Below are 57,671 nucleotides of genomic sequence, written 5' to 3'. Positions count from 1 at the left end.
TGCTGGCCATCGACGGCGAGGCGACCTGTCCGGAGTCCTGCGCCTGGACGGTGCTGGCCTGGCCGACGAACACCGGCGAGAGCTCGGGTCGCACGTCGAACTCGATGCCGCCCTCGACGAGGTCGGCCCGCGTGGGCAGGAGCGAGGCGCCCGCGCAGAACTGCCGCATCTGCTCGGCCTCGGTGACGTGGGCGAAGAACGCCGACACGAGCTCCGGGTCCGCGCCCTTGGTCGCGACGAGAGCGTTGCCGCCGAAGTCGCCCCCGGCCCGGACGTTGCGGGGCGCGTAGGTCGCCCCCCAGTCGAAGTCGACGGTCGCGTCGGTGTCCGGCACCAGGAACGCCCCGCCGAAGGTCATCGCCACGGTCTCGCCGTACCAGAGGTCGGCGGCGTAGGTCGTGGCCTTCACCGACGAGTTCGGCGGGACGAAGCGGTCGCGGAAGAAGCCCTGCGTGAACTCGACGGCCGCCCGGCCCGCGTCGGAGTCGATCGCCGGGGTGACGAGGTCCTCGGCGAGGAAGCGCCCGTCCGCCTCGAAGAGCCAGCTGAGCCATCGCGTCACGCCGTTGCCCTGCCAGTTGTAGGCGAAGGGGTAGGTGTCGTCGGGCATCGCGCGCCGCAGCCGACGGGCGACGTCGGCGAACTCGTCCCACGACCAGGCGTCGTCCAGCGAGGTGGGCACGGAGTCGATGCCGGCCGTCGCGAGGGCGTCCTTGTTGTAGAGGATCACCGAGGTGTCGGTGTGGTGGGGCACGCCGAAGGGGGAACCGCTGTTCTGCACCGCGGCCCACGCCTGCGGGGTGAACCGGTCGGAGAACCCGCTGTCGAGGTGCGTGCTGAGGTCGAGCAGCTGGCCCGCACCGGCGTAGGCGCCGAAGGAGTAGTACGGGACCCGGAAGACGTCGGGCGGGTTGCCGGCCTGGATCTGCGCGTCGATGTTCGTGAACATCTGCTCGTAGGGCACGGCGTTGAGCTTCACCGTGACCCCGGAGCTGGCCTTCTCGAACGAGGAGATGGCGGAGCGGAACCCGGCGAGCTCGCTCTCGGTCCCCCAGGTGGTGAACGTCAGCGTCCCCGAGGTGGACGAGTCGTCGCTCGACCGCGTGAACCCACATCCCGCGAGCGCGCTGGCGCCGGCGGCGGCGGAGGAGGCGGCGAGCAGTCGGCGGCGTGAGAGGTGCATGGGAGCCCTTCCGGGGATCGGTGTCCGGGGTGCCGTCGCGACGTGCACAGGCCGCGCCCACCCACTCGACTTCACGAGGTATGCGAAGTTCTGCGGACGATACTTCCATATCGTCTTCAACCACTAGCATCGAGCGCATGGCGACCGACCACCTCACCCCTGCAGAGGGTCGCTCGCCCGACGACCCGCCCGGCCCGTCGCTCAGCATCGGCGAGCTGGCGGCGCGATCAGGCGTCGCGGCGACGACGCTGCGCTCGTGGGAGCAGCGGTTCGGGTTCCCCGCACCCGTCCGGACCACCGGGGGCCAACGGCGCTACGACGCCGCGGACGTCGCCCGCGTCAGGCGGGTGAACAGGGCCCGGGAGAGCGGGCTCACGCTGGGCGCCGCGATCGAGGTGGCGGACATGGCCGGCCACGAGGGCCATCGCTCCCTGTTCGCCGACCTGCGCTCCTCGCACCCCCACGTCGACCCGATCAACGTGAGCATCAGGGTCATGAAGGCCCTGACCTGGTCCATCGAGGACGAGTGCCTGGCCCATGCGACCCGACCGCAGCTCTTCGGCTGCTTCCAGGACCGGCGCTCGTTCCGGCTCGCCGGGCGTCGCTGGCGCGAGCTCGCCCGCTCCGCGAGCTCCGCCACCGTCTTCTCGGACTTCCCGGAGACCGATCCGGGGGCGACTCCCGCCCACGTCGCCCTGCCGCAGGACTCACCGATGCTCAACGAGTGGTTCCTGGTCTGCGCCGACCGGCAGATGAGCGTGGTGCTGTCCGCCTGGGAACCGCCGCGCACCGACAGTGGCGCACCACGGCGTTTCGAGGCGCTGCTGAGCCTCGAGCCGCGCGTGGTGTGGGACGCCGTCGGCTTCTGCCACGACACCGCCGCGCGACTCGGGCTGCCGCCGGTCGCAGCGCCGTCGCCCGTCGTCCTGGTCGACACCGAGGAGGACCCGCGCCGCTCGGCGTCCCTGCTGCGGCGCTTCGCGACGTACGCCGACTCCTAGCCGGTCAGGACTTCAGGGCCTCAGGGCTTCAGCACGACCTTGAGGCAGCCCTCCGCCTTGTCGCGGAACGTGCGGTAGAGCTCGGGTGCCGCGTCGAGCGGTGCCCGGTGGGTGGCCAGCGACTCCAGCCCGAGGACGTCGTCGTCCTGCGAGACGATGTCGAGCAGGTCGTCGGTCCACTGCTTGACGTGGCACTGGCCCATGCGCAGCGTCAGGCCCTTGTCGAACATCGTCATCATCGGCATCGGGTCGGCCATGCCGCCGTAGACGCCGCTGATCGACACCGTGCCGCCGCGGCGCACGGCCTCGAAGGCGGTCAGCAGAGCGTCGAGGCGGTCGATGCCGACCTTCTCGATGGCGGCCCGGGCCACGACCTTCGGCAGCCGGCTCGCCGCGCTGATGGCCGCACCGGCGATCGGGTTGCCGTGCGCCTCCATGCCCACGGCCTCGAGCACGCCGTCGGCGCCGCGGCCGTCGGTCAGGTCACGCACCGCGTCCGCCACGTCGTCGACCGCGCTGAGGTCGATGGTGGTCGCGCCGGCCGTCGCGGCGGCGGCGAGCCGCTCGGGGACGAGGTCGACGGCGATCACGTGGTCGATGCCCCGGTGCTTCGCCGCCCGCACGGCGAGCTGGCCCACCGGTCCCAGGCCGAGGACGACGAGCGACCCGCCCTCAGGGACGTCGGCGTAGTCCACTCCCTGCCAGGCGGTCGGCAGGATGTCGGAGAGGTAGAGGTAGCGCTCGTCCTCGCCCTCGTGCGGCACCTTGATCGGCCCGAAGTCCGCGTGCGGCACCCGGACGCGCTCGGCCTGGCCACCGGGCACGGCGCCGTAGAGGCTCGTGTAGCCGAACAGGCTCGCGCCCTTGCCCTGGTCGACGTTCTGCGTCGTCTCGCACTGCGCGAAGAGGCCGCGACTGCACATCCAGCAGTGGCCGCACGAGATGTTGAACGGCACCACGACCCGGTCGCCGACGGCGAGGTTGCCCACCGCGCTGCCGACCTCCTCGACGATGCCCATGAACTCGTGGCCCAGGACGTCGCCCGGCGTGAGGTAGGGCGCGAGGACGCCGTAGAGGTGGAGGTCGGACCCGCAGATGGCGGTGGAGGTCACCCGGACCACGGCGTCCGTGGGCTGCTCGATGCGTGGGTCGGGCACCTCCTTGACCGCGACGTCGTTCAGTCCTTGCCAGGTGAGTGCCTTCATCTGTCGAACGTAGGCACCGTGGCCGCAACGACGCACCACCCCACGGGGCTGCCGCCGGCACCGCACGACCTTCGGGGTGGTGGGTGGTGGTGACGGGCTCGTTAGCGTGGTGGGTCCCGCTACGTCAGGACCACGTCATGACCGAGAACACCCGCCTCGTCCACGCCACGCCGGAACAGGTCTGGAGCGTGATCGCCGACGGATGGCTCTACCCGCTGTGGGTCGTCGGCGCCGCCCGGATGCGGGACGTCGACGACTCCTGGCCGACGGCCGGGAGCAAGCTCTACCACTCCGTGGGCAGCTGGCCGCTGCTCCTCGACGACGAGACCGAGGTGCTGGACGCGACCCCCGGTCGTTCGATCACGCTGCGCGCCCGGGCGTGGCCGGTCGGCGAGGCCCAGGTGCACCTCCGCCTCGACTCCGTGGGCGTCGAGACCGAGGTCCGCATCACCGAGGAACCCGTCTCGGGGCCCGGCGCGCTGGTGCCGCGGCCGCTCGTGGCGCCGAGCCTGAAGTGGCGCAACACCGAGACGTTGCGCCGGCTCGCCCTCGTCGCCGAGCACCGGAAGTGAGCAGCCCCCGCGTCGTCCTGGTGACCGGTGCCTCGAGCGGCATCGGAGAGGCGACTGCGCGCCGGGCGTCAGCGCGTGGCGACCACGTCGTGCTGCTGGCCCGTGGGCGCGAGAGCCTCGACCGGGTGGCCGACGCCTGCCACGGACTCGGCGCTGCGAGCACGCTCGTGCTGCCGGTCGACGTGGCGGACGACGACGCCGTGCGCGAGGCGGTCCGGGCCGCCGTGGCGCGCCACGGCCGGCTCGACACGGTCGTCGGCTGCGCGGGCGTGGTCGCCTACGGCCGGATCCAGGACGTGCCGACCGAGGTCTTCGACGGCGTGCTGTCGACGAACCTGCACGGCTCGGCCAACCTCGCCCGCCACGTCGTGCCGGTCCTGCGCGACCAGGGCGACGGCAGCCTCGTGCTGGTCGGCTCGCTCATCGGCCACATCGCAGTGCCCGACATGTCGGCCTACGTCCTCAGCAAGTGGGGCGTGCGGGCGCTCGCCCGCCAGCTGCGGGTGGACAACCGCGACCGCCCGGGCGTCCGCTTCGGCTACGTCGCCCCCGGCGGCGTGGACACGCCGATCTACCGGCAGGCGGCGACGTACGGCGACTCGGTGGGCCGCCCGCCCTTCCCCGTCGTCTCCCCCGAGCGGGTCGCGGCGCGGACGCTCGCCGTGGCGGACCACCCGTGGCTGCCGAGCCAGGTCGGCGCCGCCAACGACGTCATCCGGTTCGGCTTCACCGCGGTGCCGTGGGCCTACGATCGCCTCGTGGAGCCGCTGTTCCGCGTGATCGCGCAGGACCTGGTCGCGCCGGTGGAGCACGGCCCCGGCAACGTGCTCACGCCCCACCAGGCCCTCAACCGGCTGCGGGGCGACCAGGGCAACGCCCTCCTCGGCGCGGCGCGCAACGTGCGGGAGCTCGTCCGTCGCGGGCGCGGAGGACGGTGACATGAGCTGGGACGCCGTGGTCGTGGGCGCCGGGCCCAACGGGCTGGTCGCCGCCAACCGCCTGCTCGACGCGGGCTGGTCGGTCCTGCTGCTCGAGGCGCAACCGACGGTCGGCGGCGCCGTCCGCAGCGACCGCGAGGTGCACCCCGACTTCGTCCACGACACGTTCAGCGCCTTCTACCCCCTCGCCGCGTCGTCGCCGACGATCGCCTCGTTCGGTCTCGAGGACCACGGGCTCGAGTGGTGCCACGCGCCGTCCGTCCTGGGCCACCCGCTCCGCGACAGCAGCTGGGCGGTGCTGCACCGCGACCGCGCGAAGACCGCAGCCGGCCTCGACGCGCTCCACGCCGGCGACGGCGAGTCATGGCTCGACCTGTGCGCCGAGTGGGACCGGGTCGGCCCGCACCTGATCGGGGCCCTGCTCACGCCCTTCCCCCCGGTCCGCAGCGGGGTCGCGCTGCTCGGGGCGCTCCGGCACGTGGGCGGCCTCGACATGGTGCGGACCCTGCTGACGCCGGTGGCCGACCTCACCCGCGAGCGCTTCGGCGGGGAGGCCGCGCGGGTCCTGCTCGCCGGCAACGCCGGGCACGCCGACATCCCCCTCGACGCACCCGGCTCCGGGCTGATGGGGCTGCTCCTCGCGATGATGGGCCAGACCGTCGGCTTCCCGGTGCCTCGGGGCGGTGCCGGCGAGCTGACCGGCTCGCTCGCGCGCCGCTTCACCGCCAACGGGGGCACCATCCGCACCGACGCGGAGGTGACGGAGATCCGGGTGCGGAACGGGCGTGCCCACACGGTGGTCACCGCCGACGGCGAGGGCCACCGCGCGCTCCGCGCCGTCGTCGCGGACGTCCTCGCGCCGGCCCTCTACACCCGGTTGCTCGACCCGTCGGCGGTGCCCGACCGCGTCCTGCGGTCCCTCCGGAGGTTCGAGCTCGATCCCGGCACGGTCAAGGTCGACTGGGCGCTCGCCGACGAGGTCCCGTGGACCGACGGACCGGCCCTGCGCAGCGGCACGGTCCACATCGCCGACGACGTGGACGACATGGGGCTCGCGCTGTCCCAGGTCGGCTCCGGGGTGGTGCCTGCGCGTCCCTTCATGCTCACCGGACAGATGACCACCGCCGATCCCGACCGCTCCCCCGCCGGGACCGAGTCGTTCTGGGCCTACTCCCACGTGCCCCAGCGCACCCGGCACGATGCCGGCGACGGCGGGATCACGGGCACGTGGGACCGCGACGACTGCGAGCGCTACGCCGACCGCATGCAGGCACGGCTGGAGGAGGTCGCACCCGGGTTCGGCGCGCGGGTGCTGGCCCGCCGCGTGCTCGGGCCCCGCGAGCTCGAGGAGCGCGACGCCAACCTCGCCGGCGGTGCGCTCAACGGCGGGACGGCCCAGCTGCACCAGCAGCTGGTCTTCCGTCCCGTCCCCGGCCTGGGACGCGCGGAGACGCCGGTGCGCGGCCTCTACCTCGGCTCGGCGTCGGCGCACCCGGGTGGCGGCGTCCACGGCGCGTGCGGCGACAACGCCGCGCGGGCCGCGATCGCCCACGACCGGGTCGACCGGTGGGTGCCGTGGCGGTCCTCCCGCCCGGTGTGACGCCGCGTGCAGACCCCGAGGGGTGACGTCGCGCTCCCCCCATGCCCATTGGGAGGTGACCGTGCCGTGGGCGCCGACCTAGCGTCGAAGATCCAGCGCGATCCAGCGCCGACGACTCTTGGGGACACGCCATGGCGAGCAAGCGACCGACCAGCACGACACCGGACCACCGGGGAGCAGGCGACGAGCTCCACCAGGGCGTGAAGCGCGGCGAGCGCCTGACGACCGCCACCGGCACCCCACTGGGGGACGGGCAGAACTCGCTGAAGGTGGGCGACCGGGGGCCGACGCTCCTCGAGGACTTCGCCTTCCGCGACAAGATGTTCCACTTCGACCACGAGCGGATCCCGGAGCGCGTGGTGCACGCCCGCGGCTACAGCGCCCACGGGACGCTGGAGTGCCTCGACGCGATCCCCGACCTGACCCGGGCGGCGCCCTTCCAGCGCAAGGGCAAGGAGACCGAGGCGTTCGTGCGCTTCTCGACCGTCGCGGGCAACCTCGGCTCCGCGGACCTCGCCCGTGACGTGCGCGGGTTCGCGGTGAAGATGTACACCGACGAGGGCAACTGGGACCTGGTCGGCAACAACATCCCGGTCTTCTTCATCCAGGACGCGACGAAGTTCCCCGACCTCGTGCACGCGGTCAAGGAGGAGCAGGACCGTGGCTGGCCGCAGGCGCAGTCGGCCCACGACACCTTCTGGGACTTCGTGTCCCTGATGCCCGAGTCCACCCACATGCTGCTCTGGCAGATGAGCGACCGGACGATCCCGCGCTCGTTCCGCTTCATGGAGGGCTTCGGCGTCCACACCTACCGCTTCGTCAACGCCGACGGCGACGACACCTTCGTGAAGTTCCACTGGAAGCCGCGCCAGGGCCTGCAGTCGGTGGTCTGGAACGAGGCGCTCAAGATCAACGGCGCCGACCCGGACTTCCACCGTCGCGACCTGTTCGCCGCGATCGAGAGCGGCGACTTCCCGCAGTGGGACCTCGGCGTCCAGGTCTTCGACGAGGCCTTCGCCGACGACTTCGACTTCGACGTCCTGGACTCCACCAAGCTCATCCCCGAGGAGGTGCTGCCGGTCCGCGTCATCGCCCGGCTGACCCTCGACCGGGTCGTGGACAACATGTTCGCGGAGAACGAGCAGGTGGCGTTCGGCACCCACAACGTCATCCCTGGCATCGACTTCACCAACGACCCGCTGCTGCAGGGACGCAACTTCTCCTACCTCGACACCCAGCTCAAGCGGCTCGGCAGCACCAACTTCACCCAGCTCCCGGTCAACGCCCCGCGGTGCCCGGTCAGGCACTTCCAGCGTGACGGCCACATGCAGACCGACCCGCAGCTCGGACGCGGGACCTACGAGCCCAACTCGCTGACCGGCGACGACCGCGGACCGCGGGCCGACGTCGTCCACGGCTACCAGAGCATCGCCCGGGAGGAGCAGGGCCCGACCCGCCGCCTGCGGGCCGAGTCGTTCGCCGACCACTACAGCCAGGCACGCCAGTTCTTCATCAGCCAGACCGACGTCGAGCAGCAGCACGTCGTCAGCGCCTTCGCCTTCGAGCTCGCCAAGGTGGAGGACCCGCGCATCCGCACCCGGGTGCTCGCCAACCTGCGCAACGTGCACGACGACCTCGCGCAGTCCGTGGCCGACGAGCTCGCGATGCCGCTGCCCGACGCCGCCGAGGCGGTCGTCGCCACGCGCACCGACCTGCCCGCATCGGCCGCCCTGAGCATCCAGCTCAACGGTCCCGACTCCTTCGCCGGTCGCAAGCTCGGCGTGCTCGTCACCGACGGCAGCGACAAGGCGCTCGTGCAGGCCGTCACCGCGGCCTTCGAGGGAGCAGGGGCGGTGGTGGAGTACGTCGCGCCGGCGATCGGGCCCGTCAAGCTCAAGGGCGGCGGCACGATCACCCCGCACCACGCGATCGACGGCGGGCCCTCGGTCCTCTTCGACGCGGTGGCGCTGCTGCCGTCGGCCGACGGCGCCGCCGACCTCGCGGGCCGTGCGAGCGCCCAGGACTTCGTCAGCGACGCCTTCGCGCACTGCAAGCTCATCGGGACCGGGCCGGCAGCCGCCCCGCTGGTGGCGAAGGCCGGGGTCGAGCCCGATGCCGGCTTCCTCGACCTGGCCACCGCGGGCGACGCCGATGCCTTCGTGGGCCTGTGCGCGTCGCTCCGGTTCTGGGATCGCGACATCCGTGCCTGACGCGGGACCGGTCCTGGTCGGGGGCCGCACGGACCTCGAGCAGGTGGAGCTCGCCGACCTGCACGAGCGTGCCGTCGAGTCCGCCGCCGACGTGGACTCGGCCCTCAAGGTCGCCCTCGATGCCGGTGCGCGCCTGCCGGTGCCGGGCGACGGACGCACCGCGCACCTGTGGTCGGCGCTGGCATCCGTCGCCGCTGCGGACCTCACCGTGGCGCGGGTCCTGGAGCCGCACCTCGACGCCCTGGCGATCCTCGGCCAGGCACACGAGAGCCCCGAGGCCGGGGCCTACGGCGTGTTCGCGGCCGAGGGACCCGGCGAGCCGCTCCGGGCCTCGCCCGACGGGTGGGTCCACCAGCTCGACGGCCGCAAACACTGGTGCTCACTGGCCGGGGTGCTGGACCGGGCGCTGGTCAGCGCGTGGGTCGGTGACCGACGCCAGCTCTTCAGCGTCGACCTCCGGCAGCCCGGCGTCCGGGTCGTCCCCGGCACGTGGGTGGCGCGCGGCCTCGTCGCCGTGGACTCCGGTCCGGTCGACTTCGCCGGCGCGACCGCGAGGAAGGTCGGGGAGCCCGACTGGTACCTCGAGCGGCCCGGCTTCGCGTGGGGCGGGATCGGGGTGGCCGCGGTCTGGTTCGGCGGCGCCGTCGGCATCGCCCGACGCATGCGGCGCGCGGCGATGGCGCGTACGCCCGACCAGGTCGCCCTGATGCACCTCGGCGCCGTGGACACCGTGCTGCACGCGGCACGGTGCACGCTCGAGCAGGCGGCCTCGGCCACCGACGCGGGCGTGCTCACGGGCTCGGACGGCTGGCGCGCCGCGCTGCGGGTGCGCGAGGTGGTCGCCCACGCGGCCGAGCAGGTCCTGCAGCGTGCCGCCCACGGGCTCGGTCCCGGACCGCTGGCCACCGACGAGGACCACGCCCGTCGTGTCGCCGACCTGGAGCTCTACCTCCGCCAGTGGCACGCGGAGCGCGACCAGGCAGCCCTCGGCCAGGAGCTCCTCCGCCCAGGGGCGCCCGGGTGGTGAGCGGCCCGACCTTCCGGCACGACCATCCGGGGACCCCGGCCGCGGAGTGGGCCGGGTCGCCCCAGTGGGACGCATTGCCCGCCCTGCGACTGCCCGCCGGACGACGTCGCCTGGTGGTCGTCGGAGCACATCCGGACGACGAGACCCTGGGCGCGGGTGGCCTGATCCACGCGGCTGCACGCGCCGGGTGGACCGTGGAGGTGGTCTCGGCCACGGCCGGGGAGGCCTCGCACCCCGGGTCCCCCACCCACCCGACCGCCGTGCTCGGCGAGCGGCGTCGCTCCGAGCTGGACTCGGCGATCTCCCTGCTGGCTCCCGACGCGACCGTGCGGTGCCTCGACCTGCCAGACGGCGGGGTCGCCGACGAGGTCGACGTGCTCGTCGCGTCCCTGGTCGAGACGATCGGGACCGACGGCGCCGAGGTGCTGCTCTGCGCGCCGTGGCGGTACGACGGCCATCCCGACCACGACGCCGTGGGCCGTGCCGCCGCCCTGGCCGCGGCCCGGACGGACGCGCAGCTGCTCGAGTACCCCGTCTGGCTGTGGCACTGGGGCCGCGCGGAGGACCTGCCGTGGTCGCAGGCCGTACGCCTCGCGCTCGACGCACCGATGCAGGACGCCAAGCGTGCCGCCGTCGGTGCCCACGTGAGCCAGGTGCAGCCGCTGTCAGACCAGCCCGGCGACGAGGTCATGCTCGGTGCCGACCTGCTGGCCCACTTCGAGGGCGACGGCGAGGTCTTCATCACCGAGCCCGGCACGGTCGACGACGACGTGCTCGACCTCGTCCACCACGAGCGACCGGACCCGTGGCAGGTCGACTCCTCCTACGAGCGACGCAAGAGGGCCCTCACCGTCGCGTCCCTGCCCCGCGAGACCTACGCCCGGGCGCTCGAGGTCGGCTGCTCCGTCGGCGCGCTCGCGCTCGACCTCGCCGGGCGCAGCGACCACCTGCTCGCCGTCGACGCCAGTCCCACCGCGCTCGACCTCGCCCGCGAACGTACGTCGTCCCTCCCGCACGTCGAGCTGCGGCAAGCGCGCGTGCCCGACCAGTGGCCCGAGGGGAGCTTCGACCTGGTGTCGGTCTCGGAGGTGGGCTACTTCCTCAGCCCGCGACAGCTGGACGACGTCGTGCGTCTCGCGACCTCGGCCCTCGCAGCGGGAGGACACCTGCTGCTGTGCCACTGGCGCCACCAACCCGTGGGCTGGCCGCTCGCCGGACCGGCGGTGCACGACGCCTTCCTTGCCACCGGCCTCGACGTCCTGGTCGAGCACCAGGAGCCCGACTTCCTGCTGCACGTCCTGACGGCACCGTCGTGAGCACACCAGCCAAGGTCGCCGTCGTGGTCCCGGCCCGCGACGAGGAGACCCTGCTCCCCGGCTGCCTCGACGCGATCGACGTCGCCATCGACCACCTCCGGGCCGACCACCCCGACGTAGCGGTCCATGTGTTCGTGGCACTCGACGCCTGCCGCGACGGATCCGCCGACGTCGTCGCGCGGCGTCCTGGTGTGACGGCGGTGCCCCTGGCCGCCGGGTGCGTCGGCCGCGCACGTGCGGCAGCCGTGGAGGCCGCCTCGGAGTGGGCCGCCGGCTCGCCGGGCGGCACCCTCTGGCTGGCCAACACCGACGCCGACAGCGTCGTGCCCCCGCGCTGGCTCACCACCCAGGTGCGCCTGGCCGCAGCAGGCTTCGACCTGGTGGTGGGGACGGTCCGGCCCCGGCCCGCGGACCTCTCCGAGGACGCACTGGCCGCGTGGCACGCCCGGCACAGCAGCGCGCACGGCCACGAGCACGTGCACGGCGCGAACCTCGGGTTCGCGATGGCCGCCTACGAGGCGGTCGGTGGGTACGCCCCGCTGCCGCTGCACGAGGACGTCGACCTGGTGACGGCGATGCAGGAGGTCGGCATCGGATGGATCGCGACGGGCGCCATCCCCGTCACGACGTCCGGGCGGGCCGTCGGTCGCGTCTCCGGCGGCTTCGCGAGCTACCTCGGCAAGCTAGCGACGTGACGGCCCACCCGACCTGCTAGCTGGCGCTCCGCAGTGCCGCGACCTCGTCGCGGGCGGCGACGACGGCCGCCTGCTGGCGCACGACGACCTCGCGGAAGCCCGCGCTGAGGTCCATCTTGAGGGCGTCCTCGTACTCGGACACCGCGTGGTCCTCGCCGGTCGAGACCGCCTTGAGGACCGCGTCGGCGTCGTCGCCGGTCAGCGCGTCCTTGAGCGAGATCCAGCCTCGGTGCACGGCCGCGGCGACGCTGCCGCTCTCGTCGACGTCGTCGCCGTAGTCGTGGCCCAGGTCCACGATCTCGCGCCAGAAGCCCGCGCGCTGCTCGGACAGGCGTGCCAGGGTCGTGGCCCACGCGGAGTGCTCACCGTCGCCGAGCTTCTCGGCAGCGTCGGCGAAGCCCCGCTCGCCGTCCTTCAGCGTCTCGACCAGTTCCTTGGCCGCCTTGGCGTCATCAGACATGTGCGCTCCTCTGTTGGGTGTGTCGTCCCACCGTCGCCGACTCACCACCGCAGCGAACCACCCGTGGGGATGCCCGGCCCCGCCCACTGCCCGGGACCGGACGACGCACTCACCCCTGTGGGGGCAGCCGTCCCAGGTGCACCACGTGTATCACTGTTGTCGGGAAACCGCTGGCGCGCCCGGCCGGGTCTCGGGCTCACGCAGTCCACAGGCCGGGCGGGCCAGCGGCCCCCGCGGGCGCAGACCACCGGATGGTCGCGCAGGAGCCTCGCGACGTCCGTGACCCGCGCGTGCAGGTGACGTTGAACAGGTGACAGTGCCGGGCTCGCGTGCGGGAGGCACTGCCAGGTCGTCCGCCCTCCGCGGGGGCGAGGGCGGACGACGCCGCCACGCCGTCGTCGAATTACACAATTGTTCTTATCCCAACGGCGTGGCGGGCTTGACTATCCGCTCATAGGGTGTCGTCTCGTGCATCACCAGTCGCAGCAGTCACACCCGTCACACCGCGTCCGAGGCGACGTCGCCTCGCGCCTCGTCGTCGCGGTCGGACGCGTGCGGCGACTCGCTGCGCTGGTCGTCGGGAGCATCGCGCTCGTCGTCACGGTCCTGCCGAGCACCGCGGTCACCCAGCCGGTGGCGTCGTCGTACCTCTGCTCCGGCTACTCCGGCTGCCAGGACGCCGGCTACGGCAACGGCGGCTACAGCAGGGTCAACAACAAGCAGTACTGGAAGATGTTCGCCGGTCACAACTGCACGAACTACATCGCCTACCGGCTGATCCAGAACGGCATGCCCGACCAGCGCCCGTGGAGCGGCAACGGCAACGCCGAGGTCTGGGGCGTCGCGATGGCGTCGATCACCGACCAGACGCCGCGCGTCGGGGCGATCGCCTGGTACAAGGCCGGCCGGTCGCCCGCCGGGTCGTCCGGGCACGTCGCCTACGTCGAGCAGGTCATCTCCCCCACCGAGATCATCGTCTCGGAGGACTACTGGGGCGGCGACTTCCACTGGCGCCGCGCCACCACCTCGTCGGGCTGGCCGAGCGGCTTCATCCACTTCAACGACCAGGTCGTCGAGCAGACCACGGCGCCCACGATCACCGGCACGCCCATGGTCGGCGCACCGCTGGAGGTCGCCACCGGAGCCTGGACGCCCGCGCCCACCGCGGTGAGCGTCCAGTGGTCCGCCGACGGTGCCCCCATCGCGGGCGCCACTGCGCCGACCTACGTGCCGACGCCCGACGTGAAGGGCAAGACCCTCACCGCGTCCGTGACGGCCACGCTGGACGGCTACGCCGCCGGCCAGGCCACCCTGACGACGGCGCCAGTGGCGCCCGGCACGCTCCAGCCCACGACCCTCCCGGCGATCCAGGGCACCCCAGAGGTCGGGCAGACCCTCAACCTCGCGCCCGCCGCGTGGTCGCCGCAGCCGACGAAGGCCGTCACGCAGTGGTACGTCGACGGGGCGCCGCTGGAGGGCGCCACCGGCCCGACCCTCGTGCTCGGCCGCGCCCAGGTCGGCGCCCGCATCAGCGCACGCATGACCGGGAGCGCCCAGGGCTACGCCAAGTCGCGGACGATGGCGCCGGCGACGGACGTGGTCCTCGCCAAGGCGGTCCGCATCAACGAGCCCAGCAGGGTGTCCGGGAAGGCCGAGGTGGGGCAGGTGCTCACCGCGAAGGCCGGGACCGCGCGCCCGGCCAGCAGGACGGTGTCCTACGTCTGGCTCCGCGACGGCAAGCGGATCGCGAAGGCCACGAACCGGCGCTACACGCTCCGCGCCGCGGACCTCGGCCGCACCGTCTCCGTCCAGGTCACCTCGAGCAACCCCAGCTTCCGCGACGCGGTCGAGAACGTCGCGGCCGCGCCGGTCACCACTGTCCCGGTCGTGCGGGCCACGGCACGGTCCAGGAAGAACCTCGTCACGGTCGACCTGCGCGTGAAGGCGCTCGGCGCACCCCGACCCGACGGCGCGATCTCCGTGCGGATCGGCGACAAGACGGTCACCGGCCAGCTGACCAAGGGCAAGGAGCGCCTCGTCGTGCACGGCCTCAAGGCGGGTCGGTACCGGGTGCTGGTGACGTACGCCGGCACGACCGTGGTGCAGGCGGCGACCGCACGGGCGAGCGTCCGGGTCGACCCGCGCCGCCGCTGACCGCGGGTCAGCGCAGACCGAGCACCCGGTCGACGACCGCCTGCGACACCGGGTGGTACGTCGGTCGGGCGCGCGCGTAGATCTCCGTGGCGCGGTCGCGGCCGGCGTCGGTCGAGGCAAGCGCCTCGTAGACGTGGCGCAGGTAGAGCGCACGGCCGTGCCGGGTGAGCAGGTCCTCCAGCCCGGCGTCGACGGCCGGTGAGCGGAACGCGTAGCCCGTGAGGACGGTCTTCTCGAACCAGCTGGTGGCGACCTCGATGTTGCCGCTCCCGGTGAAGCCGAACGCAGCGTCGAGGTCGGCCATGACCGCGTGGTCGGTGTCGTCCGGCAGCGCGCGCACCAGCCGCACCCACTGCTGGCTGACCCAGCCGTCGGTGTCGAGCTCGGCGACGCCGGACCCCGCGAGCAGCGCCGCGACCTGCGCGTCCACCTGCTCCAGGGCCGCTGAGGTGGTGGGCGGCTCGTTGCCCGGCACCCCCGGTCCGTGCACCCACTCCTCCAGCCGGACGTCGTCCGCCGTGAGGCCGGCAGGGTCGAGCAGCTCGGCCGTCAGGTGCGCCACGAAGCCGGCGGTGTCCATGGTGGTGAAGGCGAAGCGGTCGAAGTAGTCGCGCAGGAACGCGTCGAAGCGGTCGCGTCCGACGGCCGTCTCGAGCATCCGCAGGAAGAGCGAGCCCTTCTCGTAGGGGATCCGCGGCGGACCGTCGTCGGGGTCGACGACGTCCTGCTCGAGCCACGTCTGGCGCGGGTCCACGCCCACCAGCGCGCGGTCGAGCTCCTGGCGCCCCAGGGTCAGCAGCATCGCGGCCGTGTCGACCCCGAAGACCTCCTCGTCGATGCGCCGCTCGAAGTAGGTCGTGAACCCCTCGTTGAGCCAGACGTCGTTCCAGGTGGCGTTGGTGACGAGGTTGCCCGACCAGGAGTGCGCGAGCTCGTGCGCCACGAGGGACACCAGCGACCGGTCGCCGGCGACGACGGTGGGCGTGGCGAAGGTGAGCCGCGGGTTCTCCATGCCTCCGTAGGGGAAGCTCGGCGGCAGCACGAGCAGGTCGTAGCGGCCCCACCGGTAGGGGCCGTAGAGCCGCTCGGCCGCGTCGATCATGCGCTCGGTGTCGGCGAACTCCCACGCAGCCGCGTCGACCTCGCCCGGCTCGGCGTACACGCCGCTGCGGGGGCCGAGGTCACGGTGCTCGAGGTCGCCGACGGCCAGGGCGATGAGGTACGACGGCACGGGCTCGCGCATGGTGAACCGGTAGCGGCCGTCCTCGGCACGAGAGGTCGGGTTCTCCGCGCTCATCAGCGCGAGCAGGTCGCCCGGCACGCGCACGTCCGCGTCGTAGGTCGTCCGCACGCCGGGGCTGTCCTGGCAGGGGATCCAGGTGCGCGCGAGGATCGGCTGCGACTGCGTGAACAGGAACGGCTTGCCCGACGACGTCTGCTCCGGCCCCAGCCACTGCAGGGCGTTGGCGTCGGCCCCGGTGGCGTAGTGGACGACGACGTGGTCCGCTCCCCCGGTCTCGACGGTCAGCGGGCTGCCGACCACGTCGTCGTGCGTGCCGATCGTGAAGGGCAGGTCGGCGCCGTCGGCACCGGTGACCCGCGCGACCTCCAGCCGCCAGGTGTCGAGCACCAGCGGCGCGCCAGGGACGAGGTGGTCGAGGCTGAGCGTCACCGACCCGCTCAGGCGCTGGGCCGTCAGGTCGACGTCCAGGTCGAGCGACAGGTGGCGCACGGCCACCTCGTCGGGACGGGAACAGGAGTGCGGGTCGTGCGGTCGGGGATCCACGCGAGGACCCTAGCCGCCGGCCTCAGAAGCCGCCGAAGTCCCCGCCGCCACCGAAGTCGCCGCCGAAGTCGCCGCCGCCACCGAAGTCGCCACCACCGTCGTAGCCGCCGCCGTCCCCGCCGTCCCCGCCGGAGTCGCCCGACCCGCCGTCACCGGACCCGTCGTAGGCACCGTCGGTGCCGAACCCGCCGAACATCATCCCGCCCATGAACATCCAGCTCATCGGACCGAAGGCGCCGTAGTAGCCGGCGGCGTAGGGCTCGTAGGCGCGGCCGCCCTGCCAGTAGGGCACCCGCTGCGCGCCGACCATCACCTTGCGGATGTCGGGCTCGGCGCCCGCGTTGACCCGCTCGGCGTCGAGGGCGCAGGCCGGGACGTCGCGCTCGACACCGTCCGGGGGCGTCCAGAGGACGTCGGTGACGGCGGGTCCGTGGCGCGGGTCGAAGAAGCACGGCGGGCGACGGGTCGGGAGGGCCTCGCCGGCCACCCGGGCACGCACGCAGGCGACGGCGTACCTCCCGTCCTCGACGATCTCGGTGATGTGGCGGATGTCGTCGGGCCGCGTGATGGCGTCGCTGGCGACCTTGGCCGACTCGTAGGCGTCGAGCGCGCGCTGGTAGTCGGCGTTGGCGCTCTCGTCGAGCTGGGTGCCCAGCATCTCGCCGTCGAGCCGCTGCAGGTCCTCGCCGAAGGCGGTGATGTCCTCGAAGGCGAGCTTGCGAACGGGCTCGAGCTCCTCCTCACGCTGCTGGAGCTGCGTGGCCTGGTTGCGGCGCTGCGCGGCGACGGCGACGCCCACGAGGGCGGCGAGGACGATGACCAGCAGGAGGAATCCCATTTCGAGAGCCTACGTGCCGGTCCCCCGCACGGCGTCCGTGATCGGCGTGATCCACGACTGGTGCGTCGTGGCGTTCTTGGTGATCGCGAGCAGCTCGTCCATGTGGGGCTCGAGGCCGGTGACCTTGTCGAGCGGGACGCCGACGATGAGCTGGAAGCCCAGCCCCCGCCAGGCCTGCACCGCACGCCCGGCGAACTCGGAGTCGGCCTTGACGAAGCCCTCGTCGAGGAAGACCGGCGCGAACCGCGGGCGCGAGCGCATCTCGTCGCCGAGCCGGAAGCGCAGCGCGGAGCCGACGATGAAGGCGACCAGCTCCTGGCTCTCGCCGCCGCTCTTCTCCCCCAGCGTCCGGTAGGTCGCCCGCAGCTCGCCGGTCGTGTGGTCGTAGCGCTCGGCGCTGATCTCCACGTGCCGGCGCACGTCGAGGAGGCGGTCGCGGTCGGTCAGCGCGGTCGCCGCGTCACCGACCTGGCTGGGCCTGCGCAGCTGCTGCATGAACCTGCTGAGCTCGGCGAACCGCTTCTCGAGCGCCTCCTCCCCCAGCTCGGGCGCCGCACCGGACGAGAGCGCGCGGAGGTCCTTCATGAACGCCTGCACGTGGGCGGGCGCGAGGCGACGGAGCCGGATCCGCAGGCGGTCACCGGACGCCCCGAACTCCAGGCGCCGCAGGATCGCGTTGATCGGCTCGAGCCGGTCCTCGATCTCCTCGACCGAGGCGGCCATCGCGCCGACGAGCGGGACGAGGTCCTGCCCGCTCCACTCGGTGAGCCGGCGTCGCCACTCGGCCCGCCGGGCAGCCAGGCCCTCGCCGCGGATGTCGTCGAGGATCCGGGCGTAGTCGGGGTAGGAGTCCGCGGTCGTGCCGAGGTTCGGCGAGTCCCACTGGAACTTGTAGACCCGGAAGACCTGCGCGAGGTCGTCGTCCACCCGCTTGAGCTCGGCCTCGGCGTCGGTCACCGCCGTGCGCAGCCGCACCGCCAGCCGCTGGGAGGTCTCGGCGAACCGCTCGAGGTCGCCCGGGTCGGCCGGTGCCGCAGCAGCCGCGAAGTCCACCCGGAGCGCGGCGTCCTGCGCGTCGTCGAGGACGACCCTGCCGGCCTCCTCCATCGCGCGGAGGCGGTCGTTGACGTCGTCCTCGGCGTCGACGAGGTCCGCGTGCGCGGTGTTGAGCTCGCGCTGGCGCTGCTCGACGGCGTAGCGCGCGCGCCGGGTGCCCTCCAGCCGCGCCGTCAGCTCCGCGATCTGCGTCTCCAGCGCCTGGAGCCCGTCGTCGGAGTCGAGGATCTCGCTGCGCCGGCGCTCGAGGTCGGCGATGCGACGGTCGGCGCCGTCGACGTCGAAGTCGTCGAAGCGCGCGGTCACCACGGCGTCGTACGCCGACCGCTGCCGCTCGAGCACCCGGGACCGGCGGTCGAGCTCGACGACCTGGGCGCCGACCTCGTCGAGGCGCTGGTCGAGCTCGGCGAGCTCGGCGTCGACCTCGGCGATCGCGTCCGCGTTGGAGAAGCCGATGATGCTGCGGGTGTCGTTGCGCCCGTGCGCACCGCGGCGCCCGTGGCGGGTCTGGCCGGCCAGCGTGACCCGCAGTCCCGATCCGCGGGCGGGCCCGTCGAGGTCGTCGGCGGACTCGACGCAGAGTGCGTTGCGCGAGGGCTCGGCGACGTGCGCCTGCACCCAGCCGGCGAACGGCGAGTCCTGGAACACCAGCTTGCCCGCGACCCGCTCGGGGTCGCCGGGGCCGAGGTCGGGCAGGTCGAGCTCGACGCCCTCGAAGACCAGGCGGCCGCGCAGCCGCAGCCCGTCGATGGCGGACGAGAAGTCACCGAGCCGGTCGAGCGGGACGAGCATCATCCGGGCGCTCGCGCCGAGGACGGTCTCGATCGCGGTGCGCCAGCGGGCCTCGTCGGGCGCGACGTCGAGGAGCTCGGCGACGAACGGCAGGTCCGCGGGGCTGATCCCGCTCGCCTCGGCGACCTCGGCGCGCAGCTCGTGCATCCGCGCGGGCATGCGTCCCGCCCGGCCCTCGAGCGACGCGCGCTCGCGGCGGAGGGTGGCCTGTCGCTCGCTGAGCGGGAACTGGCCGCGCAGCACGTCGTCGCGCTCGCGCCGGACCCGCTCCTGGTCGCGCTGCCAGCCCGACAGCCACTGTTGCGCGTGCAGCTGGAGCATCGCGAACGACTCACCCGACTGCAGCGCGCCGTCGATGTCCAGGGCGTCGCCGGCACCCGTGTCGACAGCGGTCGCCTCGATCAGCGGCAGCAGCCGCTCCTGGAGGACGCCGCGCCGGGCGAGCCGGTCCTCGCGGACGACCTGCTCCTGCTCCAGCGACAGCGCGAGCGACTGGAGGGTCGACCCGCCGGCCGCGCGGTGCGACTCGCGGGCCGCCTCGAGGTCCGCCAGCTGCGTGCGCTCGGCGGAGGTCGTCGCGGCGAGCTCGTCGACCGTCGACGCGCGGTCGGCCCGGTTGTCGGCCACGGCCTGCTCGACCAGGCGGAGGTGCGTGCGCAGCAGCCACATCCGCAGCGGGGTGTCGCCGTCGACGGTCACGCCGTAGGAGTCGAGCTCGGCGAGCCGCTGCGTGGCAGCGGTCCGGCGCTCGTGGAGGTCGGCGATCGGTGCGAGCAGCTCGAGCTTCTGCTCCTCGGTGCGCATCGCGGAGTGCGCGGTGTCGAGGTCGTCGAAGTGCTCGATGGCCCGATCGGCCGCGGCGAACGTCGAGGGCCGCTCGAGCACCATGTCCTTGTAGAGCTCGTCGACGCTGCGCACCTGGTTCCCGGCCTGGATGCGGGCGAGCAGCCGCAGCGCCTTCGCGCCGTCGCCGTTCGCACCGATGCCGAGCCGCGCGTGCAGCACGGCGGCGAACTCCGCGTAGGTGCGGTGCACCCGGATGCCGGGGAAGAGCTTCTTCAGCGTGGTGGCGTGGAACCGCTCGGGCACCGCGACCTCGAGCGAGTCGAGCGCGAGCGGGCCGTCCTGGGTGGCGAGCTGCATCTGCACGTCGGCGGACCGGGTCGCGCGTCGCGGGACGTAGTAGGTGCGGACCGCGGTGAACCGACCACCCTGGTCGTTGACGTAGGTCATCGCGATCGCGCCCCACGTGTCGGCGCCCTTGCCCCGCAGCAGCTTCTCGACCGGCCGGCCCGTGCGGGGGTCGTCGACGACGTCGACGGCACCGCGGAGGTACGACAGGAGGTTGCGCTGGCCGGCCCCGCGGGCACGGCCGGCGACGGCGTCGTTGGAGGCGCCGTTGAACTTCGTGTCCGACGGCATCATCAGCGCCGTGTAGGCGTCGAGGATGGTGCTCTTCCCGACGCCCGAGGCGCCGGAGATCATCGTCGCGTCACCGCGGAGCGGGACGACGGTCAGGCCGCCGAAGCCGCCCCAGTTCACCAGCTGCAGCAGCGCCGCGCGCCACTGCATGGTGTCGTCGGCCGGGGTGGCGACGTCGCTCTGCTCGAAGAGCCCGTCGACCGGCGCCTGCTCGATCTCGTCGATGGACATGCTCAGTCCTCCCCTGCCTCGTCCTCGAAGAGGTCCTCGTCGTCGGGCTCGGGCGCGACACCGCTGCTGGTGGCGGCGAGCAGTGCGGCGAGGAGCTCCTGGAGCAGCTCCATCGGGATCAGCGGCTCGACGGCCTCGCTGATCTCGAAGCGCTCGTCGGACCCGGTCGGGATGAGCAGGCCGGACTTCACCACGCTGGCGACCGCGTTGCGGGCGCGCTTCTCGTCACCGGCGACGTCGGTCGCGTGGGACGGGCGGAAGCTGGCGACGTAGGCGACGACGTCCTCGCGGTCGATGTAGACCCGCGCGTCACCGCTGGCCAGACCGGCACGCAGCCGGTCGCGCAGGTGCACCAGCACCAGCGTCTCCTCGCGCGACCACGCGGCGTCGTAGAGGATCGTCGGGAACCGGCCGCCGGTCTCGGACGTGGCCTGTCGCTTCCAGGCGACCTCGCGCTCGCGGTCGACCTGCAGGTCGAGGAACAGGTCGTTGAGCCGCGACCGGAGGAGCCGCTCGTGCTCGACGAGCACCGCCCAGTCGCGCGGGTGCGTGCGGGCGCTGATGAAGCGCTGCTTGAGCAGCGTGACGAGGGCGCGGCGCTGGCCGTACTCGAGGCCGCCCTCGTCGCCCTCGAACAGCGACACCGAGCCCTCGTCGAGCAGCTCGTCGGCGATCTCGTCGGTGATCTCGGCGTCGACCTCGGGGTGGGCGTCGATGCTCATGTGCGGGTCTCCGTGTCTGGACGAGGTGCGAGGTCGGGGTCGGGCAGCGCGGTGCGCGGGACGGCGAACGACCGCCGGCTGCCGTCGGGGCGTACGGCGTCGAAGGCCTCGGTGTCCTCCTCCGCCTCCCACGCGCGCTCGGCGGCGAGGTGGAGGAGCCCGAAGATCTCGACCGGGCGCCGCAGCGACGGCTCGAGCCCGTCGAAGAGCGCGCCCAGGGACCCGGCGGGGAGCAGGGACGCGAGGGCCGCGTCGAGGCGCTCGCGGAGGGTCCCGAGCCTGGGTCCGCCCTGCGCCACGAGCTCGGCGAGCGAGACCTGCGGGGCGAGATCGGGGTCGGCCGCGACGATCCGGTCGGGCAGCACGTCGTCGGCCGGGTCGTGGAACCGCTCGCGCAGGTGCTCGACGGAGGCCCGGGCCGGCAGGAGGGCGACGTCGTGGGTGGCCCGCGGACCGGTGCTCGCCATCCACGTCATCAGCTCGGACTCGACCTGTCGGAGCACCTGCTCCAGCTCGCGGTCGCGGGCGGCGTCGTGGGAGACGATGTATTCCTTGAGGGTCGCGGTGACCCGCGAGCGCTGGGCCAGCACCCGGTCGAGGCCGTCGCGCACGAGCCGGACGGTGCCGCGCAGCTCGGCCCGGTCGGCGTCGCTGAGGATCCGGTCGGAGAGCGGGTGCTCGAGCAGGTCCGTGAGGTCCTCGCGCAGCCGGGTCACCAGCGCGTCGTCGCGCAGCAGGGCGAACGCGCCCTCGAACGCCCGGCCCTCGTGCGTCGCCGTCATGAGCGCATCGGCGCGCGAGAGGTAGGCGTCGATCACCTCGCCGGCCGGCCGGTCCTCGGCGCGGAAGGCCGCGAGGATCTCGCTGCGGATCGCGGCGAACCGCTCCTCCACGCGGGCGAAGTCGCTCGGCAGCGCGGAGATCAGCGAGAGGAGCTCGGTGAACCCCTCGAGCATGTAGTCCTCGGTGGCGCCCTCGAGGTCGCCGCCGTCGACGAGCCGGTCGCGCTCGCCCTGGAGCCGGGCGATCTCCTCGTTGAGGATCGTGACCCGTGCGGTGCGGTCGGGGTTGGCCTCGGAGTTGAAGCGCCGGACCGTGCTCAGGATGGTGGCGACGCGGTGCTCGCTGAGCGTGGCCCGGTCACGCGCCAGGTTCTTCACGAGCTCGAGCGCCTGCTGCGCGTGCGAGGTCAGGGCGTAGACCTCGTTGCCCTGCTCGTCGAGCGAGCGCACCAGCCACTGGCCGCGCATCCACCGCTGGCAGATCTCGCGACCACTGCCGACGGGGACGTCCTGCTCGCCCGCACGGCGCATCTGCTCGACGTGCTCCTCGACCTGGGTGTGCAGGCGGGCGGTCGGGATCGGGGTGTTCGAGCGGCCGAACGCGGTGCGGAAGATCGTGATCACGACGGGCGCCTGCCGCTGGTGCAGGAGCGTCAGGGTCGGCTGCGCGAACGCGCCCTTGACGCGCGCCAGCTCGCCGGCGATCTCGCTCACTGCCCCGCTCTCCCCTTCGTCGTCCACCCTGGTCGGTGCGCAAGCATCGCAAAGCGGGCCCGTGCTTCAGGGAGCGGGCTGCGTTCCGGCGTTGCGCGGCATCAGCAGCCCGGACAGCAGGAGCACGAACGCGACCACCGCCGAGCACACGAAGACGGCGTGGATCGCGGGCGCGAGGACGCCTGCGGCGAGGTGCTCGAGGTCGACCGTGCCGGCCGTCCCGGCGCCCGCGACCCGGCTGTTGACGATCGCGCCGAACACGGCGACGCCCACCGCGCTGCCCATCGAGCGGGCGAACATGTTGGTCCCCGTGGCGACACCGCGGTGCTCCCAGCCCACGCTCGACTGGGCCACGACCACGCCCGGGCTGGCGACGTACCCGAAGCCGATGCCCATCACGAAGCACGGCAGGGCGAGCTCGCACAGCGCGCTGTCGGCGCTGACCCGGAGCAGCAGCAACCCGCCGGCGACCACGAACGCGGCACCCATCAGCACGGTCCTGCGGAAGCCGATGCCCAGGTAGAACCGGCCGCTCGTCGACGCCGCGATCGGCCACCCGATCGTCATCGACGCGAGCGTGAGCCCGGCGACCAGCGCGCCGTGGCCGAGGACCGCCTGGGCGTAGAGGGGGACGTACGACGTCAGCCCGAGCATGAGCACGCCGACGACGAACGACCCGGAGTTGGACGCGTTGAGCACGCGCCGGCGGAAGATCCAGAGCGGCAGCACCGGTTCGGCCGTCCTCGACTCGACCGCCACGAAGGCGACGACCAGCACCGCCGCGGCGGCGAGGATCGCCACGCCGGTCGCGGAGCCCCAGCCCCAGCGCACGCCGCCCTCGAGCAGCCCGAGCAGCAGGAGCGACCCGCCGCCCGCGAGGAGCACGGCTCCGAGGTAGTCGATGGAGTGCTTGCGGGGCTCCACCCTCTCGTCGAAGCGGCGCCACAGCACCCAGCCGGCCGCGATTCCGAGCGGGAGGTTGACGAGGAAGATCCAGCGCCAGGACAGGTAGTCGGCGAAGATCCCGCCCAGCGTCGGGCCGACGACCGACGCCATGGCCCAGACGCTCGCGATGTAGCCCTGCACCTTGGCGCGCTCGGCGAGCGAGTAGACGTCGCCGACGATCGTCATGCCCATCGGCTGCACGGCTCCGGCACCGAGGCCCTGCACGAGCCGGAAGACGATGAGCGCGGGCATGCTCCACGCGACGCCGCACAGCAGCGAGCCGACGACGAAGAGGCCGATGCCGACGAGCATCACCGGCTTGCGCCCGTAGAGGTCGGCGACCTTGCCGTAGATCGGCACCGAGACGGCCTGCGCGAGCAGGTAGATCGAGAAGAGCCAGGGGAACGAGGTGAAGCCGCCGAGGTCGTCGACCACGGACGGCACCGCGGTCGCCAGGATCGTCGCGTCGATCGCGACCAGGCCGATGCTGAGCATCACCGCGAGGAGGAGGGGACCGCGCTCGCTGCGCAGCCCCACGCTGGCGCGGGTGATCTCGGGTGCACTCACGTCCTGTCGCAACCGGCCGGGACGGTGGGCTGTTCCCCGTCCAGCGGCGCTGGTCCCTACTCGGCCCCGCTGAGGTCCACCCGCGGGGTGCGGAGTCCGTGCGTGATGCCCCACAGCACGGCCTTGGTCCGGCTGTCGACGCCGATCGTCCGGTAGGCACCCCGGATGTAGGACTTCACCGAGTTGATGGTCACCCCGAGCTGCTCGGCGATCTCCTTGTTGCTCATGCCGGCCGCGATGAGCGACAGCACGTCGGCCTCGCGTGCGGTCAGGCCGGCCGCCTGGCCCGGCCAGGCCTCACCCGTGACCGCGCCGTCGACCTCGCCCGGCGCGAGGACGCGACGACCGTCGTGGATGTCGCGCAGGCTGTCGATCAGCCGCTCGTGCGGAAGCGCCGTGCTCAGGTAGCCGGCGTACCCGCTCTGGAAGTGGGTCTCCGCGGTCGCCGGGTCGAAGTCCCCGGTGAAGGCGACGACCCGGCCCAGGCGTGGGTCGGCGAGCAGACGCTGCAGGACCCTGGCGTCGGCGCCGACGCTGCCGCTCGGGTCGTGGAGCGCGATGTCGACGTGCTGGTCGAGACCGGTCCTCGGGTCGTGGACCTCGATGTCCCTGGCGTGACGGGCGAGCATGGTCGCCACCCCCAGGACGACGATCTCGTCGTGGTTGATCATGGTGATGCGCACGTTCATCCGTTCTTTCGTGACAGGGAGACGAGGCTGTCGGTGATCCGGCCCCGGGTGGTCTCGGGCGAGGTGTTCATGAGGGTGGAGATCTCGGTCTCCGTGCAGCCCCCGAGGTAGGCCAGCTCCAGGGCGTCCCACCCGAGCTCGCCCGCGCCGCCGCGTCGCGGTCTCCCGGACCGGCCCGCAGTGCTGCGCCCACCGCGCCTGTGGCGCACGGCGACCAGGTGCGCGGTGGCCAGGACCCACGACTGGGCGCTGCCGCGGGCGGGGTCGAACGCCCGGGCGCGGCGCCAGGTCTCCACGAAGGCGGAGACCGTCACCTCCTCGGCCACGAGGGGGTCCTCGACCACGCAGCGCACGAGGCCGTGGACCTGCGGTGCGAGTGCGTCGTAGAGCTGCGCGAACGCGGACTGGTCGCCGCCGGCCGAGTCCAGGAGCAGCTGTTCCAGGCCCCCGGTCGGTGCGCTCTCGCGCGTCTGTCGTCGTGTCACGTGTCTCCCCAATATGTGGGAGGTAATGCCTTGTGCCACAACCTCTTGGGCACAAGGTATATCTCATGAGGCAGAATGTCCTGTCATGGCCTCCCTCCAGGCGCCGCCGTTGTCGGACCAGCTCTGCTTCGACCTGTACGCCGCCTCCCGCGCAGTGACCGCTGCCTACCGTCCGGTGCTCACCGAGCTGGGCCTGACGTACCCGCAGTACCTCGTCCTGATCGCCCTCTGGGAGCGTGACGACCGGACGGTCCGCGACATCGCCGACTCCCTCCAGCTCGACCACGGCACGCTGACGCCGCTGCTCAAGCGCATGGAGTCGCGCGGCCTCGTCGAGCGACGGCGCAACCACGCCGACGAGCGCGAGGTCGTGGTGTCGCTCGCCCGGAAGGGCGAGGAGCTGCGGCGTCACGCCGACCGCGTCCACTGCGACATGGTGGACCTGCTCGGGCTCGACCCGACCGAGTTCGCCCAGCTCCAGGAGACCCTGCGCGCCCTGACCCGCCGCGCGCACGGCTGACGTCACCGGGTGACGCTCGTCCCTCCGGGTGTGGGCAGCGCCTCCCAGCGTGGCTATACACGGAGACGACGGCGTCGTCCGGCGCCGCCTGACCGGGCCTGATCGGCCCAGACGTGCAAGGGAGGACGGCATGAGCCAGTCCGAGAACGAAGGACCTGCCGACGGCGGAGCCGAGGGCACCCCGGGCGTGCAGGACGGTGGCGCCGACGGTGGCGCCGAGGGTCCCGCCGACGGTGGCGCCGAGGGCACTCCCGGCGTCCAGGACGGTGGCGCCGACGGTGGCGCCGAGGGTCCCGCCGACGGCGGTGCCGAGGGCACTCCCGGCGTCCAGGACGGTGGCGCTGACGGCGGAGCCGACAGCTGACACCGATGCACCACCAGCCCGATGACGGCAGGCCCGGCACCGCCGGGCCTGCCGTCGGCGCGCGTCCCGCCCTGGCCCGCCTCGTCGGCGACGTCGACGACTTCGCCGAGAGCACGTGGGCGCGCGGGCCCCTCCTGCGGCCCTCGGCCGATCCCGCCGGGTTCGACGACCTGCTCACCGCCGGCGCGGTCGACGAGCTGCTGGGCGAGCGCGGCCTGCGCACACCGTTCCTCCGGGTCGCCAAGGCGGGGTCGACGCTCGCGACCGGCTCGTTCACGGCCCCCGGGGGCGTCGGTGCCGGCATCGCCGACCAGGTCAGCGACGACAAGCTCACCGCCCTCTTCGCGGACGGCTCGACGATCGTGCTCCAGGCCCTGCACCGGGTCTGGCCGCCGATCATCGACTTCTGCCAGCAGCTCGCGGCCGACCTCGGCCACCCCGTGCAGGCCAACGCCTACGTCACGCCCCCGCAGAACCACGGCTTCGACGACCACTACGACGTGCACGACGTCTTCGTGCTGCAGGTCGCCGGGCGCAAGAAGTGGTCGATCCACGCGCCCGTGCTGCCGTCGCCGCTGCGCGACCAGCCGTGGACGGACCGACGCGACGACGTCCGCCGTGCGGCCGGCCAGGAGGCGGTCATCGAGACCGTCCTCGAGCCCGGCGACACGCTCTACCTCCCCCGCGGCTACCTCCACTCCGCGACCGCGCTCGGCGGCTACACGATCCACCTCACCCTCGGGGTGCACAGCTGGACGCGCCACGCCGTCGCCGAGGAGCTCACCGCCCTCGCCCTGCGCCGGCTCGCCGAGGACGAGCAGGCCCGCGGGTCGCTCCCCCTGGGCACGGGGCTCGACGCGGACGACATCGACGCCGACCTGGTGGCCAAGCTGCTCCGCGACGCGCTCGACCACCTCGACCCGGCCGACGTCGCCGCGCGGCTGCGCGCCCGCCGGCGCGGGACGCAGCGTGCCGCACCGATCGGTCCCCTGGCCCAGCACGACCTCGCCACGTCCCTGGCCGACGAGACCGTCGTCCGGCTCCGGGCCCACGTCGACGCGACCCTGGCCGGCGCGGCGATCACCTCGCGCGTCGCGGCGGTCGCGGTCGGCGACGCACCCGCGGACGGCGTACGACGACTCCTGGCCGGCGAGCCGGTGGCGGCCTCCGACCTCGGGCTGGAGACCACCCGGCGGATGATCGAGGCGGGACTGGTCGTGCGCGGATGACCTTCCGCTGCTCCGACGACGCGGCGGCGCGGCACGACCCGGCGCTCGGCACCGCTCCCCCGCAGCGCGACTGGCTGCTCGTCGAGCACCCCGGACCGTGGCCCGTCACCGCACCCTTCGGTGCCGACCTGCCCACCCCGCTGCTGCGCGCGCTCGGGCACCCGGGACTCAGGACGCTGTTCGTGCGCCGCCACGGGCGCGAGGGCGCCGCCGCCGCGATGAGCGGACCCCGGCGATGGTTCCGGGCGCACTCCGGCCTGGTGCGGACCGGCGTGTGGGAGCACCCCGACGACCTGCTGGCCAGCCTCGGCGACGGGGTCGAGGCCGGCGGCGAGCCGCACGCCGACCCGCTCCTGCTCGTGTGCACGCACGGCGTGCACGACGCCTGCTGCGCGATCAAGGGCCGCCCGCTCGCGGCGGCGCTCGCGCGTCGCTGGCCCGACGAGACGTGGGAGTGCAGCCACCTCGGCGGCGACCGGTTCGCCCCCACCGTGCTCGTGCTGCCCGACCTCGCCTGCTACGGCGGGATGCCCGCCGAGAGCGCGGTGCCGACCCTCGAGGCACACCTCGCCGGACACGTCCAGACACGCTGGCTGAGGGGCGTCGCCGGGCTGCACCCCGCCGAGCAGGTCGCCCTCGGCGAGGTGCACGAGCGCTGGGGTCCGGCGGCGGCCACCGCCGCCGTGCCGCGCCTCGTCGAGCAGGACGGGACGTTCGACGCCGGGCGCTGGACGGTCGAGGTCCTCGGCGACGACCCGCTGCCACCGGCCGTGCGCGTCGTCATCGCCAGCAGTCGCCGCGACGAGGCCCTGCTCACCTGCCGCACCACCCGTCCGACCCGGGCCGTCCAGTGGGACGTCGTCACCGTGACGACCCACGGCCGCGACGAGATGACCCCTTCGGGTGATCGCTAGCGTCGAACAAGTCCAACGATCAACGATGGAAGGACCACCGTGACCACCACGATCTCCGCCCTCTCCACGCCGAAGGCCTCCGCCGCCTTCGAGGAGACCACGATCGAGCGCCGCGACCTGCGCGACGACGACGTACGCATCGACATCCGCTTCGCCGGCATCTGCCACTCCGACATCCACCAGGCGCGCGACGAGTGGGGACAGGGCGTGTTCCCGATGACGCCCGGCCACGAGATCATCGGCACCGTCTCCGAGGTCGGCTCCGCCGTCACCGACCACCAGGTCGGCGACACCGTCGGCGTCGGCTGCTTCGTCGACTCCTGCCTCGAGTGCGAGGCGTGCCGTGACGGCGAGGAGCAGTTCTGCGAGAAGGGCGTCGTGCAGACCTACAGCAGCACGGGCTACGACGGCGAGACCACCCACGGCGGCTACAGCCGCCAGGTCGTGGTCCGCGACCACTTCGTGCTGAAGATCCCCGACGGCGTCGACCTCGCCGGCACCACGCCGCTGCTGTGCGCCGGCATCACGACGTACGCCCCGCTGAAGCGCCACGACGTGGGTGCCGGCACCCGGGTCGGCGTGATCGGCATGGGCGGGCTCGGCCACGTCGCGGTGAAGATCGCCGCCGCTATGGGTGCCGAGGTCTCGGTGCTGAGCCGCACCGACGCGAAGAAGGACGACGGCCTCGAGTTCGGCGCGACGAGCTACTACGCCACCGAGGACGAGTCGGTCCTCGACGACCTCGCCGGCAGCTTCGACCTGCTCGTCAACACCGTCGGCGCCGCCGTGCCGCTCGACTCCTTCCTCGGCCTGCTCGACCGCGGCGGCCGGATGGTCAACCTCGGCGCTCCGAGCGAGTCGCTGGAGGTCGGCGCCTTCTCGCTGCTCACCATGCGCCGCGGCGTCGAGGGCTCGATGGTCGGCGGCCTCCCGCAGACCCAGGAGATGCTCGACTTCTGCGCCGAGCACGGTATCACCGCCACCGTCGAGGTGATCTCGGCCGACCAGGTCGACGACTACTACGACAAGGTCGTCGACGGCGAGGTCCGCTACCGCGCGGTCATCGACGCGGAGACGCTCGGAGAGGCGCCGACCTCGTGAGCGAGCCGACCGGCGACGAGCTGTCGCCACACGTCCTCATCGTCTTCGGGGCGACGGGCGACCTGGCCGCCCGCAAGCTCTTCCCGGGGCTCTACCGGCTGGCCGCCGCCGGTCGGCTGCCCGGCGACTACGCGGTGATCGGCAGCGGGCGCCACTCCCCCGGCACCGACGAGGAGTTCCGCGAGCAGGTCGCCGAGGGCCTCCGCGACACGGTCGACGACCTCGACGAGGACGTCGCGAGCGACCTGCTCGGCCGGATCTCGTTCCAGACCTCCGACTCCGACGACGGCGCCGACCTGGCCGCGGCGGTGCGTGAGGCGGAGGAGCGCCTGGGCGACCACGGGTCGAGCGACGTACGACGCCTCGTCTACCTGTCGGTGCCACCAACCGCCATGTCCGGGATGGTCGGCATGCTCGACCGCGAGGGGCTGACCGAGCGGGCCCGGCTCGTCATCGAGAAGCCGTTCGGCCTCGACCTCGAGTCGTTCCAGGAGCTCGACGCGGCGATCCACGACGCGGTCGACGAGGACCAGGTCTTCCGGATCGACCACTTCCTCGGCAAGGAGGCGGTGCAGAACATCCTCGCCCTGCGCTTCGCCAACGCGCTCTTCGAGCCCGCGTGGGACCGGCGCAGCGTGGCCCAGGTGCAGATCGACGTGCCGGAGACGCTGCAGATGGAGGGTCGCGGCTCGTTCTACGAGTCCACCGGCTGCCTGCGCGACATGGTCTCCACTCACCTCTTCCAGATCCTCGGCGTCGTCGCGCTCGAGGACCCGGGCGAGTGGACGGCGAGCGCGGTCCGGCAGGCCCGCAAGGACGCCTTCGACGCCCTGCGCCCGCTCGACCCGGCCGACGTCGTGCTCGGGCAGTACGACGGCTATCGCGACGAGGACGACGTCGACGACGACTCCGACGTCGAGACGTTCGTCGCACTGACGGCCTACGTCGACAACGAGCGGTGGCGCGACGTGCCGTTCCTGCTGCGCACCGGCAAGGCCATGGCCGAGACCCGGCGCACCATCACCCTGCGGTTCCGGGCCCCGGAGTCGAGCATCTTCGGCGACCCGGCGGGGGACGAGCTCGTCCTGGAGCTCACCGACGAGGCCGTGGTGTCGCTCGACCTGTTCGGGAAGAAGCCCGGTCCGGACATGGAGCTCGCGAAGGCGACGATGAGGCTCGACTTCGAGGACGAGCTCCCCGACGACGAGCCTCTCGAGGCCTACGAGCGGCTGGTCCTCGACGTGCTCCGCGGCGACCACACGCTGTTCGCCCGCTCCGACGAGACCGAGCGCCTGTGGGAGGTGTGCCAGCCGGTGCTCGACGACCGGCCCGACCCCCAGCCGTACGAGCCCGGCTCCTGGGGCCCGCAGGCCGCGCTCGACCTCGCGCCGGGCGGGTGGCGGCTGGGATGAGCGGTCCCGCTGCCGGCCCGGCGATCCCGATCGCCGACCACGGGTTGATCGGCGACCTGCGCACCGCGGCGCTGGTGGCCATCGACGGCACGATCGACTGGTTCTGCCCCGGTCGCTTCGACAAGCCGAGCGTCTTCGGGTCGCTGCTCGACCCGGACGCCGGCTCGTGGCGGGTCGCACCCGACGATCCGGACGCCCGGAGCCAGCAGTACTACGTGCCCGAGACCAACATCCTGGTCACGCGCTTCATGACCGAGCAGGGTGTCGCCGAGGTGCACGACTTCATGCCGGTGCGGCGCGCGCACGACCCCGACCACCGGCAGCGCCTGGTGCGCCGGGTGGTCACCGTCCGCGGCTCGGTCGCGATGACGATGCGCCTCTCCCCGCGCCCGGACTACGGCTCGCTCACGCCGACGTTGTCGGAGGAGGCCGGAGCCGTGCGGTTCGAGGACGGCGACGTCGCGCTCGCCCTGTCGTCCACGGCCGACCTGACGGTCGAGGACGCCGACGTCGTCGCGAGCATCGACCTCGAGCCGGGCGACGCAGCGCTCTTCGTGCTCGAGGTGCTCGCTCCGGACGAGGAGGCGCAGGGCTCCAGCGAGAGCGACGTCGACGACCTCTTCGAGAGCACTGCGACGTTCTGGCGCCAGTGGCTGTCGACCTGCACCTACACCGGCCGCTGGCGCGAGCGGGTCAACCGTTCCGCGCTCACGCTGAAGCTGCTGTGCCACGAGCCCAGCGGCGGGATCGTGGCCGCGCCGACGACCAGCCTGCCGGAGGAGATCGGCGGCGGCCGCAACTGGGACTACCGCTTCGTGTGGATCCGCGACGCCGCCTTCAGCGTCTACGCCCTGCTGCGGCTGGGCTTCACCGACGAGGCAGCGGCGTTCGTCCGCTGGCTCTCCGAGCGGATGGGCGAGAGCGGCGAGTCGGACCACGACCTCGGCCCGCTCCGGGTGATGTACGACCTCGACGGCGACGTGCCGCACGAGCGCGAGCTCGACCACCTCGCGGGCTACCGCGACTCGAGGCCGGTCCGCGTCGGCAACGCGGCGGTCGACCAGCTCCAGCTCGACGTCTACGGCGAGCTCATCGACTCGGTCTACCTCTACGACAAGTACAGCGCCGGGATCAGCCACGACGCGTGGCAGGACCTGCGCCGCATCGCCGACTGGCTGATTGACAACTGGGACCGCGACGACGCGGGCATGTGGGAGGTCCGCGACGAGCCGCGCGCCCACACCACCTCGCGGCTGATGTCCTGGGTCGCGGTCGAGCGGATGATGCGCGTCGCCCGGCGTCGCGGCCTGCCCGGCGACCTGACCCAGCTCGCCCGCGTGCGCGACGAGATCTACACCCAGGTGATGGAGGAGTGCTGGGACGAGGACCTCGGGGCGTTCGTCAGCCACATCGGCTCCGACACCCTCGACGCCGGTGTGCTGCTGATGCCGATGGTGAAGTTCATCGCGCCCAACGACCCCCGCTTCCTCTCGACCCTCGCCCTGGTCGAGGAGCGGCTCGTCACCGACAGCCTCGTCTTCCGCTACGACGCCGAGCGGTTCTCCGACGGCGTCGAGTCCTCCGGCGGGCAGGGCGAGGGCACCTTCTCGCTGTGCTCGTTCTGGTACGTCGAGGCGCTCACGCGGGTCGGCCGGGTCGAGGACGCTCGGCTGGCGATGGAGAAGATGTTCACCTACGCCAACCACCTCGGGCAGTACGCCGAGCAGGTCGGGCTCAACGGCGAGCAGCTCGGCAACTTCCCGCAGGCGTTCACCCACCTCAGCATGATCAGCGCGGTCCTCAACCTGGACCGCGAGCTCGGCTGACGCCTACTCCAGCCGGAGGCTCGTCACGTCCTCGAGGTGGGCGAGCACCTGGTCCTGGAAGCCCGGGTCGACCGCGCTGCGGTGCGGGTCGCGCGGTCTGTGGTGGTGCCAGTAGCCGCCCGTGCGCGGGTCGATCCCGGCCTCGTCCGCGATGGCGAGCCAGACCTGGGTGCGGTGGCCCTCGACGAGGTCGTCGGGCGCGCCGCGCCCGCCCATCCGGGTCGGCACCCAGCCGGGGTCGACCGCGTGCGACAGCGTCCCGGGCCGCCGGTCGGCGAGCGCCATGAAGAGCGCCGTCACCCAGAGCTTGCTGTCGGAGTAGCCACCGCCACGGGCCAGGTCGGTGCCGCCACCGAGGTGCATCCCGCTGCTCAGCACGATCGACCGGCCAGGAGGCTGCATCACGGCAGTGAGGACGTAGGGCGCGACGACGTTGACCGGCACGGCCAGCGCGCGGTCCATCGTCCCGGCGTTGTGGATCACCGCGTCGAACGGGCCGTGCGCGTCGAGGCGGTGGGCGAGGTCGACGGTCGCCATGACGTCCGCGAGGTCGGCGTACGCCGTCGCGGCGACGCGGTCGAGGACCGAGGCGTCCTCGAGGCGGTCCTCGCTGCGGGCGTGGAGGACGACGTCGTGGCCGGCGGTGACCAGCGCGTCGACGGTGGCGAGGCCGAGGCCGGTGGAGGCGCCGGTGACGAGGACGAGGCTCATGCGAACCAGTCTGGCGCAGCCACCTGAGCGGACGTGGGCCAGGTCACACGCGACCGGGAATGAACTCCGGGTGCCCGCCGTTCAGTTGTTTAATCGTCAACCACTTCAGGAGCACCCGCCATGTCGTTCTTCCGCCGCAAGCCCAAGCACGTTGCCACCGCCGCGCCCGTCGAGACCGCCGCGCCCGTCGCCGTCCTCGACCGTGGCTCGATCACCGGGGACTACACCGTCGACGCGAGCCACAGCCGCCTCGGCTTCTCGGCGCGCCACGCGATGGTCACCACCGTCCGCGGCCAGTTCGCCGACTTCGAGGGCACCGCGCACGTCGACGCCGAGAACCCGGCCGCCTCGACCGTCACCCTCGACATCCGCCCGGCCAGCGTCTCCACCGGCACCGCCGACCGCGACGGCCACCTCGTCTCGGGCGACTTCTTCGACGTCGAGAACCACCCGGCCATCACCTTCGTCTCGACCTCCGTCGAGCGCGACGGCGCCGAGTGGAGCATCACCGGCGACCTCACGATCAAGGGCGTGTCCCACTCGGTCACCATCCCCTTCGAGGAGACCGGCACCGCCGTCGACCCGTTCGGCAACACCCGCGTCGGCTTCGAGGGCGAGACCACCATCAACCGCAAGGACTGGGACCTCTCCTGGAACGCCGCGCTCGAGACCGGCGGCGTCCTCGTCTCCGAGAAGATCAAGCTCCAGTTCGACATCTCGGCGATCAAGAACGCCTGAGCTGGCTGACCCCGTCGGCGGGGCGCGGATCCGTGTGATCCGCGTCCCGCCGTCGTCGTTCGCGGAATCGACGCGGGAGGTGGCCCGTTGACGCCAGCATGACGACGTCCCTCCTCGACCCGATCACCCTGCGCGGCCGCACCGCGCGCAACCGGATCTGGTTGTCGCCGATGTGCCAGTACTCCGCGTTCGACGGCGACGGCGTCCCCACCGACTGGCACCTGGTCAACCTCGGTCGCCACGCCACCGGCGGATTCGGCCTCGTCACCACCGAGGCGGCGGCAGTCGTCCCCGAAGGTCGCATCAGCCCGCAGGACGTCGGCATCTGGAACGACCGGCAGGCCGATGCGTGGACGCGCATCGTCGACTTCGTCCACGGCCAGGGCGCACTCGCCGCCGTCCAGCTCGCGCACGCCGGGCGCAAGGCGAGCACGTACGGCCTGGGCCGGTCCCGCGGGTCCGTGCCCCTCGACGACGGCGGCTGGGAGTCGGTCGGCCCGTCGACCTCGGCCTTCGACGGCCTCGCCGCGCCCCGCGCGCTCACCACCGACGAGGTCGCCGGGCTCCCCGCGGCCTTCGCCGAGGCCGCTCGCCGCGCCGACCGCGCCGGCTTCGACGCGATCGACCTGCACGGCGCGCACGGCTACCTCCTGCACCAGTTCCTCTCACCCCTCGTCAACGACCGCGCCGACGTCTACGGCGGGTCGTTCGAGAACCGCGCCCGCCTCGTGGTCGACACGGTCCGCGCCATCCGCGAGGTCTGGCCCGCCGACAAGGTGCTGCTCGTCCGCCTCTCCGCGACCGACTGGGCCGAGGGCGGCTGGGACCTCGAGCAGACCGTCCTCCTCTCCGCCGTCCTGCGCGACCTCGGCGTCGACCTGGTCGACGTCTCGTCCGGCGGCGCGGTGGCCCACCAGGACATCGCGGTGCACCCCGGCTACCAGGTGCCCTTCGCCGCAGCCGTACGCCGTCATGCCGGCATCGCGACCTCCGCGGTCGGCCTGATCGACGACCCGCGCCAGGCGCAGGCCGTCCTCGACGGGGGCGAGGCCGACGTGATCATGCTCGGCCGCGCTGCGATCCGGGAGCCCTCCTGGCCGCTGCGCGCCGCCCACGAGCTCGGGGTCGATCCGGACGACGCGCCCTACGCCCCGCAGTACGAGCGGGGCGCCTGGCGCGCCTGAGGCGGGCGGGTCGGCGGATACTGGGAAGCGTGGACGTTCGGGCTGCGATGGTGGCCGACCCCAAGACGTTGCCGAGCCACGCCTCGGTGACGGCCGCACGCGACGCGTTCGCCGACGAGCACGTCCACCTGCTGCTCCTGGTGGAGGGCCGGGAGCTGGTCGGCACCCTCACCCGCGACGACCTGGCCGGCGAGCACCCGCCGCAGATGTCGGCACTCGACCTCGCCACCCTGGAGGGTCGGGTGATCGCTCCGGACGTCCCGCTCGACGAGGCCGGTGCTCGCATGAGGGACACCGGGAGACGCCGCCTGGCGGTGGTCGACGGCGAGGGACGACTCCTCGGGCTGCTCTGCCTCAAGCGTCACGGACGGGGGTTCTGCACCGCCGAGGACCTCGCGTCCCGGAGGTCGTCGCAGGCGTGACACCGGGCGTCAGGCCCTCGTGCCGTCCTCGACGACCCACGTGAGGAGGTCGTGGGTGTCCTGGCCGCGCCGCACCGGGTCGTCGTACAGGCTCGGGGTGTCCGGGCGCTCGCGGATCCGCAGGGCCTCCTCCGCGATGGGCGTCCATCTCTCGTCGAGGCGGTCGATGACGTAGCGGCCGGCGCCGCTCTTGGACGTGAGGGAGTGCTCGGCGAGGAGGTGGTGCAGGCGCGGCGCGCCGAGTGCGATCCAGGCGACGGCCTCGTCGCTCCCACCGATCTCCCTCACCCCCTCGCCCGCGGTCTGCTCCGCGATGCCACGCCAATAGGTGTCGAGGTTGCGCCTGGTGAAGTCGCGGAGCTCGGCGTCGTCCGTGTGCACCGGCGGCACCTCGCCGCGCAGCACGACCGGGCCGAGGGCCAGCTCGTGCCAGGTGACGGGGTTGATGTCGAGCGTGCCGTGCTCGTCGAACCGGCCCTCGTAGAACACCGGCCTGGTGCCGACCCCGGACGGGCTCGCGGCGAGGTCGGCCGCGGTGCAGTGGAAGCCGTCGAAGGTCGGCGTCGCGAACCGCTCCCTCACCGCCGCATGGGCCTCGGCCAGGTCGGCGAGGCGATCAGCCGCGGGCAGCCGCTGCCACACGGCGACGAAGTCGGCGTCGCTCCCGGGGAAGAACTCGCCCCACACGATCGACCCGTGCAGGAACAGCCCACTCAGCTGTCCCGGGAAACGCCGGTCGACCTCCTCGAGGAAGCAGTCGACCAGGTCCTGCACCGCCTGCGGAGTCACAGCAGGTCAGCAGTCCCCGCCGCCGCCTCCGGAGTCGGTCCCACCGTGGCCGGTGGCCGCGGCGCCGAACATGGCGGTGGCCGAGCCGCCGCGTCCCCCCAGGCCCAGGTCGCGGTCGAAGGGTGCCCTGATCGCGTCCAGCGTCAGGCCCGCGAGGAACACCACGGTCAGCCCGCTGAGCAGGACCACCAGCGCGGTCGGGACGCTGTGGGTCGCCAGGCCGGCAACGGCGCAGGAGACGACGACGAGAGCGGCAGCAGAGGCAGCGAACGCCTTCCACGTCACGCGGCGAGCGGCCCTGCGGATGTCACCACCGATGCTCATGGTCCGAGTGTGACGCACGACTCCCGGAAATGCACGGGTCCGGCGGCAGGTACTAGCACCATCAGACAGATGGTGCGGGCCGCGCGGCTGGCTGAGGCTTGGTCCCATGAAGACCTCCACGAGCACTTCCCGCACGCTGGCCGTCACCGCGGCCACCGCCACTCTCGCACTGGCCGGCCTCGCCGCCGCCTCGGCTCCCGCCCTCGCCCACTCCGACAGCCACACCTCGGTCCGGCTCAGCGGTCACGGCGACGACGACCCGGCCGGTGACGACCACGGCGGCCACGGCGACGACGACCACGACGGCGGTGACGACCACGGCGGTCGCGGCCACGGTGGCGACGACAACGGCGGAACCGACGACAACAGCAGCGGCGGCGGCGGCGGCGGCACCGACGACAACAGCAGCAGCACCGGCTCCCGCGGCGGCGACGACAACGGTGGGACCCGCGGTGGCCGTGGCGGGCGTGGCGACGACCGCGTCATCCGCACCGGCGCCTGCTCCTCGACCGGCACCTGGAAGCTCAAGGTGAAGACCGACGACGGCCGTCTCGAGGTCGAGGGCGAGGTCGACACCAACCGCGCCGGCCAGACCTGGGCCTGGACGATCACCGACAACGACGCGGTGGCCGGCCGCGGCTCGGCCACGACCGGCGGTCGCAGCGGCTCCTTCAGCGTGGAGCGCAAGATCCCCAACCGCGCGGGCGCCGACCGGATCGTGTTCCGCGCGACCCGCGACGGCAACGTGTGCCAGGGCGCCATCACCTTCTGAGTCCCGACCCCACCGGAACACCCCACGGTTCCCCCGCGTCGACCGGACCTCGCTCCCCCACCCCCTGTGGGCGAGGCACCTCGACGCACGTCGCCTCCCCAGCGACGCCACAGCCCCCGGCCAGCACGCTGGCCGGGGGCTGTCGTGCTGCTGCGGAGGATCACCCGGAACGCGGCTGCTCCTTCGTCAGGTGGAGCAGCCACTGGTTCCCGCCGGTGTGGATGAGCGCATAGCGACGTACGCCGTCGCGCCCGTGCAGCGAGAACACGAACCGTCGCTCGTCGCGGTCGTGCTCCTCCCAGGTCCCCTCGTCGGCGATGGTCTTGTGCTCGTCCTCGTAGGCCACGTGGTCGAGGTCGTGGTCCCCGACGATCACCGCGAGCCGGTCGTGCGCGCTGTCGTCGGGCAGGCCCTTCGGCACCGCCCAGCTGCGCAGCACGCCGTCCTCCTCGAGCCGCAGGTCGAAGTGCGGGCTGGGCTTGCGGTGGTCGTGCAGCACGAAGCGCGACGTCATGGCGACCATGCTCCCGCAACCGGGCCGGAGTGAGGTTCCTCACTGCTACGATCTGCCGGCTCGCGAGACCGCGGCGAACGGGAGGTTGATCGGTGCTGACCCTTCCCGATGCACCGCGGCGCGAGCCCGAGTTCGGCCACGACGCCCTGGTGGTGTGCGACAACCTGGTCCGCATCTACCAGTCCGAGACCGTCGAGGTGCAGGCGCTCCAGGGACTCGACCTGCTCGTGCACGAGGGCGAGATGATCGCCCTCGTCGGCGCCTCGGGGTCGGGCAAGTCCACGCTGCTCAACGTGCTGGCCGGAGTCGACTCGCCCACGGCCGGTCGGACCCGCGTGGCCGGGCACGACCTCATCGACATGACGCGCAGCGAGCAGGTGCACTACCGGCGCCACGTCGTGGGTTTCGTCCGGCAGCAGGCCGCGCGCAACCTGGTGCCGTACCTCACGGCCGCCCAGGTCGTCGACCTGCCCATGACCATCGCCGGGACGCCCCGAGCACGACGACACGAGCGCACGACCGAGCTGCTGGAGCTCCTCGGCGTCTCGCACTGCGCCGACCGGCGCCCGCTGGAGATGTCCGGTGGCGAGCAGCAACGGGTCTCGATCGCCGTGGCCCTCGCCAACGAGCCGCGTCTCCTGCTGGCCGACGAGCCCACGGGCGAGCTCGACAGCGAGACCGGGGCCGAGGTGTTCGCGGCGCTGAGGACGGCCAACCGCGAGCTGGGCGCCACGGTGGTCGTCGTCACCCACGACGCGGGTGTGAGCGAGCAGGTGGCGCGCACGGTGGCGATCCGGGACGGGCGCACCAGCAGCGAGGTCCTCCGCAGCCACGAGACGGCAGGCACGCCCGGCACGGCGGAGGAGTTCGCCGTGATGGATCGGTCCGGTCGGGTGCAGCTGCCCCGTGAGTACCGCGAGGCGCTCAACCTGACCCGCCGCGTCCGGCTGGCGCTCGCCGACGACCACGTGCAGATCCGCTCGGACCGCGACGAGGGTGCATGAGCATCCCCGGCGAGCACGTGGGCAGGCACCGGAGCGAGCAGACCGCGGAGCAGATGGTCGTCGTGCGGGACCTCGCCCGCACCTACGGCAGCGCCGCCGCGCCGGTGCACGCGCTGCGTGGTGTCTCGTTCGACGTCGCCCCCGGCGAGATGGTCGCGGTCGTCGGTCGGTCGGGGTCGGGCAAGACGACCCTCCTGAACATGCTCGGCGGGCTCGACCGGCCCGACGAGGGGACCGTCCGGGTCGACGGCACCGATGTCACGACCCTCGACGAGCAGGGACTGAGCACGCTGCGCCGCGACTCGGTCTCCTACGTCTTCCAGACCTTCGGCCTCATCCCTGCCCTCACCGCCGCCGAGAACGTCGGCGTGCCCCTGCGGCTGCGTCGTACGCCCACCGCCGAGCGGGAGGAGCGGGTCTCGCTCCTGCTCGAGCTGGTCGGGCTGCGCGACCACGCGCTGCAGCGCCCGGCGGAGCTCTCCGGCGGTCAGCAGCAACGAGTCGCCATCGCCCGCGCCCTGGCCGGGTCGCCGCGCCTGCTCCTGGCCGACGAACCGACCGGCCAGCTCGACACGGAGACGGGCCTCTCCGTCATGGCGCTGCTCCGCGCCGTCGTCGAGTCCGAGGGAGTCACCGCGGTGGTCGCCACCCACGACGCGGTCCTGATGTCGCTCGCCGACCGAGTCCTCGTGATCTCGGACGGACGGGTCGACGGCTGAGGACGCTCCCGTGCTGACCCTGGTCCTCCGTCGTGCTCGGGTGCAGCGACGGCTGCTGGCCTGGGTCGTCGTCCTGGTCGCCACCGCATGCACGCTCGTCGGCACCTGCGTGCTCGTGCTGGGAGCCACGCAGGAGCGGGCGTTCCACGTCGCCGTCGAGCAGTCCGAGCCCGAGGACGTGAGCGTGACGGCGTTCCTCGTCGACCTCGCGGGCGACGACGTCACGGCGGCGGCGCAGGAGGCCGGGGACGTGGTCGAGAGCGTCCTGGCGCCGATGCGACCCACGCTCGAGACCACCCTCACGTCCCGGCTCAGGCGGCTGGAGGGCGCGGACCAGGCCTACCTGTCGGCGACCGACGACCTCTCCTCGCGCGCCGACCTCGTCTCCGGCAGGTGGCCGGAGGAGGCAGCCTCTGGCCCGGCCGAGGCGGTGGTCCCCGCGACCACCGCGCGGCTGCTCGACCTCGACCTGGGCGAGGAGGTGCAGCTCGGCCGGGAGACCGGCCTCGGGGGCGTCGACGCACCCGTGACGGTCACGGTCGTCGGCACCTTCCAGCCCCGCGCGGGCGTCGAGTGGGAGCGCGATCCCCTGGGAGGTGCGGGCTTCTCCCCCAACTACAGCGACGGGCTGGAGGCCGCACCGACCTACGGACCCTTCGTGGTCACCCAGCAGTCCTTCCTGGCCTCGGGCTCGTCGGTCAACGGACTGCGCGTGACGGCGCATCCCGTCCTCCGGCTGGCCGACGACTCCTCGCTGACTGCCGCCGTGGAGTCGCTCGGCGAGGCCTCGGGTGCCCTGTCGTCACGGGTCGGTGACCGGGCGCGGATCACCCGGGTGGCGTCCGAGCTCCCCCGCACGCTGGCGCGGATCCACTCGCAGCAGGACAGCACCCGCTCCACCGTGCTGGTGGTCCTGCTCCTGGGCATGGCCCTCTCCCTCGCCGCGGCCCTGCTCGCGGGGCGCCTCGTCGCCTCGGTCCGTGCGGACGAGCGCGCACTCCTGGTGGCGGTGGGACTCAGCCGCCGCCAGCAGCTGGGCGCTGCGGGCGTGGAGGCAGTCCTGCTGTCGCTGGCGGCCGCCGCCATCGCCGTCCCGGCGGCGGTGCTCGTGCACTGGCGCCTCACCCACCTGGCGGACCTCGCGGCAGCCGGGTTGGGCCAGGGCCCCACCGTGACACCCGCGACGGTTCTCGCGGTGCTGGGTGCCGGCGTCCTGCTCACCGGCGCCCTCCTCTCCGCCACGGTGGCACCCGACCGCGCGCCGGACCCCTCGCCGCGACGGGCCGCACTGGCCCGGCTCGGCGTGGACGGCGTCCTGCTGGTGGCCGCGGTGGCGGCCTGGTGGCAGCTGCGGTCGCGACCCTCGTCGGTGGCGGACGGTCCCGGTGACGTCACCCTCACCTTCGCCCCGGTCCTGTGCCTCGCGGTGCTGGTCGTGCTGGGCGTCCGCGTCGTGCCGTTCCTGCTCACCGCAGCGGCGCGCGCGGCGGGCCGCACCCGGGGACTCATCGGGCCGTTGGCCGCCCAGCAGGCTGCCCGCCGTCCCCGCACCGGTACGGCGATGGTGCTGGTCGCGGCGGCCGTCGCCGCGGCGGTCTTCGGCCTCGCGCTGCGCACGACGTGGGACCGGTCGCAGGCCGACCAGGCGGCGCTCCGGGTCGGCACCGACCTCGCCCTGACCCTGCCCGCACCGGCCGGGCTCGAGGACGCCACGGCTGTCGCCGCCGCCGTCCGCGGCCAGACCCCCGCACCGGTCGTCTCCCCGGTCATCCACCGCCCCCTCGCCCTCGGGCGCTACATCGGCGAGGAGGGCTCCCGGCCCGCGCTGGTCGCGATCGACGCCACGCAGGCGGGTGCGCTGCTCCGCGGCCGTGCCCAGCCGGGCACGACCTGGGCCGACGTCGGCGCAGGACTGATGCCCGCCGAGCCCGCGGCGAGCATCGCCGTGCCGGACGAGGGCTCCGGGATCCGCCTGCGTGGCCGTGGTCCGGCGGGAGCCGGGCTGACGGTGTCCCCGACCGCTGTGCTGGAGGACCCGACCGGGTTCCGCACGGCGATCTCGGCGGAGCCCGTGGCGCTCGACGGGGCCTCGCACCCGGTCGACTGGATCGGCACCCTGGGACCCGGGCTGAGGCTGGTGGCGCTCCGGCTCGACCTCGGCGGGACGGAAGGCGCCTCGCCGGACGCTGCCGCCCAGGTCCGCGTGTCGGTCCGCGTGCCCCCCACCGGGGAGGAGGTCGCGGACGGACCGCCCTGGCAGGTGCTCGCGCTGCAGGAGTCGTCCCCGGTGAGCGCCAAGGAGGTGACGGTGCGGACCAGCGGGAGCGGCACCGTGCTGCGGGCCGACCTCACGGTCAACCTCGTCTACTTCCAGTACACCGGGGCCGACGTGCTGGCGACCGCGTTCCCGGTCCCGGGACCGGTCCCGGTCGCCGTGTCGCAGGACCTCGTGGACGCCGTCGGCGCCCACACGGGTGACGAGCTGTCCGCCATCGTCGGCGACACCGTGCTCGCCCTGCGGGTGGTCTCCCTGGTGCCGAGCGTCCCGTCGGCACCGGGACAGGTGGCCGTGCTGGCCGACGCCGACACGCTGTCGCGGGCGCTGGTGGACGACGGACGCCTCGAGCCGGTCGTCGATGCCTGGTGGGTGTCCCGGCCGACAGCCGCGACGACGGCGGCGCTGAGAAGTCTCGAGCTGGGCGACGTCACGACCCGTGCGGGGGTCGCCACGCAGCTGTCGCAGGGTCCCCTGCGGGTGTCCGTGCCGGCGACCCTGCTGGCGCTGGTGGCCCTCGCGGTGGCGATGCTCCTGGCGGCCGTCGGGCTGGTGCTCGGCGCCGATCGCCAGCGCCAGGTGGCGGGGGTCGTGAGGTTGCGCGCGATCGGTCTGACCCGCCGCGAGGTGCGGCGCCTCCTCCTCGTCGAGCACCTGGTCTTCTTCGCGCCGCTGGTCGTGGTGAGCACCGTCGTCGGCGTGGCGGCGACACTGCTCCTCGCACCGCACCTGGTCCGGTCGGACCTGGGGGCCGAGCCGGTCCCCCGCGCGCTCGTCGCGTGGCCGTGGACCGCCGAGACGCTCCTGGTCGCAGGCGTGCTGCTCGGCACCGCGGTGATGACCACGATCCACGCCGGGCTCCTGGTGCGGCAGTCCGACCCGGCGCGGCTGCGAGCGGGTGACCGGTGAGGCGCCTGCCTGCCGTGCACGCGGCGACGGTCACCGGGCGGCTGCGCGCCGACCGCGGGCTCCTCGCCCTGGTCGGCCTGGTCGTCGCCCTGACGTCAGCGCTGGCGGGCGCCGTGGCCCCGGTCACCGAGACGACCGCGGACCGTGCGATCGCCGCCACCGTGCAGGGCGTCGGGTCGCGCGGCGACGTGGTCGCGACGGTGCCGCAGTGGTACGACCCCCCGCAGGACAAGGTGAGGGACCCCGACACCGCCGCGCAGGTGCGACAAGCGGCGGCCCTGGCTCGCGGAGCCCTTCCCGGTGGGCTCGCCGACGTCCTGCGCCCGGGGATCACCACCATCACGACGGCCTCCCTGCAGCTGCTCGACGCCGGACCCGGGCGCTACCTGCAGCTGACGTACCTCGACACGGAGGCCGGTGGCCCGGCAGTGAGCTACGCGACGGGGCGCCCCCGCGGGGCAGCCGTGCCGCGGCGCCGGAGGACTCCGGCGCCCCGCCCGAGAGCAGCGGGTGGCCGGTCGGGGTCGCGGTGTCGGAGGAGGCCGCGGGCGCGCTCGGACTGCGCGCCGGCGACCGCGTGCTCGCCAAGGACCAGCAGGGGCGACAGGTCCTCGTCCGGATCACCGGGACGTTCGCCGCCGCGGACCCCGACGACGAGATCTGGCAGGTCGCGCCGCGCGTGCTGCACCCCGTCTCCGGGACGGCCGAGGGCGTCCCGTACACGTCCGCCGCCGCACTCGTCTCGACAGCGTCCCTGCCCGACCTCAGGTACGCCCTCCCGGGCGATGCGGTGACGCATCGCGTGGTCTTCTCGCCCGACGCCTCCCGGGTGAGGTGGCGCCGGGCCGCCTCGCTCGAGCAGTCGGTCGTGTCGCTCCAGTCCTCAGCAGCGCTGGCGCAGGGTGAGATCACCTGGGACAGCCTCCTGCCCTCCGTCCTGCAGGACGCACGCGCCCAGATCGCGTCCGCGCAGGGTCAGGCGCGGGTGCTCCTCCTGGGGCTCCTGTCGGCGGCCCTGCTGGTGCTCGTGCTCGCTGCACAGCTGCTCGTGCGTCGACGCTCCGACGCGCTGTCGACGGCACGCCAGCGGGGGGCCACCCTCGCCGGCGTCGCCGCCGAGCTCGCCGTCGAGTCCATCCTCGTGGCGGCGCTGGGCGGTCTGGTCGGGCTCGGCCTCACCCGGCTGCTCGCCGGGACAGTGGGCTGGGGCTGGTCGGTGCCCGTGCTGGTCGTGGCTGCCGTCGCGGCGCCCGTGCTCGGCGCCCGCGCCGCCAGCCGCGGGACCCGCCGGGTGGCCGCCAACCGGTCGGCACGCCGTACGGCGGAGCGGGCGCTGCGCGTGCGCCGGCTCGCCCTGGAGGTCGCCGTCCTGGCCGCGGCGGCGCTGTCGTTCGTCGCCCTGCGCCAGCGTGGGGTCGTCGGTGGCGACGCGGCGACGGGCGACCTGACGGCGACCAGCGCCACCACGTGGGGTGCGGTCGCGGGCTCACTGGTGCTGCTCCGCGTCCTCCCCCTGCTGCTGCGAGGAGCACTGCGGGTCACGCGTCGCTCCTCCGGCGGCGTCGCCTTCTTCGTCGCCGCACGACTCACGGTCACCGGCACGCGCGTCGTGCCCGTGATGCTCACGGTGGTCGCCGTCGCCCAGCTCACCTTCGCCGTCGCCCTGGCCGCGACCGAGCGGGAGGGCCAGGCGACCGGGTCCCTCTCGGCGGTGGGCGGTGACGCCCGGCTCGACGGCCCGCCCGACCCCGTCCTCGACGAGGTCGCTCGCGAGGTCGGTGGCAGCGCGGGTGTCCGGGCGACCGCCGTCGGCCGGGTCGCGGACGACGTCCGCGTGTCGGCCCGCGGCGGCGCCGACGTGGTGCGGCTCGTGGTCGTCAACGCGACCGACTACGAGCGGCTGCTCACCAGCAGCGAGCTCGCCGACGCGCCGCAGCTCGCACGGTTGCGGTCCGACGACACCGACCGGGTGCCGGCCCTGCTGCTCGGGGGCGGGGACGGCCTGCGCGACGAGCCGAACCTGCGCTGGGAGGACGCCACCGTCCCGCTCGAGGTGGTCGGCACGGCACCTGACGTGGACGGGTCGCTCGATCCCGTGCTGGTCGTCGACTCCGGGGCCCTCGCCGCCGCCGGCGTGGTGGCGCCACCCACCACGGTGTGGGCCGTCGGGCCCGGAGCGACCGACGCGCTCGAGGGTGCCGGCCGACGCGTGGGAGAGGCGTACTCCCTCACGACCTACCGCGACGAGCTGGCCGAGCGCCGTGACGCCGCCCTCCCGTCCGCCATGCTCGACCTGTCCACGGCGACGAGCCTGCTCCTCCTGGCGCTCGCGGGCCTGGGCACGGTGCTGGCGGCAGCCACCGACGCACCGTCCCGCGCGGAGTCGGTCGCGCGGCTGCGCGCACTCGGCCTTCCCGGTGACGCCCTGCGGCGGGTCCTGGTGGGTGAGGTCGTCCTCCCGGTCGTCGTCGCCGGGGTCACCGGACTCGCCCTGGGCGTGGGTGGTGCGTACGCCGCGCTCGGGTCGCTGTCACTGGAGCGCCTGACGGGTTCGCCTGGCCCGCCCGCGCCCACCGTCCCCTGGTGGGCCGCGCTCGCCGTGCTGGTGCTCGCTGTCTGCTCCCTCGTCGTGGCCGGCGTCGAGTGGCGACGTGCACGGCGTACGGCCCTCGCCCGGCTGCTGCGCACCTGACGCAGCGCCCGCGCGCCCGTCCGCCCGCGCCCGCCGATGAGACCGTGGTGCTGCCGGGCGGGTAAATTCGCGCGGTGCCCGACACCCGCCCCCGCCGTACCTTCGCCGTCATCAGCCACCCGGACGCGGGCAAGTCGACGCTGACCGAGGCGCTCGCGCTGCACGCGCGGGTGATCACCGAGGCCGGCGCCGTCCACGGCAAGGGCGACCGCCGCGCCACCGTGTCGGACTGGATGGCGATGGAGAAGGCCCGCGGCATCTCGATCACCTCGGCGGCGCTGCAGTTCGTCTACCGCGACCACGTGATCAACCTCGTCGACACCCCCGGCCACAGCGACTTCTCCGAGGACACCTACCGCGTGCTGTCGGCGGTCGACTCCGCGGTGATGCTGGTCGACGCCGGAAAGGGCCTCGAGCCGCAGACGCTCAAGCTCTTCAAGGTCTGCGCGCTCCGGGGCATCCCGGTCCTGACGGTCATCAACAAGTGGGACCGGCCGGGCCTGTCGGCGCTCGAGCTGATGGACCTGATCCAGGAGAAGATCAAGCTCCGCCCCACCCCCCTGACCTGGCCGGTCGGCGAGGCCGGCGACTTCCGCGGCGTGCTGGACCGGCGGACGGGAGAGTTCGTCAAGTACACCCGCACCGCCGGCGGCGCGACCCGCGCGCCCGAGCGACGGATGGCGCCCGACGAGGTCGAGGACACCGACTCCCACCAGTGGCAGGCCGCGGCCGAGGAGCACGAGCTGCTCACCCTCGACGAGGCCGACCACGACCAGGAGCGCTTCCTCGCCGGCGAGACGACGCCGGTCATGTTCGCCTCGGCGCTGCAGAACTTCGGTGTCGCGCAGCTGCTCGACCTGCTGCTCGACATCGCTCCCGACCCCAGCGCGACCGAGGGCGTCGACGGCTCCGTGCGCGACACCGGCGACGACTTCAGCGCCTTCGTCTTCAAGGTGCAGTCGGGCATGAACAACGCCCACCGCGACCGCCTGGCCTACGCCCGCGTCGTCTCCGGCCACTTCGAGCGCGGCATGGTCGTCACCCACGCGGGCAGCGGCCGTCCGTTCGCCACGAAGTTCGCGCAGTCGGTCTTCGGCCGCGACACCGCCGCCGTCGAGACCGCCGAGCCCGGCGACATCATCGGGTTCGTCAACGCCCAGTCGCTCCGCGTCGGCGACACGGTCTACGTCGGCGACGCGATCGAGTACCCGCCGGTCCCGAGCTTCGCGCCCGAGCACTTCGTGACCGCCAGCGCCGGCGACATCAGCCGCTACAAGCAGTTCCGCCGCGGCATCGAGCAGCTCGACCAGGAGGGCGTCGTCCAGGTCCTCCGCTCCGACCTCCGCGGCGACCAGAACCCCGTGCTCGCCGCCGTCGGACCGATGCAGTTCGAGGTCGTCGAGGACCGGATGACCAACGAGTTCAACTCCCCCATCCGGCTGTCCCGGCTCGACTACCAGGTCGCCCGCCGCACGAACGCCGAGGGCGCCGCCGCCCTGGCCGGCATGCGCGGCATCGAGGTGCTCGAGCGCAGCGACGGCACGCACATGGCGCTCTTCGTCGACCAGTGGCGCGCCATGGTGACCGCCCGCGACAACCCGGAGATCATGCTCGAGGCACTGCCCGCCGGCGGCGCCTGAGGATGACGACCGCCCGCGTATCGTCGACGGGGTGAGCACCCCCGTCGTCCCGCTCGCGCTGGGGCACCACTTCGCCGACGCCCTGCCCGAGCTCGCGCTCCCGTGGCAGGCCGCCGACGTCCCCGACCCGCAGCTCCTCGCCCTCAACGAGCCACTCGCCGGCGAGCTCGGCCTGGACCCCGACTGGCTGCGCACGCCCGAGGGCCTCGGCCTGCTCACCGGCACCGTGGTGCCCGAGGGCGCGACGCCGGTCGCCCAGGCCTATGCCGGCCACCAGTTCGGTGGCTACTCGCCCCGGCTCGGCGACGGCCGCGCGCTCCTGCTCGGCGAGCTCACCGACCGCGACGGGCAGGTCCGCGACCTCCACCTCAAGGGCTCGGGACGCACGCCGTTCTCGCGCGGCGGCGACGGCTACGCGGCCGTCGGGCCGATGCTGCGCGAGCACGTGATCAGCGAGGCGATGCACGCGCTGGGCATCCCGACCACCCGCTCGCTCGGCGTGGTCGCGAGCGGCCGGGCGGTGCACCGCGAGACCGTGCTCCCCGGCGCCGTCCTCGCCCGCGTCGCGAGCAGCCACCTGCGTGTCGGCTCCTTCCAGTACGCCCGCGCCACCGACGACCTCGACCTGCTGCGCCGGCTCGCCGACCACGCGATCGCGCGGCACCACCCCGGTGCCGCCCACGCCGAGCAGCCCCACCTCGCGCTCTTCGAAGCCGTGATGGCCGCGCAGGCCGAGCTGGTCGCCCGGTGGATGCTCGTGGGCTTCGTCCACGGCGTGATGAACACCGACAACGTGACGATCTCCGGCGAGACCATCGACTACGGCCCGTGCGCCTTCGTCGACGCCTTCGACCCGGCCACGGTCTTCAGCTCGATCGACACCGGCGGTCGCTACGCCTTCGGCAACCAGCCGGTCGTCGCCGAGTGGAACCTCGCCCGCTTCGCCGAGGCGCTGCTCCCGCTCCTCGCCGAGGAGCAGGACGACGCCGTCGCGATCGCCACCGCCTCCCTCGGCCGGTTCCGCACGCTCTACTCCGCCGCGTGGTCGCGCGGCATGCGCGAGAAGCTCGGCCTGCCGGACGGCCTCGCGGACGACGTCGTCGCCGGCCTGGCCGGCGACCTCGTCGAGCTGATGCGCGACAACCACGTCGACCACACGGGCTTCTTCCGCGCGCTCGGTCGCGCCGCCCGCGGCGACGTCGAGGCCGCGCGCGGGCTCGTGCTCGACCTGGCGGCGTACGACGCCTGGGCCGCGCGCTGGCTCGCGCTCGCCCCCGACGCCGACGCGATGGACCGCGTCAACCCGGTCTACGTCCCCCGCAACCACCTCGTCGAGGAGGCCCTCGCCGCCGCCACCGGTGGTGACCTCGGTCCGTTCGACCGGCTGCTCGACGCGGTCCGTGAGCCGTACGTCCCACGCCCCGGGCTGGAGGCGTACGCCGACCCCGCGCCGGAGTCGTTCGCGGGCTACCAGACCTTCTGCGGCACCTGAGCCACCTGCGTGTGACCGCTGTCTCGGGGTCCACGACCCACGCGGGTGGTAGCGACCGCGGCGAAGACTGACAAGGTGTCGTCATGGCTCGACGACGTACTCCCGAACCCGCCCCCACGCCTGCGCCCGTCCCGGCGCCGCCGTCGCGCGAGGAGACCATCGGCCACGGCCTGTCGTGGACGGCGCGGTGGAGCCTGCGCTTCGTCGGCATCGCCCTCGGGCTGGTGCTGGTCGGACTCGTCATCAAGTACGCCTGGGTGATCATCTTCCCGGTGCTGATGGCCCTGATCCTCTGCACCGTCCTGGCGCCGGTCGCCTCGTTCCTGCGCCGACGCCTCAGGTTCCCCAACGCGCTCGCCGCCGGGGTCACCGTCCTCGGCGCCATCCTCGTGGTCGTCGGGGTCGGCTACACGATCGCGCCGTCGGTGGCCTCGCAGGGCGGCGACATCGTCGACAGCGCCAGCGAGGGGCTCCAGCACGTGCAGGACTGGGTGCAGAGCTCCGACTTCGTCTCCAAGGAGCAGATCGACGCCGGGCTCCAGGGCCTGCAGGAGAAGCTGACCGGGTCCGCCGGCACCATCGCCTCGGGCGTGCTGGTCGGGGTCTCCGCGATCACCAACGGCCTGGTCAACCTGGTGCTGGTGCTGATCCTGACCTTCCTCTTCGTCAAGGACGGCTCCCGGTTCCTGCCGTGGGTACGCCGCCTCGCCGGCCCCACCGCCGGGCGGCACCTCGCCGAGGTCGGCGACCGCGCGTGGGCGACCCTGGGCGGGTTCATCCGGACCCAGGCCCTGGTGTCGCTCATCGACGCCGTCCTCATCGGCGGCGGGCTCCTGCTGATCGGCGTCCCGCTGGCGATCCCGCTGGCTGTCCTCACCTTCTTCGCCGGCTTCGTGCCGATCGTCGGCGCCTTCGTCGCCGGGTCGATCGCCGTCCTCATCGCGCTGGTGTCCAACGGCCCCACCGGCGCCCTGCTGGCGCTCGCGCTCATCGTCGCCGTGCAGCAGGTGGAGGGCAACGTGCTGTCCCCGATCCTGCAGTCCAAGTCGATGAACCTGCACGCCGCCGTCGTGCTGCTGGCCGTCACCCTCGGCGGCACCCTGTTCGGGATCTCGGGCGCCTTCCTCGCCGTGCCCGTCACGGCGGTACTGGCCGTCGTGGTGCGCTACCTCGACGAGGTCGTCGACGCGCGGACCAGGTCCGGCGTCGCGCCACGTCCTTCCGGGGACTGACGCTGCCCTAGACTCGCCGCCAGACGCAGACCGGGAAGTCGGTGCAAGCCCGACACGGTCCTCGCCACTGTGACTGGGGAGCTGCGCCCGAACACGCCACTGGACCGCACGGTCCGGGAAGGCCGGGAACAGCGCTCGACCCAGGAGTCAGGAGACCGCCTGCGTCCATTTCCGCACATGACGATTCCACGAGAGATGGAGCGCAGGACCGATGGACCGACCCCTCGCACGAGCAGACCGACCCACCGTCACCGTCTGCCGCGGCTGCTGCTGCGGCACGACGAAGAAGCGACCGCTGGTCGACCACGCCGCCCGGCTCGACACCCTGCGCACGCTCCTCGGCGACGCCGCGACCGTCCGCGTCACGGACTGCCTCGGGCCGTGCGAGCGCTCCGACGTCGTCGTGGTCAGCCCCTCCCCGGGCGCCCGCCGCGACGGCGCGCGGCCGGTCTGGCTCGGCCTGCTCAACGGACGCCACGAGGCGTCGGCCATCGCCGACTGGGTGCACGCCGGCGGACCGGGCGTCGCCGACCTGCCCGAGAGCCTGCGGCGCTCGCCGTTCCGGCCGTCGTCCACCGCGACGAAGGTGTGATCGTGCGGCACCTCGACACGGACCTGACCTCGCTCGCCGTCTTCCTGGTCGACCGGCTCACCGAGGACCTCGCGCTGCTCTGGGAGCGCGAGTCGTCGCGCGAGGGCGACCTGCTGCGACCCGGGCTCGCCGCCCAGGTCGCGGTCATCGACGAGGTCCTGGTGACCCTGCGATCCGGCCTGCTCCCGCCGCGGCGCGAGCTCCGGCTCCTGCTCTTCGGCTACGGGGCGCACCCCGACTACGACCCGGTCTGGACGCAGCGGCTCTCGAGGTGACAACATCGGCACATGCCGATGACACAGGTGGATGCCGATACTCGACCGATCGCCGAGACTGCGGCGCTGACGGCGGCCGCGTGCCTGTTCAACGGCTTCAGCGACCGCTCGCGGCTCGCCATCGTCCAGCACCTCGCGCTGGGAGAGCACCGGGTGGTCGACCTCGTCCGACACCTGGGCCTTGCCCAGTCGACGGTCTCGCAGCACCTCGGATGCCTCGTCGACTGCGGCATCGCCCAGGTGCGACCGGAGGGGCGAGCCTCGCTCTACTCCCTCACCCACCCGGAGGCGACCATGGACATCCTGGCGTGCGCGGAGCGCATGCTCGCGCTCACCGGCGACGCGGTGACGCTGTGCGGGACCTACGGCGTCGAGGCGCGCCGGCGATGACCACGGACGTCGCCCTCCTGAGCGTCGCCGACCGCCGGCGTCTCGGGCGTCGCGCACAGCTCCTCGCCGGCGCATCAGTGGCCTACAACGTCGTCGAGGCGGCCATCGCCGTGACCGCGGGTCTCGCCGCCGGATCGGTCGCCCTCGTCGGATTCGGGCTGGACTCGGTGGTCGAGGTGTCCAGTGGGCTGGTCATCCTGTGGCAGTTCCGCCACCACCTCCCGGAGACGCGGGAGCGGCAAGCCCTGCGGCTGATGGCCCTGTCGTTCTTCGCACTGGCCGCCTACGTGTCGTTCGAGTCCGTGCGCGCATTGCTCGGCGACCACGACCCCGACAGCTCGCGCGTGGGCATCGGCCTGGCCATCGCCTCGCTGGTGGTCATGCCGTTCCTGTCGTGGGCCCAGCGCCGCACGGGAAGGGCCCTGGGGTCGAACGCCGTCGTGGCGGACTCGACGCAGACCCTGCTGTGCACCTACCTGTCCGCCGTGCTGCTGGTCGGACTGGTGCTCAACGCCACGCTGGGCTGGTCGTGGGCCGATCCGATCGCCGGGCTCGTCATCGCGGCCGTCGCGGTCAGGGAAGGACTGGCGGCGTGGCGGGGCGAGGGGTGCTGCGGGCCGATCAGCTCGTCGCACGCACACCCGACCGCCGAGGCCTCGACGTGCCGGTGCGGCGACGGGTCCTGCTGCTCCCCCGTCAACCTCTCCGACCGGTGAGCAGGTGCTGAAGCACGAGGTCGTGACCCGGTGCGACGCCGTGCTCGCGGTCGAGCTCGCGGACCTGCTCGAGCGGCGTGACGCTCACGTCGACGAGCCCGCCGCGGCGCATGGCGTCGGCGACCTCGTCGATCGAGCGGGCGTCGGCGAGCGGGAGGTGGCCCTCGGGCCGCTCGCCGTAGAGCTCGCCGAGGCCGTCGGTGAACCACAGGCTGTCGGCCATCGCGACGACACCGCCCGGGCGCAGCAGGCGTACCCAGCTCGCGACCGCGGCCTCCGGGTCGCGCAGCGTCCACATCACGTAGCGGCCGACGACGGCGTCGAACGACTGCTCCGCGAAGTCCGGGGCGACGGCGTCGCCGGTGAGGAACCGCGGCGGGGTCATGCCGGAGCCCGCGACGGCGCACGCATCGGACGCTGCGTGCTCGGCCGCGATCTCGAGCATCCCCGGTGACAGGTCGATGCCGGTGACGCGGTGGCCGAGCCCGGCGATCGTCCGCGCGACGTGGCCGCTGCCGGTGCCCACGTCGAGCACGTCGGCCGGTGCCTCCGGCAGGGCCGCCGACCAGATGTCGGCCCACACCGCCACGTCGAGGTCACGGCGCTCGGGGCGCTGCTGGTAGGCGTCGTAGTCGGGTGCGCGACGGGTCCAGTAGTCGTTGATCGAATCCTGGAGCTGCTGCTCGGTCATGCGGGTGCGGTCTCCTGCTGCTGGTGGTGGTGGAGGGGCTGGAAGAGCAGGTGGAGCTGGTCGCCGGTGCGCACGCGCTCCACGCCGATGCCGTAGACCGGTTCGAGCAGCTCGGGCACCAGCACGTCGTCGGCGGGTCCGGCGGAGACGACGCCTCCGTCGCCGAGGAGGACCAGGTCGTCGCAGTAGCGGGCGGCGAGGTTGAGGTCGTGGAGCACGACCACGACGGTGCGGTGCAGGTCGTGGGCGAGCCCGGCGACGAGGCCGAGGACCTCGTGCTGGAAGCGGATGTCGAGGTGGTTGGTCGGCTCGTCGAGGAGCAGGTGGGAGGCCTGCTGGGTCAGCGCGCGGGCGATCAGCACCCGCTGGCGCTCGCCACCGGACAGCCCGGCGAAGGACCGGGTCGCGAGGTGCGAGGCACCCACCCGCGCGAGCGCCTCGGCGGCGACGCGGCGGTCCTCGTCGCCGGTGCGCTGGAACGTCGACAGGTGCGGCCCGCGGCCGAGCAGCACCATCTCGGCGACGGTGAGCGTCGACTCGCCGCCCGCCTCCTGGACGACGACCGCCACCCTCCGCGCGGCCTCGCGCGGTGGCAGCGACGCGAGCGTCTCGCCGTCGACGGTGACAGACCCCGTCGGGCTGTCGAGGGCGCCGTGCAGCAGGCGCAGGAGCGTCGTCTTGCCGCTCCCGTTGGGTCCGATCAGGCCGAGCACGCGGCCGTGCGGCGCGGCGAGCGAGACGGCGTCCAGCACGCGCGACGAGCCGTAGGACCAGGAGAGGTCGTCGGCGACGATCACGAGCCGGGTCCGAACCGCTCGACGATGCGCGCGAGGCCGTCGAACGCCAAGGGGCTCGGCGGCTCGGTGAAGTTGAAGAGCTGCGTCATCACGTCTCCGTTGCGCACGGCCGTGAGCTCGTCGGCGCCTGGCAGGTCGGTGATCGCCTGCTCGACGGGACCGGGGTCGCCCTCGCTGTGCAGCAGGACCAGCACGTCGGGGTCCCGGCCGAGCAGCTCCTCCAGCGTGACCTCGAAGACCCGCTCGTCGACGTCGCCGAAGACGTTCTCGAAGCCGGCGGCCTCGAGCTGCGGGTGCGCCATGCTGCCGGTGCCGTAGGCGTAGGTCGTCCCGCCGCCGACGGTCGGGTAGAGCACGGCGGCGGTGCGGCCGGAGCCCTCCGACCCCACCTCGGCCTCGATCTCCGCCAGCTCGGAGCGGAGGTCGGTGATCGCCTCCTCGGCCTGCTCCTCGCGGCCGAACACCGTTCCGTACGTCTCGAGCTGGTCGTAGACGTCGTCGAAGCCCGGCCGGCCGCCGGTGCCGCAGAGGGCGGGCTCCTCGAGCAGGGGGATGCCGACGGCGTCGAGGGTGTCGCGGGAGAGGTTGTCGACCTGGCCGAGGACGAGGTCGGGCTCCTGCGAGATCACCACCTCCTGCGAGATCTGGAGGTGACCGCTGCTGTCGAGCTCGTCGGTCAGGAGCGGGATGCCGTCGAGCTCGGCGAGTGTCTCGTCGTCGTAGTAGTCGGCGGGGTACTGCCCGGCGCGCGCGGTGACGCGGTCCATCACGCCGAGCTCGTGGAGGAACGGCACGGCCGAGCTCTTCAGCAGCACGACGCGCGCGGGGTCGGCCTCGAAGGTGACGTCGGCCCCGCAGTTCTCGACGGTGACGGGGTACGACCCGGTGCTGGACGAGGTCGGCCGGGACCCCTCGTCGGCCTCGCCGCCGCACGCGGCGAGGGCGCCGGCGAGCAGCAGGGTGGCGGTGATGCGGGTCGGGGCGAGCGGCACTGGTTCTCCTCGGGCGAGTCTGGCGGGTCGGGCCGGTGTCACGCGCTGGTGGCGTGGAGGCGGCGGATGAGGACGAGCAGGAAGGGCGCGCCGACGAGGGAGGTGATGATCCCGATCGGCACCTCCTGCGGCGCGAAGACGGTGCGGGCGAGGATGTCGGCCCAGATCAGCAGGATCGCGCCCATCAGCGCGGCCACGACGACCACGCGGACGTGGGCCCCGCCGACGGCGCGGCGGGCCAGGTGCGGCACCACGAGCCCCACGAACCCGATGCTCCCGGCGGCCGCGACGACCACCCCGACGCACAGAGCGACCACGACGAGCAGCTGCAGCCGGAAGCGCTCGGGCCGTACGCCGAGGGTGTGGGCGGTCTCGTCGCCGACGGCCAGCGCGTCGAGGCGCCGGCCCCAGACGGTGAGGAGCGCGATCGAGAGGAGCACCACGACGGCGACGACCGCGAACGGCAGGTCCCACTGCGCGAGGGCCAGCGAGCCGAGCAGCCAGAACATCACCGACCGGGCGCCCTCCGCAGAGCCCGAGGCGAAGATCAGGAAGCTGGTGAGCGCGTAGAGCGCGTAGCCCACGGCGACCCCCGCCAGCAGCAGCCGCACCGAGGTGACCCTGCCCGCGGTGCGCGCGACGAGGAAGACGAGCAGCGAGGCGGCCAGCGCCCCGAGGAAGGCGGTGACCTGGAGCGCGTGGTCGACGAAGCCGGCGCCGACACCGAAGAGGATCGCGGCCGCGGCACCGCTCGAGGCGCCAGAGTTCACGCCGAGCAGGTAGGGGTCGGCGAGCACGTTGCGGACCATCGCCTGGAGCGCGACGCCGCAGATCGCCAGGCCCGCGCCGACGAGCGCGCCGAGCAGCACCCGCGGGAGGCGGACCTGCCACACGATGGCGTCCACGGGTGCGCTCCACGTGCGCTCCCCCGGCCACCCGAGCAGGTGGTGGGCGACGACCTGGGCGACGGTCCCGGCCGGGACGGAGAAGGCCCCGGTGCCGACCCCGGCGACCATCGTGACGACGAGCCCGAGGACGAGCCCGACCAGCCAGGTCGTCGTACGACGCCGGGTGGCGGCCAGCCCGAGCGGGTCACCCGGGGACTCGGACGTCGGTCTCGGCACCTGGACGGTGTCGGTGGCCACCCGGGCTCCTCGCTCTCGCTTGTTGCAAACAACTTGCAAGAAGGAACCCTAGGCGACAGGGCCCCGCTCCCACGCAGCGGCTCCCTCGTCGAGCGCCAGCACGGCCCCGGCGCCGGCTGCGGCGTCCGGGTCATGCGTCGCCAGCACGACCGCGGCGCCGCGGGCGGCCTCCTCGTGCAGCGCGGCGAGGACCAGCTCGCGGTTGCCGGCGTCGAGCTCGCTGGTCGACTCGTCGGCGAGGAGGACCTCCGGGCGGAGCGCGAGCGCCCGCGCCAGGGCCACCCGCTGCTGCTGGCCGCCGGAGAGCTGGTCGACGAGGTGCTGCTCCGAGCCCGTCAGCCCGACCCGTCCGAGGGCCTCGTCCGTGCGCTGCCACGCCTCGGTCGCGGGCACGCGGTGGGCGAGGAGCGGCACGAGCACGCTCTCGTGGGCCGTGAGGGTGGCCGAGAGGGCGTTGCGCTGCGGCACGAGCACGACTCCTCGCCGTGCGGCCTCGTCGTGGTCGTCCACCACCGACCCGCCCACCCGGACGGTCCCCGTCACGGAGGCCGCGGCGGGCCGGAGCGCCCGGGCGAGGGCCCACAGCAGCGACGACTTGCCGGCTCCCGAGGGGCCGGTCACCGCCACGACCGCACCCGACGGCACGGCGAGGTCGAGGGGGCGTACGGCGACCACGCCGCCCCACGCCACCGACAGCCCGGTCGCCTGCAGGTCGCTCACGGCTCCTCCGCCCTCAGCTCGAAGTGGTCGTCGACCTCGTGCAGCCGCACGAGCGTGCCGGGCGGGAGCCGGTCCAGCGCGTGCCCGGGCAGCGGCAGGAAGCCGTCCGCGGTGACGACGGCGTACTCCTCCCCGCTGCGACCCTCACCACCGATGCGGCCGTCGCGGATGGTGACCGTGCGCGGCAGCACGCGGGCGACCTCGGGATCGTGGGTGACCAGGACGACGGTGGTGCCGTGCGTGCGGTTCACCTCGGTGAGCACCTCGAGCACCCGGTCGCGGGCGGCGTGGTCGAGCTGGCTGGTCGGTTCGTCGCACAGGAGCAGCCCGGGGCGGGTGGACACCGCGGCCGCGACCGCCGCGAGCTGCAGCTCGGCCGGGGTCAGCGCGCCCAGGGGGCGCTCGGTGAGCGCTGCCAGGCCGACCTCGGCGAGCACCTCGTCAGGATCGGGGACCTCCCGGCGCGCGCGGCGGGCCGGCTGCTGGGCGAACCGCACGTTGTCGATCGCGGAGACGTGGGGCAGCAGGTTGCGCGCCGCCCCCTGGAGCATCAGGCCGACGTCGCCGGCGCGCAGCTCGTCGAGGACCTTCGAGCCCACCGCCGACACCTCGGTCTCCCCCACGAAGACCTTGCCGGCACTGGGCCGCAGGATCCCGGCGAGCAGGCTCATCAGGGTCGACTTGCCCGAGCCGGAGGGCCCGAGCAGCCCGACCACCTCCCCCGCCGCGACGTCGAGGTCGACGCCCGACAACGCCGCCACGTCGTGCTCCTCCACGTGGTAGATGTGCACCAGTCCGCGCGTGCGGATCGACAGGCCGCCCGTCATGTCGCCTCCCCTGCCCGCTCGAGGTGTGCGCGGCGCGCCACCGCCAGGCCGGAGACGACCACCGCGACGGGCAGCACGACCGCGCAGGTCGCTGCGACGAGGAGCACGGCGGGCCAGGCGAGGGCGGTGTCGACCACCGGCACCGTCGGCGGATCGGGGAAGAACGCGACGTCGGACATCGCGAGTCTTGCTCCCGCCACCCCGGCTCCGGCACCGGCGAGCACGGCCGCGATGACGGCGGGGAGGTGGGCCCACGCGGCCAGGCGGGCCGTCGTACGACGCCCGGCGCCGTTGAGCCGCAGGATCGCGAGGTCCCGTGACCGGGACCGCCAGCCGATGACGGCCAGGACGAG

At 73.4% G+C, this 57,671-nt stretch carries 53 protein-coding genes and 1 riboswitch (2 of these 54 only partly in view); of the genes, 31 read left to right on the top strand and 22 right to left on the bottom strand.

Annotation, left to right across the window (positions count from 1 at the left end):
- Positions 1-1,183: the 5' portion of an ABC transporter substrate-binding protein gene (locus BLV76_RS16365; protein WP_090970307.1), read on the bottom strand. 110 nt of this gene lie to the left of the window's left edge; only the first 1,183 of its 1,293 coding nucleotides appear in the window; the start codon lies at positions 1,181-1,183; its stop codon lies beyond the left edge, outside the window.
- Positions 1,184-1,320: 137 nt separating this feature from the next.
- Here BLV76_RS16365 and BLV76_RS16360 point away from each other — a divergent pair, with 137 nt between their 5' ends.
- Positions 1,321-2,184: a MerR family transcriptional regulator gene (locus tag BLV76_RS16360; RefSeq protein WP_090970305.1), complete on the top strand. Its 864-nt coding sequence runs from the start codon at positions 1,321-1,323 to the stop codon at positions 2,182-2,184.
- Between the two features lie 20 nt (positions 2,185-2,204).
- On the opposite strand, the gene BLV76_RS16355 is transcribed toward BLV76_RS16360, so the two are convergent.
- Positions 2,205-3,389, bottom strand: a complete 1,185-nt coding sequence (locus BLV76_RS16355) for a zinc-dependent alcohol dehydrogenase (protein ID WP_090970303.1) — start codon at positions 3,387-3,389, stop codon at positions 2,205-2,207.
- 137 nt (positions 3,390-3,526) lie between these two features.
- On the opposite strand from BLV76_RS16355, the gene BLV76_RS16350 reads away from it, so the two are divergent.
- The 7 genes from BLV76_RS16350 (at position 3,527) to BLV76_RS16320 (ending at position 11,747) form a co-directional block, all read left to right on the top strand.
- Positions 3,527-3,961 (top strand): SRPBCC family protein, encoded by a 435-nt coding sequence (locus BLV76_RS16350; protein ID WP_090970301.1) that lies wholly within the window; start codon positions 3,527-3,529, stop codon positions 3,959-3,961.
- Entirely contained in the window at positions 3,958-4,899 is a 942-nt protein-coding gene (locus tag BLV76_RS16345) for an SDR family NAD(P)-dependent oxidoreductase (RefSeq protein ID WP_175539707.1), read from the top strand. The genes BLV76_RS16350 and BLV76_RS16345 overlap by 4 nt, the downstream gene beginning before the upstream one ends.
- A gap of 1 nt (position 4,900) precedes the next feature.
- Positions 4,901-6,499, top strand: coding sequence for a phytoene desaturase family protein (locus tag BLV76_RS16340; RefSeq protein ID WP_090970298.1), 1,599 nt, complete (start codon positions 4,901-4,903; stop codon positions 6,497-6,499).
- A 131-nt stretch (positions 6,500-6,630) separates the two neighbouring features.
- Positions 6,631-8,709 (top strand): catalase, encoded by a 2,079-nt coding sequence (locus BLV76_RS16335; protein WP_090970295.1) that lies wholly within the window; start codon positions 6,631-6,633, stop codon positions 8,707-8,709.
- Positions 8,702-9,736, top strand: coding sequence for an acyl-CoA/acyl-ACP dehydrogenase (locus tag BLV76_RS16330; protein ID WP_090970293.1), 1,035 nt, complete (start codon positions 8,702-8,704; stop codon positions 9,734-9,736). Before BLV76_RS16335 ends, BLV76_RS16330 begins: the two co-directional genes overlap by 8 nt.
- On the top strand, positions 9,733-11,052 hold the full coding sequence (locus tag BLV76_RS16325) for a bifunctional PIG-L family deacetylase/class I SAM-dependent methyltransferase (RefSeq protein WP_175539706.1): 1,320 nt from the start codon (positions 9,733-9,735) through the stop codon (positions 11,050-11,052). Before BLV76_RS16330 ends, BLV76_RS16325 begins: the two co-directional genes overlap by 4 nt.
- On the top strand, positions 11,049-11,747 hold the full coding sequence (locus BLV76_RS16320) for a glycosyltransferase family 2 protein (protein WP_090970289.1): 699 nt from the start codon (positions 11,049-11,051) through the stop codon (positions 11,745-11,747). Before BLV76_RS16325 ends, BLV76_RS16320 begins: the two co-directional genes overlap by 4 nt.
- 16 nt (positions 11,748-11,763) lie before the next feature.
- Here the strand turns inward: BLV76_RS16320 and BLV76_RS16315 are convergent, their stop codons facing one another.
- The gene (locus tag BLV76_RS16315) at positions 11,764-12,207 is read right to left on the bottom strand and encodes a PA2169 family four-helix-bundle protein (protein ID WP_090970287.1); all 444 of its coding nucleotides are present in this window, start codon (positions 12,205-12,207) and stop codon (positions 11,764-11,766) included.
- A gap of 468 nt (positions 12,208-12,675) precedes the next feature.
- Between BLV76_RS16315 and BLV76_RS16310 the strand changes: the two genes are divergently transcribed.
- Positions 12,676-14,361: a CHAP domain-containing protein gene (locus BLV76_RS16310; protein WP_090970285.1), complete on the top strand. Its 1,686-nt coding sequence runs from the start codon at positions 12,676-12,678 to the stop codon at positions 14,359-14,361.
- A 7-nt stretch (positions 14,362-14,368) separates the two neighbouring features.
- On the opposite strand, the gene BLV76_RS16305 is transcribed toward BLV76_RS16310, so the two are convergent.
- The 8 genes from BLV76_RS16305 to BLV76_RS16270 form a co-directional block, all read right to left on the bottom strand.
- The gene (locus BLV76_RS16305) at positions 14,369-16,147 is read right to left on the bottom strand and encodes a M1 family metallopeptidase (RefSeq protein WP_090970283.1); all 1,779 of its coding nucleotides are present in this window, start codon (positions 16,145-16,147) and stop codon (positions 14,369-14,371) included.
- A gap of 22 nt (positions 16,148-16,169) precedes the next feature.
- Positions 16,170-16,985, bottom strand: coding sequence for a hypothetical protein (locus tag BLV76_RS16300; protein WP_175539705.1), 816 nt, complete (start codon positions 16,983-16,985; stop codon positions 16,170-16,172).
- 9 nt (positions 16,986-16,994) lie between these two features.
- Positions 16,995-20,486, bottom strand: coding sequence for an ATP-binding protein (locus tag BLV76_RS16295; RefSeq protein WP_090970281.1), 3,492 nt, complete (start codon positions 20,484-20,486; stop codon positions 16,995-16,997).
- Between the two features lie 2 nt (positions 20,487-20,488).
- A complete protein-coding gene (locus tag BLV76_RS16290) occupies positions 20,489-21,208 on the bottom strand; it encodes a DUF4194 domain-containing protein (RefSeq protein ID WP_090970279.1) in 720 nt (239 codons plus the stop codon).
- Positions 21,205-22,704, bottom strand: a complete 1,500-nt coding sequence (locus BLV76_RS16285) for a DUF3375 domain-containing protein (protein WP_090970276.1) — start codon at positions 22,702-22,704, stop codon at positions 21,205-21,207. The genes BLV76_RS16290 and BLV76_RS16285 overlap by 4 nt, the downstream gene beginning before the upstream one ends.
- 66 nt (positions 22,705-22,770) lie before the next feature.
- Entirely contained in the window at positions 22,771-24,216 is a 1,446-nt protein-coding gene (locus BLV76_RS16280) for an MDR family MFS transporter (protein ID WP_245734708.1), read from the bottom strand.
- A gap of 56 nt (positions 24,217-24,272) precedes the next feature.
- Positions 24,273-24,905 (bottom strand): helix-turn-helix transcriptional regulator, encoded by a 633-nt coding sequence (locus tag BLV76_RS16275; RefSeq protein ID WP_090970275.1) that lies wholly within the window; start codon positions 24,903-24,905, stop codon positions 24,273-24,275.
- Positions 24,902-25,390 (bottom strand): sigma factor, encoded by a 489-nt coding sequence (locus tag BLV76_RS16270; protein ID WP_175539704.1) that lies wholly within the window; start codon positions 25,388-25,390, stop codon positions 24,902-24,904. The genes BLV76_RS16275 and BLV76_RS16270 overlap by 4 nt, the downstream gene beginning before the upstream one ends.
- Before the next feature lie 85 nt (positions 25,391-25,475).
- On the opposite strand from BLV76_RS16270, the gene BLV76_RS16265 reads away from it, so the two are divergent.
- The 7 genes from BLV76_RS16265 (at position 25,476) to BLV76_RS16235 (ending at position 32,756) form a co-directional block, all read left to right on the top strand.
- Positions 25,476-25,910: a MarR family winged helix-turn-helix transcriptional regulator gene (locus BLV76_RS16265; protein ID WP_090970271.1), complete on the top strand. Its 435-nt coding sequence runs from the start codon at positions 25,476-25,478 to the stop codon at positions 25,908-25,910.
- A 130-nt stretch (positions 25,911-26,040) separates the two neighbouring features.
- Positions 26,041-26,274, top strand: a complete 234-nt coding sequence (locus BLV76_RS16260) for a BatC protein (RefSeq protein ID WP_090970269.1) — start codon at positions 26,041-26,043, stop codon at positions 26,272-26,274.
- A gap of 5 nt (positions 26,275-26,279) precedes the next feature.
- Positions 26,280-27,503: a cupin domain-containing protein gene (locus BLV76_RS16255; RefSeq protein WP_090970267.1), complete on the top strand. Its 1,224-nt coding sequence runs from the start codon at positions 26,280-26,282 to the stop codon at positions 27,501-27,503.
- Positions 27,500-28,417 (top strand): ferredoxin family protein, encoded by a 918-nt coding sequence (locus tag BLV76_RS16250; RefSeq protein WP_090970265.1) that lies wholly within the window; start codon positions 27,500-27,502, stop codon positions 28,415-28,417. Before BLV76_RS16255 ends, BLV76_RS16250 begins: the two co-directional genes overlap by 4 nt.
- 39 nt (positions 28,418-28,456) lie before the next feature.
- Positions 28,457-29,518 carry an NAD(P)-dependent alcohol dehydrogenase gene (locus BLV76_RS16245; protein ID WP_090970264.1) on the top strand — a complete coding sequence of 354 codons (1,062 nt, stop codon included), beginning with the start codon at positions 28,457-28,459 and terminating at the stop codon, positions 29,516-29,518.
- Positions 29,515-30,930: a glucose-6-phosphate dehydrogenase gene (gene zwf / locus BLV76_RS16240; protein WP_090970262.1), complete on the top strand. Its 1,416-nt coding sequence runs from the start codon at positions 29,515-29,517 to the stop codon at positions 30,928-30,930. The genes BLV76_RS16245 and zwf overlap by 4 nt, the downstream gene beginning before the upstream one ends.
- Positions 30,927-32,756, top strand: coding sequence for a glycoside hydrolase family 15 protein (locus tag BLV76_RS16235; protein ID WP_090970260.1), 1,830 nt, complete (start codon positions 30,927-30,929; stop codon positions 32,754-32,756). Before zwf ends, BLV76_RS16235 begins: the two co-directional genes overlap by 4 nt.
- Positions 32,757-32,759: 3 nt before the next feature.
- Here the strand turns inward: BLV76_RS16235 and BLV76_RS16230 are convergent, their stop codons facing one another.
- A complete protein-coding gene (locus tag BLV76_RS16230) occupies positions 32,760-33,467 on the bottom strand; it encodes an SDR family NAD(P)-dependent oxidoreductase (RefSeq protein ID WP_090970259.1) in 708 nt (235 codons plus the stop codon).
- Positions 33,468-33,587: 120 nt separating this feature from the next.
- Between BLV76_RS16230 and BLV76_RS16225 the strand changes: the two genes are divergently transcribed.
- From BLV76_RS16225 to BLV76_RS16215, 3 genes are all read left to right on the top strand, one after another.
- Positions 33,588-34,205 (top strand): YceI family protein, encoded by a 618-nt coding sequence (locus BLV76_RS16225; protein WP_090970257.1) that lies wholly within the window; start codon positions 33,588-33,590, stop codon positions 34,203-34,205.
- Between the two features lie 98 nt (positions 34,206-34,303).
- Positions 34,304-35,389, top strand: coding sequence for an NADH:flavin oxidoreductase/NADH oxidase (locus tag BLV76_RS16220; protein WP_090970256.1), 1,086 nt, complete (start codon positions 34,304-34,306; stop codon positions 35,387-35,389).
- A 29-nt stretch (positions 35,390-35,418) separates the two neighbouring features.
- Positions 35,419-35,811 carry a CBS domain-containing protein gene (locus BLV76_RS16215; RefSeq protein WP_139306603.1) on the top strand — a complete coding sequence of 131 codons (393 nt, stop codon included), beginning with the start codon at positions 35,419-35,421 and terminating at the stop codon, positions 35,809-35,811.
- A gap of 9 nt (positions 35,812-35,820) precedes the next feature.
- On the opposite strand, the gene BLV76_RS16210 is transcribed toward BLV76_RS16215, so the two are convergent.
- Positions 35,821-36,600, bottom strand: a complete 780-nt coding sequence (locus tag BLV76_RS16210; protein WP_090970252.1) for a nucleotidyltransferase domain-containing protein — start codon at positions 36,598-36,600, stop codon at positions 35,821-35,823.
- Between the two features lie 6 nt (positions 36,601-36,606).
- Positions 36,607-36,924, bottom strand: a complete 318-nt coding sequence (locus BLV76_RS16205) for a hypothetical protein (protein ID WP_090970250.1) — start codon at positions 36,922-36,924, stop codon at positions 36,607-36,609.
- A gap of 106 nt (positions 36,925-37,030) precedes the next feature.
- Here BLV76_RS16205 and BLV76_RS16200 point away from each other — a divergent pair, with 106 nt between their 5' ends.
- Positions 37,031-37,696, top strand: coding sequence for a hypothetical protein (locus BLV76_RS16200; protein WP_090970247.1), 666 nt, complete (start codon positions 37,031-37,033; stop codon positions 37,694-37,696).
- A gap of 160 nt (positions 37,697-37,856) precedes the next feature.
- Here BLV76_RS16200 and BLV76_RS16195 read toward each other — a convergent pair whose 3' ends face one another.
- A complete protein-coding gene (locus BLV76_RS16195; RefSeq protein WP_217630367.1) occupies positions 37,857-38,210 on the bottom strand; it encodes a DNA polymerase ligase N-terminal domain-containing protein in 354 nt (117 codons plus the stop codon).
- Positions 38,211-38,302: 92 nt separating this feature from the next.
- On the opposite strand from BLV76_RS16195, the gene BLV76_RS16190 reads away from it, so the two are divergent.
- From BLV76_RS16190 to BLV76_RS16140, 11 genes are all read left to right on the top strand, one after another.
- The gene (locus tag BLV76_RS16190; protein ID WP_217630366.1) at positions 38,303-39,214 is read left to right on the top strand and encodes an ABC transporter ATP-binding protein; all 912 of its coding nucleotides are present in this window, start codon (positions 38,303-38,305) and stop codon (positions 39,212-39,214) included.
- On the top strand, positions 39,211-39,933 hold the full coding sequence (locus BLV76_RS16185; protein WP_245734707.1) for an ABC transporter ATP-binding protein: 723 nt from the start codon (positions 39,211-39,213) through the stop codon (positions 39,931-39,933). Before BLV76_RS16190 ends, BLV76_RS16185 begins: the two co-directional genes overlap by 4 nt.
- Positions 39,934-39,943: 10 nt before the next feature.
- Positions 39,944-43,117: an FtsX-like permease family protein gene (locus tag BLV76_RS16180; protein ID WP_090970243.1), complete on the top strand. Its 3,174-nt coding sequence runs from the start codon at positions 39,944-39,946 to the stop codon at positions 43,115-43,117.
- Between the two features lie 529 nt (positions 43,118-43,646).
- Positions 43,647-45,809, top strand: coding sequence for an FtsX-like permease family protein (locus tag BLV76_RS16175; protein ID WP_090970241.1), 2,163 nt, complete (start codon positions 43,647-43,649; stop codon positions 45,807-45,809).
- A gap of 74 nt (positions 45,810-45,883) precedes the next feature.
- Positions 45,884-47,449 (top strand): peptide chain release factor 3, encoded by a 1,566-nt coding sequence (locus BLV76_RS16170; RefSeq protein ID WP_090970239.1) that lies wholly within the window; start codon positions 45,884-45,886, stop codon positions 47,447-47,449.
- A gap of 31 nt (positions 47,450-47,480) precedes the next feature.
- On the top strand, positions 47,481-48,941 hold the full coding sequence (locus BLV76_RS16165; RefSeq protein WP_090970237.1) for a protein adenylyltransferase SelO: 1,461 nt from the start codon (positions 47,481-47,483) through the stop codon (positions 48,939-48,941).
- Between the two features lie 83 nt (positions 48,942-49,024).
- Positions 49,025-50,173 carry an AI-2E family transporter gene (locus BLV76_RS16160; protein ID WP_090970235.1) on the top strand — a complete coding sequence of 383 codons (1,149 nt, stop codon included), beginning with the start codon at positions 49,025-49,027 and terminating at the stop codon, positions 50,171-50,173.
- A 31-nt stretch (positions 50,174-50,204) separates the two neighbouring features.
- Positions 50,205-50,331, top strand: a riboswitch (cobalamin riboswitch).
- A 53-nt stretch (positions 50,332-50,384) separates the two neighbouring features.
- Entirely contained in the window at positions 50,385-50,765 is a 381-nt protein-coding gene (locus BLV76_RS16155) for a hypothetical protein (protein ID WP_090970233.1), read from the top strand.
- Positions 50,766-50,767: 2 nt separating this feature from the next.
- Positions 50,768-51,040: a hypothetical protein gene (locus BLV76_RS16150; RefSeq protein WP_139306602.1), complete on the top strand. Its 273-nt coding sequence runs from the start codon at positions 50,768-50,770 to the stop codon at positions 51,038-51,040.
- A gap of 12 nt (positions 51,041-51,052) precedes the next feature.
- Positions 51,053-51,430, top strand: coding sequence for an ArsR/SmtB family transcription factor (locus tag BLV76_RS16145; RefSeq protein WP_217630365.1), 378 nt, complete (start codon positions 51,053-51,055; stop codon positions 51,428-51,430).
- Positions 51,427-52,146, top strand: a complete 720-nt coding sequence (locus tag BLV76_RS16140) for a cation diffusion facilitator family transporter (protein ID WP_090970229.1) — start codon at positions 51,427-51,429, stop codon at positions 52,144-52,146. The genes BLV76_RS16145 and BLV76_RS16140 overlap by 4 nt, the downstream gene beginning before the upstream one ends.
- Here the strand turns inward: BLV76_RS16140 and BLV76_RS16135 are convergent.
- From BLV76_RS16135 to BLV76_RS16105, 7 genes are all read right to left on the bottom strand, one after another.
- Positions 52,127-52,837 (bottom strand): class I SAM-dependent methyltransferase, encoded by a 711-nt coding sequence (locus BLV76_RS16135; RefSeq protein WP_090970227.1) that lies wholly within the window; start codon positions 52,835-52,837, stop codon positions 52,127-52,129. The two genes, BLV76_RS16140 and BLV76_RS16135, sit on opposite strands and share 20 nt — an antisense overlap.
- On the bottom strand, positions 52,834-53,634 hold the full coding sequence (locus tag BLV76_RS16130; RefSeq protein ID WP_090970225.1) for an ABC transporter ATP-binding protein: 801 nt from the start codon (positions 53,632-53,634) through the stop codon (positions 52,834-52,836). The genes BLV76_RS16135 and BLV76_RS16130 overlap by 4 nt, the downstream gene beginning before the upstream one ends.
- Entirely contained in the window at positions 53,631-54,626 is a 996-nt protein-coding gene (locus tag BLV76_RS16125) for an ABC transporter substrate-binding protein (RefSeq protein WP_175539703.1), read from the bottom strand. The genes BLV76_RS16130 and BLV76_RS16125 overlap by 4 nt, the downstream gene beginning before the upstream one ends.
- A gap of 38 nt (positions 54,627-54,664) precedes the next feature.
- Complete coding sequence (locus BLV76_RS16120) at positions 54,665-55,708, bottom strand: FecCD family ABC transporter permease (protein WP_425433742.1); 1,044 nt, start codon at positions 55,706-55,708, stop codon at positions 54,665-54,667.
- A gap of 111 nt (positions 55,709-55,819) precedes the next feature.
- A complete protein-coding gene (locus BLV76_RS16115) occupies positions 55,820-56,491 on the bottom strand; it encodes an ATP-binding cassette domain-containing protein (RefSeq protein ID WP_090970221.1) in 672 nt (223 codons plus the stop codon).
- Positions 56,488-57,318 (bottom strand): ABC transporter ATP-binding protein, encoded by an 831-nt coding sequence (locus tag BLV76_RS16110; RefSeq protein ID WP_090970219.1) that lies wholly within the window; start codon positions 57,316-57,318, stop codon positions 56,488-56,490. Before BLV76_RS16110 ends, BLV76_RS16115 begins: the two co-directional genes overlap by 4 nt.
- Positions 57,315-57,671, bottom strand: the final stretch of a protein-coding gene (locus BLV76_RS16105; RefSeq protein WP_139306601.1) for an FtsX-like permease family protein. It continues 2,712 nt past the right edge of the window; the window shows 357 of its 3,069 coding nt (coding positions 2,713-3,069); its start codon lies off the right edge, out of view; the stop codon is at positions 57,315-57,317. The genes BLV76_RS16110 and BLV76_RS16105 overlap by 4 nt, the downstream gene beginning before the upstream one ends.

This window comes from Nocardioides exalbidus, assembly GCF_900105585.1.
Classification (GTDB): Bacteria; Actinomycetota; Actinomycetes; order Propionibacteriales; family Nocardioidaceae; genus Nocardioides; species Nocardioides exalbidus.
Note: the sequence above shows the minus strand (reverse complement) of the source record. Positions and strands in the feature narration are given on the sequence as shown.

Coding starts and splice junctions, on each gene's coding strand:
- BLV76_RS16195 (WP_217630367.1), bottom strand. CDS start 38,210: ATGACGTCGCGCTTCGTGCTGCACGACCACCGCAAGCCCAGCCCGCAC.
- BLV76_RS16265 (WP_090970271.1), top strand. CDS start 25,476: ATGGCCTCCCTCCAGGCGCCGCCGTTGTCGGACCAGCTCTGCTTCGAC.
- BLV76_RS16200 (WP_090970247.1), top strand. CDS start 37,031: ATGAAGACCTCCACGAGCACTTCCCGCACGCTGGCCGTCACCGCGGCC.
- BLV76_RS16360 (WP_090970305.1), top strand. CDS start 1,321: ATGGCGACCGACCACCTCACCCCTGCAGAGGGTCGCTCGCCCGACGAC.
- BLV76_RS16155 (WP_090970233.1), top strand. CDS start 50,385: ATGGACCGACCCCTCGCACGAGCAGACCGACCCACCGTCACCGTCTGC.
- BLV76_RS16160 (WP_090970235.1), top strand. CDS start 49,025: ATGGCTCGACGACGTACTCCCGAACCCGCCCCCACGCCTGCGCCCGTC.
- BLV76_RS16260 (WP_090970269.1), top strand. CDS start 26,041: ATGAGCCAGTCCGAGAACGAAGGACCTGCCGACGGCGGAGCCGAGGGC.
- BLV76_RS16355 (WP_090970303.1), bottom strand. CDS start 3,389: ATGAAGGCACTCACCTGGCAAGGACTGAACGACGTCGCGGTCAAGGAG.
- BLV76_RS16225 (WP_090970257.1), top strand. CDS start 33,588: ATGTCGTTCTTCCGCCGCAAGCCCAAGCACGTTGCCACCGCCGCGCCC.
- BLV76_RS16300 (WP_175539705.1), bottom strand. CDS start 16,985: ATGGGATTCCTCCTGCTGGTCATCGTCCTCGCCGCCCTCGTGGGCGTC.
- BLV76_RS16350 (WP_090970301.1), top strand. CDS start 3,527: ATGACCGAGAACACCCGCCTCGTCCACGCCACGCCGGAACAGGTCTGG.
- BLV76_RS16110 (WP_090970219.1), bottom strand. CDS start 57,318: ATGACGGGCGGCCTGTCGATCCGCACGCGCGGACTGGTGCACATCTAC.
- BLV76_RS16250 (WP_090970265.1), top strand. CDS start 27,500: ATGACCTTCCGCTGCTCCGACGACGCGGCGGCGCGGCACGACCCGGCG.
- BLV76_RS16205 (WP_090970250.1), bottom strand. CDS start 36,924: ATGAGCATCGGTGGTGACATCCGCAGGGCCGCTCGCCGCGTGACGTGG.
- BLV76_RS16295 (WP_090970281.1), bottom strand. CDS start 20,486: ATGTCCATCGACGAGATCGAGCAGGCGCCGGTCGACGGGCTCTTCGAG.
- BLV76_RS16340 (WP_090970298.1), top strand. CDS start 4,901: ATGAGCTGGGACGCCGTGGTCGTGGGCGCCGGGCCCAACGGGCTGGTC.
- BLV76_RS16235 (WP_090970260.1), top strand. CDS start 30,927: ATGAGCGGTCCCGCTGCCGGCCCGGCGATCCCGATCGCCGACCACGGG.
- BLV76_RS16135 (WP_090970227.1), bottom strand. CDS start 52,837: ATGACCGAGCAGCAGCTCCAGGATTCGATCAACGACTACTGGACCCGT.
- BLV76_RS16220 (WP_090970256.1), top strand. CDS start 34,304: ATGACGACGTCCCTCCTCGACCCGATCACCCTGCGCGGCCGCACCGCG.
- BLV76_RS16255 (WP_090970267.1), top strand. CDS start 26,280: ATGCACCACCAGCCCGATGACGGCAGGCCCGGCACCGCCGGGCCTGCC.
- BLV76_RS16140 (WP_090970229.1), top strand. CDS start 51,427: ATGACCACGGACGTCGCCCTCCTGAGCGTCGCCGACCGCCGGCGTCTC.
- BLV76_RS16185 (WP_245734707.1), top strand. CDS start 39,211: ATGAGCATCCCCGGCGAGCACGTGGGCAGGCACCGGAGCGAGCAGACC.
- BLV76_RS16315 (WP_090970287.1), bottom strand. CDS start 12,207: ATGTCTGATGACGCCAAGGCGGCCAAGGAACTGGTCGAGACGCTGAAG.
- BLV76_RS16275 (WP_090970275.1), bottom strand. CDS start 24,905: ATGAACGTGCGCATCACCATGATCAACCACGACGAGATCGTCGTCCTG.
- BLV76_RS16145 (WP_217630365.1), top strand. CDS start 51,053: ATGCCGATGACACAGGTGGATGCCGATACTCGACCGATCGCCGAGACT.
- BLV76_RS16335 (WP_090970295.1), top strand. CDS start 6,631: ATGGCGAGCAAGCGACCGACCAGCACGACACCGGACCACCGGGGAGCA.
- BLV76_RS16230 (WP_090970259.1), bottom strand. CDS start 33,467: ATGAGCCTCGTCCTCGTCACCGGCGCCTCCACCGGCCTCGGCCTCGCC.
- BLV76_RS16290 (WP_090970279.1), bottom strand. CDS start 21,208: ATGAGCATCGACGCCCACCCCGAGGTCGACGCCGAGATCACCGACGAG.